The 41,957-nt window shown below is 41.0% G+C and carries 38 protein-coding genes and 15 tRNA genes; 24 read left to right on the top strand and 29 right to left on the bottom strand.

Annotated features, from left to right (window positions below; genetic code table 11):
• Nucleotides 1-181 precede the first annotated feature (181 nt).
• From H5201_RS11490 to H5201_RS11465, 6 genes are all read left to right on the top strand, one after another.
• Nucleotides 182-257: transfer RNA gene (locus H5201_RS11490), tRNA-Val, on the top strand.
• A gap of 35 nt (nucleotides 258-292) precedes the next feature.
• Nucleotides 293-368: transfer RNA gene (locus tag H5201_RS11485), tRNA-Val, on the top strand.
• A gap of 19 nt (nucleotides 369-387) precedes the next feature.
• Nucleotides 388-463: transfer RNA gene (locus H5201_RS11480), tRNA-Val, on the top strand.
• 42 nt (nucleotides 464-505) lie between these two features.
• Nucleotides 506-581: transfer RNA gene (locus H5201_RS11475), tRNA-Val, on the top strand.
• A 19-nt stretch (nucleotides 582-600) separates the two neighbouring features.
• Nucleotides 601-676 (top strand) — tRNA-Val (locus H5201_RS11470).
• Between the two features lie 589 nt (nucleotides 677-1,265).
• A complete protein-coding gene (locus H5201_RS11465; RefSeq protein WP_182719191.1) occupies nucleotides 1,266-2,927 on the top strand; it encodes a tetratricopeptide repeat-containing response regulator in 1,662 nt (553 codons plus the stop codon).
• A gap of 156 nt (nucleotides 2,928-3,083) precedes the next feature.
• Here the strand turns inward: H5201_RS11465 and msrB are convergent, their stop codons facing one another.
• From msrB to H5201_RS11395, 14 genes are all read right to left on the bottom strand, one after another.
• Entirely contained in the window at nucleotides 3,084-3,524 is a 441-nt protein-coding gene (gene msrB / locus H5201_RS11460) for a peptide-methionine (R)-S-oxide reductase MsrB (protein WP_145240697.1), read from the bottom strand.
• Between the two features lie 313 nt (nucleotides 3,525-3,837).
• Complete coding sequence (locus H5201_RS11455; RefSeq protein ID WP_149980697.1) at nucleotides 3,838-4,278, bottom strand: hypothetical protein; 441 nt, start codon at nucleotides 4,276-4,278, stop codon at nucleotides 3,838-3,840.
• Nucleotides 4,279-4,306: 28 nt separating this feature from the next.
• Entirely contained in the window at nucleotides 4,307-4,810 is a 504-nt protein-coding gene (locus tag H5201_RS11450) for a DUF2919 domain-containing protein (RefSeq protein WP_149980698.1), read from the bottom strand.
• Nucleotides 4,807-5,151: a DUF3392 family protein gene (locus H5201_RS11445; protein WP_145240691.1), complete on the bottom strand. Its 345-nt coding sequence runs from the start codon at nucleotides 5,149-5,151 to the stop codon at nucleotides 4,807-4,809. Before H5201_RS11445 ends, H5201_RS11450 begins: the two co-directional genes overlap by 4 nt.
• The gene (ligA, locus tag H5201_RS11440; RefSeq protein WP_182719190.1) at nucleotides 5,144-7,165 is read right to left on the bottom strand and encodes an NAD-dependent DNA ligase LigA; all 2,022 of its coding nucleotides are present in this window, start codon (nucleotides 7,163-7,165) and stop codon (nucleotides 5,144-5,146) included. The genes H5201_RS11445 and ligA overlap by 8 nt, the downstream gene beginning before the upstream one ends.
• 93 nt (nucleotides 7,166-7,258) lie before the next feature.
• A complete protein-coding gene (gene zipA / locus H5201_RS11435) occupies nucleotides 7,259-8,011 on the bottom strand; it encodes a cell division protein ZipA (RefSeq protein WP_149980700.1) in 753 nt (250 codons plus the stop codon).
• 40 nt (nucleotides 8,012-8,051) lie between these two features.
• Entirely contained in the window at nucleotides 8,052-11,447 is a 3,396-nt protein-coding gene (locus tag H5201_RS11430; RefSeq protein ID WP_182740332.1) for a chromosome segregation SMC family protein, read from the bottom strand.
• 80 nt (nucleotides 11,448-11,527) lie between these two features.
• Nucleotides 11,528-12,259 (bottom strand): RNA methyltransferase, encoded by a 732-nt coding sequence (locus H5201_RS11425; protein ID WP_149980702.1) that lies wholly within the window; start codon nucleotides 12,257-12,259, stop codon nucleotides 11,528-11,530.
• A gap of 75 nt (nucleotides 12,260-12,334) precedes the next feature.
• Nucleotides 12,335-14,371 carry an FUSC family protein gene (locus tag H5201_RS11420; protein WP_182784628.1) on the bottom strand — a complete coding sequence of 679 codons (2,037 nt, stop codon included), beginning with the start codon at nucleotides 14,369-14,371 and terminating at the stop codon, nucleotides 12,335-12,337.
• Nucleotides 14,372-14,380: 9 nt separating this feature from the next.
• The gene (locus H5201_RS11415) at nucleotides 14,381-15,241 is read right to left on the bottom strand and encodes an HlyD family secretion protein (protein ID WP_149980704.1); all 861 of its coding nucleotides are present in this window, start codon (nucleotides 15,239-15,241) and stop codon (nucleotides 14,381-14,383) included.
• Between the two features lie 5 nt (nucleotides 15,242-15,246).
• On the bottom strand, nucleotides 15,247-15,450 hold the full coding sequence (locus H5201_RS11410; protein ID WP_149980705.1) for a DUF1656 domain-containing protein: 204 nt from the start codon (nucleotides 15,448-15,450) through the stop codon (nucleotides 15,247-15,249).
• A gap of 277 nt (nucleotides 15,451-15,727) precedes the next feature.
• Nucleotides 15,728-16,651 carry an agmatinase gene (gene speB / locus H5201_RS11405; RefSeq protein ID WP_182740335.1) on the bottom strand — a complete coding sequence of 308 codons (924 nt, stop codon included), beginning with the start codon at nucleotides 16,649-16,651 and terminating at the stop codon, nucleotides 15,728-15,730.
• 1 nt (nucleotide 16,652) lies between these two features.
• On the bottom strand, nucleotides 16,653-18,566 hold the full coding sequence (gene speA, locus H5201_RS11400) for a biosynthetic arginine decarboxylase (RefSeq protein WP_145240667.1): 1,914 nt from the start codon (nucleotides 18,564-18,566) through the stop codon (nucleotides 16,653-16,655).
• Between the two features lie 351 nt (nucleotides 18,567-18,917).
• Entirely contained in the window at nucleotides 18,918-19,385 is a 468-nt protein-coding gene (locus H5201_RS11395) for a GNAT family N-acetyltransferase (RefSeq protein ID WP_182740336.1), read from the bottom strand.
• 297 nt (nucleotides 19,386-19,682) lie between these two features.
• Between H5201_RS11395 and H5201_RS11390 the strand changes: the two genes are divergently transcribed.
• Nucleotides 19,683-21,074, top strand: a complete 1,392-nt coding sequence (locus H5201_RS11390; protein ID WP_182784627.1) for a hypothetical protein — start codon at nucleotides 19,683-19,685, stop codon at nucleotides 21,072-21,074.
• Here H5201_RS11390 and H5201_RS11385 read toward each other — a convergent pair.
• Nucleotides 21,065-21,685 carry a sulfotransferase gene (locus H5201_RS11385; protein WP_182761978.1) on the bottom strand — a complete coding sequence of 207 codons (621 nt, stop codon included), beginning with the start codon at nucleotides 21,683-21,685 and terminating at the stop codon, nucleotides 21,065-21,067. The genes H5201_RS11390 and H5201_RS11385 overlap by 10 nt on opposite strands.
• Nucleotides 21,686-21,787: 102 nt before the next feature.
• Nucleotides 21,788-22,261, bottom strand: coding sequence for a nuclear transport factor 2 family protein (locus H5201_RS11380; protein ID WP_259398179.1), 474 nt, complete (start codon nucleotides 22,259-22,261; stop codon nucleotides 21,788-21,790).
• Between the two features lie 275 nt (nucleotides 22,262-22,536).
• Here H5201_RS11380 and cysZ point away from each other — a divergent pair, with 275 nt between their 5' ends.
• A complete protein-coding gene (gene cysZ / locus H5201_RS11375; protein WP_220493291.1) occupies nucleotides 22,537-23,247 on the top strand; it encodes a sulfate transporter CysZ in 711 nt (236 codons plus the stop codon).
• Nucleotides 23,248-23,305: 58 nt separating this feature from the next.
• Here the strand turns inward: cysZ and H5201_RS11370 are convergent, their stop codons facing one another.
• From H5201_RS11370 to hemA, 13 genes are all read right to left on the bottom strand, one after another.
• The gene (locus H5201_RS11370; protein ID WP_145240659.1) at nucleotides 23,306-23,659 is read right to left on the bottom strand and encodes a YkgJ family cysteine cluster protein; all 354 of its coding nucleotides are present in this window, start codon (nucleotides 23,657-23,659) and stop codon (nucleotides 23,306-23,308) included.
• A 47-nt stretch (nucleotides 23,660-23,706) separates the two neighbouring features.
• On the bottom strand, nucleotides 23,707-24,792 hold the full coding sequence (gene rlmM / locus H5201_RS11365; protein WP_182740340.1) for a 23S rRNA (cytidine(2498)-2'-O)-methyltransferase RlmM: 1,086 nt from the start codon (nucleotides 24,790-24,792) through the stop codon (nucleotides 23,707-23,709).
• A 38-nt stretch (nucleotides 24,793-24,830) separates the two neighbouring features.
• Entirely contained in the window at nucleotides 24,831-25,199 is a 369-nt protein-coding gene (locus H5201_RS11360; RefSeq protein ID WP_182768075.1) for a DUF423 domain-containing protein, read from the bottom strand.
• 25 nt (nucleotides 25,200-25,224) lie between these two features.
• Nucleotides 25,225-25,863, bottom strand: a complete 639-nt coding sequence (locus H5201_RS11355; RefSeq protein WP_182784626.1) for an alpha/beta family hydrolase — start codon at nucleotides 25,861-25,863, stop codon at nucleotides 25,225-25,227.
• A gap of 1 nt (nucleotide 25,864) precedes the next feature.
• Nucleotides 25,865-26,761 carry a transcriptional regulator GcvA gene (locus H5201_RS11350; RefSeq protein WP_145240653.1) on the bottom strand — a complete coding sequence of 299 codons (897 nt, stop codon included), beginning with the start codon at nucleotides 26,759-26,761 and terminating at the stop codon, nucleotides 25,865-25,867.
• A gap of 119 nt (nucleotides 26,762-26,880) precedes the next feature.
• A complete protein-coding gene (kdsA, locus tag H5201_RS11345) occupies nucleotides 26,881-27,735 on the bottom strand; it encodes a 3-deoxy-8-phosphooctulonate synthase (RefSeq protein ID WP_145240651.1) in 855 nt (284 codons plus the stop codon).
• 9 nt (nucleotides 27,736-27,744) lie between these two features.
• Nucleotides 27,745-28,998: a DUF819 domain-containing protein gene (locus tag H5201_RS11340; RefSeq protein ID WP_145240649.1), complete on the bottom strand. Its 1,254-nt coding sequence runs from the start codon at nucleotides 28,996-28,998 to the stop codon at nucleotides 27,745-27,747.
• 16 nt (nucleotides 28,999-29,014) lie between these two features.
• Nucleotides 29,015-29,842: a tetratricopeptide repeat protein gene (locus H5201_RS11335; RefSeq protein ID WP_145240647.1), complete on the bottom strand. Its 828-nt coding sequence runs from the start codon at nucleotides 29,840-29,842 to the stop codon at nucleotides 29,015-29,017.
• Nucleotides 29,843-29,966: 124 nt separating this feature from the next.
• The gene (locus H5201_RS11330) at nucleotides 29,967-30,341 is read right to left on the bottom strand and encodes a SirB2 family protein (protein WP_182740343.1); all 375 of its coding nucleotides are present in this window, start codon (nucleotides 30,339-30,341) and stop codon (nucleotides 29,967-29,969) included.
• A 111-nt stretch (nucleotides 30,342-30,452) separates the two neighbouring features.
• Nucleotides 30,453-31,994: a response regulator gene (locus tag H5201_RS11325; RefSeq protein ID WP_182768073.1), complete on the bottom strand. Its 1,542-nt coding sequence runs from the start codon at nucleotides 31,992-31,994 to the stop codon at nucleotides 30,453-30,455.
• Nucleotides 31,995-32,044: 50 nt separating this feature from the next.
• Nucleotides 32,045-32,887 (bottom strand): peptide chain release factor N(5)-glutamine methyltransferase, encoded by an 843-nt coding sequence (prmC, locus tag H5201_RS11320; protein ID WP_182719177.1) that lies wholly within the window; start codon nucleotides 32,885-32,887, stop codon nucleotides 32,045-32,047.
• Between the two features lie 2 nt (nucleotides 32,888-32,889).
• Nucleotides 32,890-33,975 (bottom strand): peptide chain release factor 1, encoded by a 1,086-nt coding sequence (gene prfA / locus H5201_RS11315; protein ID WP_145240641.1) that lies wholly within the window; start codon nucleotides 33,973-33,975, stop codon nucleotides 32,890-32,892.
• Nucleotides 33,976-33,982: 7 nt separating this feature from the next.
• On the bottom strand, nucleotides 33,983-35,239 hold the full coding sequence (gene hemA / locus H5201_RS11310) for a glutamyl-tRNA reductase (protein WP_182719176.1): 1,257 nt from the start codon (nucleotides 35,237-35,239) through the stop codon (nucleotides 33,983-33,985).
• 83 nt (nucleotides 35,240-35,322) lie between these two features.
• Here hemA and lolB point away from each other — a divergent pair, with 83 nt between their 5' ends.
• The 16 genes from lolB (at nucleotide 35,323) to H5201_RS11230 (ending at nucleotide 41,952) form a co-directional block, all read left to right on the top strand.
• Nucleotides 35,323-35,910: a lipoprotein insertase outer membrane protein LolB gene (gene lolB, locus H5201_RS11305; protein ID WP_182768072.1), complete on the top strand. Its 588-nt coding sequence runs from the start codon at nucleotides 35,323-35,325 to the stop codon at nucleotides 35,908-35,910.
• Between the two features lies 1 nt (nucleotide 35,911).
• Nucleotides 35,912-36,769 carry a 4-(cytidine 5'-diphospho)-2-C-methyl-D-erythritol kinase gene (gene ispE / locus H5201_RS11300; protein ID WP_257325560.1) on the top strand — a complete coding sequence of 286 codons (858 nt, stop codon included), beginning with the start codon at nucleotides 35,912-35,914 and terminating at the stop codon, nucleotides 36,767-36,769.
• Between the two features lie 100 nt (nucleotides 36,770-36,869).
• Nucleotides 36,870-37,817, top strand: coding sequence for a ribose-phosphate pyrophosphokinase (locus tag H5201_RS11295; protein ID WP_145240635.1), 948 nt, complete (start codon nucleotides 36,870-36,872; stop codon nucleotides 37,815-37,817).
• Between the two features lie 160 nt (nucleotides 37,818-37,977).
• Nucleotides 37,978-38,583: a 50S ribosomal protein L25/general stress protein Ctc gene (locus tag H5201_RS11290; protein WP_145240633.1), complete on the top strand. Its 606-nt coding sequence runs from the start codon at nucleotides 37,978-37,980 to the stop codon at nucleotides 38,581-38,583.
• Nucleotides 38,584-38,600: 17 nt separating this feature from the next.
• The gene (pth, locus tag H5201_RS11285; protein WP_145240631.1) at nucleotides 38,601-39,185 is read left to right on the top strand and encodes an aminoacyl-tRNA hydrolase; all 585 of its coding nucleotides are present in this window, start codon (nucleotides 38,601-38,603) and stop codon (nucleotides 39,183-39,185) included.
• A gap of 34 nt (nucleotides 39,186-39,219) precedes the next feature.
• Nucleotides 39,220-40,311, top strand: coding sequence for a redox-regulated ATPase YchF (gene ychF, locus H5201_RS11280; RefSeq protein WP_145240629.1), 1,092 nt, complete (start codon nucleotides 39,220-39,222; stop codon nucleotides 40,309-40,311).
• 278 nt (nucleotides 40,312-40,589) lie between these two features.
• Nucleotides 40,590-40,666 (top strand) — tRNA-Met (locus H5201_RS11275).
• Between the two features lie 63 nt (nucleotides 40,667-40,729).
• Nucleotides 40,730-40,814, top strand: a tRNA-Leu gene (locus H5201_RS11270).
• Between the two features lie 38 nt (nucleotides 40,815-40,852).
• Nucleotides 40,853-40,927 (top strand) — tRNA-Gln (locus H5201_RS11265).
• Nucleotides 40,928-40,932: 5 nt separating this feature from the next.
• Nucleotides 40,933-41,009 (top strand) — tRNA-Met (locus H5201_RS11260).
• A gap of 95 nt (nucleotides 41,010-41,104) precedes the next feature.
• A tRNA-Leu gene (locus H5201_RS11255) sits at nucleotides 41,105-41,189 on the top strand.
• A 40-nt stretch (nucleotides 41,190-41,229) separates the two neighbouring features.
• Nucleotides 41,230-41,304 (top strand) — tRNA-Gln (locus tag H5201_RS11250).
• Between the two features lie 84 nt (nucleotides 41,305-41,388).
• A tRNA-Leu gene (locus H5201_RS11245) sits at nucleotides 41,389-41,473 on the top strand.
• Nucleotides 41,474-41,513: 40 nt separating this feature from the next.
• Nucleotides 41,514-41,588 (top strand) — tRNA-Gln (locus H5201_RS11240).
• 166 nt (nucleotides 41,589-41,754) lie between these two features.
• Nucleotides 41,755-41,839 (top strand) — tRNA-Leu (locus H5201_RS11235).
• Nucleotides 41,840-41,877: 38 nt separating this feature from the next.
• Nucleotides 41,878-41,952 (top strand) — tRNA-Gln (locus tag H5201_RS11230).
• Nucleotides 41,953-41,957 lie beyond the last annotated feature (5 nt).

Raw genomic sequence — 41,957 nt, 5'->3', positions numbered from 1 at the left:
CACCCACCACATATAAAACCTGTTATTATATTAGTAGTTGCATGTTTTAAATTTGTAATATGGGTCACAAGCTCAGTTACAAGAAAAGAGAGCATCACCGCTATTTACAACTAACGGCGAGGTTCACTGGTTAAAATCCAGTACTATTTATTTTAATAGTAGCGTTTTAAATTTGTAATATGGGTCGTTAGCTCAGTTGGGAGAGCATCGCCCTTACAAGGCGAGGGTCACTGGTTCAAGTCCAGTACGACCCACCATTCTTAGAATGGTGCATATTACATGATATCTAAATGGGTGATTAGCTCAGTTGGGAGAGCATCGCCCTTACAAGGCGAGGGTCACTGGTTCAAGTCCAGTATCACCCACCATTTAGATATAAAACTTTACGGGTCGTTAGCTCAGTTGGGAGAGCATCGCCCTTACAAGGCGAGGGTCACTGGTTCAAGTCCAGTACGACCCACCATTTATAAAATGGTTATCGTAAAGTTTAGTAATTGATTATATGGGGTCGTTAGCTCAGTTGGGAGAGCATCGCCCTTACAAGGCGAGGGTCACTGGTTCAAGTCCAGTACGACCCACCATTTAATCAAAATTATATGTGGGTGATTAGCTCAGTTGGGAGAGCATCGCCCTTACAAGGCGAGGGTCACTGGTTCAAGTCCAGTATCACCCACCACATATAAAACCTCACGTTTAATTAATAATTAGCTCAGTTGAAAAAAAGAGCATCGCCACCCTTCACAAATAATGGCGAGGATCACTGGTTCAAGTCCAGTATCACCCACCACATATAAAACCTTTTAATACCCTCAATCAAACCTTACGTTATATTCTTTAATCGATAATTAGCTCAGTTGAAAAAAAAGAGCATCGCCACCCTTTACAAATAATGGCGAGGGTCACTGGTTCAAGTCCAGTATCACCCACCACATATAAAACCTCTTAGTAATTCTGTTAAAAATAAAATTCAAAAAGCCTCTAAATACGCTAATTCTTTTCCAAACCTGAAACTCTTTTAATGTGTTCCTTGATGGATAATTAAGTTTGAAAAGCATCAACCTAGGCGCTTTACAAAGCTAGGGTCTCCTATCTCTATAAAAATCCTCAAGCAATAACTAGCGCTACCTAAATTTGGATAATCAAGCTGCTTGAAAATTCATAACTGATCAAATAAACGAAGTCTGCGGTATTAAATTTTAAATTCCCTTGTCAGCGACTAGACTGTTTATTATAGTCTCTGATACGTTCATGTGGTCACAAGTCTAATGCCAGCAAAGATTTTTTCTAATGCAAAAATACTTATAGTTGAAGAGCAACCTCTTGCTCAAAGCTATATGAAACAGTCGCTCGAAAAACTTGGCTTTCGACAGCTGCGCTTTGCTGAACATGCAAATTCGGCTAAAGAGCAGTGCACCAGTGAACAGTTTGATCTGATTGTTTGCTCTTTTAATTTAAGTAAGCAGCAAGACGGCTATCAGCTATATGAAGAGTTACGCGTTAAGCGTTTAATAAAAAACTCTACTGGGTTCATTTTTATTTCAGCTGAAACCAGTGGTTCTTTGGTACACAGCGTGCTTGAACTGCAACCCGATGACTTTTTAGTCAAGCCATTCACCATATATGATCTTAAAACACGTATAGAACGAATTTTGCTGCGTAAAAATCATTTACAAGCAATATATAATTTCATTGACGATGGGAATGACTCTAAAGCGCTAAAAGCAATCAATACTGCGCTTGATGAAAAAGGCAATGCTTATAGTGCAATATTATTGCGTTTAAAAGGTGACGCCCTACTTCGCTTAAAACGAGCAGATACCGCAAAAGCTTTCTTTAAATCAGTTCTTGATATTCAAAAATTTACATGGGCAAAGGTAGGTTTAGTTGAAGCATTAATTGCGAATAACGAGCATATTCTTGCGCAAAGAATGCTAAAAACGATGCTGCTACGTCATGAAACACGATTAGTCGCACTCGATTTACTTGGTAAGCTGGAGATTAAATTAAACCAATTTGAATTAGCGCAAGATTTTTTAAGCCAAGCCGTTGATATAGCTCCACGCAATATCGAGCGCCAAAAATCACTTAGCCATGTATCGCTGGTAAATCATGATTATGAAAAAAATTACCTTACACAAAAAGACATCGCCAACTTTGCCAAACATTCGATTCACGATCACCCTGACGTATATTTAAATGCAGCACGGGCGGGTATTGATTTTGCATTAACAACAGATCAAAGCGATCAAATTCAACGTATTTCAAGACAAACCAATAAATACTTAGCTGATTTAAAAAGCCAATTTCCAAATAGTCACAATCAGGCGCAAATAGATGTTTTAAATGCCCGTTTACACTATTTGAAAGATGAGCATCAAAAAGCGAAAATGTTGATTGAGCAGCTCGACGATGACGATAGCCACATTCGCTCTGTAGACGGCGCACTTGATAAAGCAAAGGCATTTCATGAACTGGGGTTTCACCACAAAGCACAGTCATTATTTAACCAAATTATTAGTCATTGTGAACGTCATCCAACAGTGAGTGATGCTGTTTATTTACGTTATATTCAACAACAACAAAGTGAACGCCGTGATATAAAAATGGGCCCTAAAGAGCTGAATAACCATGCAGTTACACAGTTTAACCGTGGTCAATTAAATACCGCTCTTGAAGCATTCACACAAGCATTTAGAGTAATGCCTCGTAATCCAAGTATTGCTTTAAATTTATTGCAGTGTCTATTTGATAGTTCCAAGCAAAATGGCCAAACGTTAAACCTAATGATGGCAAAAAAATGCTATGCGTTACTCAATACGACAACATTAGACAACGAGCAGCAACAACGCTTTAATAAAATAGTACAACAAGCAACGAGTATGGGGCTAACACTTGCTAATCTAGAAGAGCCAGGCAAAACCAAATAGAATAATAAATAGTTTAGATAAGGTGTTGTTTATAAGAATGAGGAATTCAAAATATCGCTGACAAGCGGTGATATGACTTTTAAAATCCAGCCTTACTGGAATCGGATCATGTAAATTCAGTAAGGCATTGGTTATTGTCAATTACGAGCTAATAAATTACACCTTCTTCAATGAGACCGCGTTTATACAATAACGCAGACCACTTGGCATTGGTCCATCTGGGAATACATGACCTAAGTGCGCATCACATACATTACATACAGTTTCTATTCTTTGCATACCGTGGGTCTTGTCACCATTGTAAGCAATCGAGTTTAGTTGCGCGGGTTGAGTAAATGATGGCCAGCCAGTGCCGCTATCAAATTTTTCATCACCATCAAATAATAAGTTATCACAACATACACAGGCGTACTTACCAGGTTCAAACAAGGTGCAGCTATCTGAGCTGTGTGGGCGCTCTGTGCCTTTATTACGAGTCACATAAAAGGCTTCTTCGGTTAATTGTTCACGCCATTGCTGCTCGGTTTTTACTACTTTACGGCTCGGCTCTGGATTGCCTTTATTGGCAAAGTTTAGAATATCATTCCAATTCAACATAACTGACCTCATTGAGTAAGATGGGTTAATTTATTGCTATCCACATTATCATGGTATCGCGCTAATAACATTGTCAGCTTGGATTTATCCGCACTGCACAAAATGGTTTTGTAGGGGGTGAAAAATAATTTTGGTACTGGCTACGGGAATGTTTAAACTCACTAGCTACGTTTATCTGCACTGTTAAACCAGCCATCTCAACAGACTCAACGCCTATTAGTGAGCTAAATAGCTTCAGTACACCAATGACAGATTCTTACTAAGCCTATTTGCTGTTACATACTATATATACCCTGTTGATCACTATTTAGTTTCATACAATGGTAATTAATTTTTTTTCATTTTCAGTCAATAGTGTATTAAAGTATTGTGTTAGCTCTGCTTTAGTTGCCGGTAAGCCTATTGAGCATTGACGCTGTTCGCTGGAGAGAATTAAGAATTGGTCATCATGGCACTGTATTTCCTTGATACTATCAATAAGCAGCCATTGTGGGCCGTGAGTACGGTCAAAAAAACCTGAAAGGGTAAAGACCAAAAGGTGCTGTTGTTCGCGTCGAATAAACTTATCTAGGCTATTACGTGCTTTAAATAGTGGTGTTAGCCGATAACAGCATGAGCTAAATACAAATAGCCATACAGCTATTAACAATACAAACCACGCTTGCTGAAATAACATGGTAAATACACTCAACAATAATAACACGATACCGAAACAGCCGACGATCAGCGCCAGTAATTGATTAATTTTACGCATCAAAGACTCCTTGCAACGTTAACCTAAATTACTTACTTGCACTTTTTTCATCGGTTTCAGGATCGGGCCAATCATTAAAAAACACCGTTAAATAACGACTTTTTGCTAAATATAATAATACCCACAATACCGTCACCATTTGCAGCGCTAAAAACATCGAAAACTGATAATAACTATGAGCGGCTTGAATAATCAGCCAGCTTAAATCTATCGCTGCACATGCTAACAATGGCCACCGCATAAAACGCCACACTCGCGCTAACCATGCTGCACTGTCTGCGCTTTTTTGTGGCCTGCGCAAACAAAAAATTACGGCAGGAATAATGGCTATTGCACCAATAGCCAATGCACTGAAAAAGTCAGCTTTAGATCTAAACACTAATGACATTAAATCAAGCTCAGGACGCCTGCTCAGTGCCGCAATGATCCAAATAAAGTAGGCACGAAGTAATACCAGTAAACTCAAATGAAACGCGATTGGAGTGCGATAGGTGCCATATTTGTCCCAATACTCTGGTCCATAACGCTTCATAACTGGTTTTTCCTCTCGGCTACTACGCCAAGTAATATGAATGCTGCCACGGCTGTAACACCTAACCAGCGCACACCAAAGAACATCAGTAACTGACTTAGTAATGGAGTGACAAATACTACTAACAAGCCAAAACCAAACCCGGTTACCAGTACAAATGCACATACTCTGAGTATAAAGTGGCGCCTTGCTACAAAGCGTTTCGTGGTTTTGATAATCTCATTTGCATACAAAGACACCAAACACACCACCAGTAACAATGCGATATTATATAAGTAAGGCTTTAGCCACTGACCAAAGGTCAGTGCTAAATCCTGAAAAAGCGTAATAATGCTATCCATTATGTTGCGCCAGTAATGCAATTAAATCATCTTCGGTCAGTATTTCAATGCCTAAATCTTGTGCTTTCGTGAGCTTAGAACCGGCTTTTTCACCCGCTATTAACGCATCGGTTTTAGCTGATACACTACCTGAAACTTTCGCCCCTAACTGCTGCAAGCGTGCTTTTGCATCATTTCGATTAAGCTCGTTCAAAGTACCCGTTAACACATAGGTTAAGCCTGCTAACGGTTGTGAGTCTTCACTTGGCGGCGTGAGTTCTGGCCAATGAATACCCTGTTCCAGCAAGGCAGTTACGACATCTAAATTATGTTGCTCAGCAAAAAAACCACGCACATGCTTGGCTACAATTTCCCCAACATCACTAACTTCGACTAACGCTTCAGTTGTTGCCGCAGTTACTTTATCTAGCGTTAAAAAGTGATTAGCTAAATTTTGCGCCGTCGCTTCACCGACTTCACGAATACCTAATGAGTATAAAAACTTAGCCAACGTCGTTTGTTTTGCATCATCAAGTGCTGCTACTAGGTTTTTCGCCGATTTTGGCCCCATGCGCTCAAGCGATTCAAAATGTCCTTGTTTAAGTATGAATAAGTCTGCTGGCGTTTTAATGAGCTCTCTGTCCACCAGCTGTTCAACAATTTTATCGCCAAGGCCATCGATATCGAGTGCTTTGCGTGAAGCAAAGTGTTTGATCGCTTCTTTACGCTGTGCTTGGCACACCAGGCCTCCTGTACAGCGCGCTACGGCTTCGCCTTCAATGCGTTCAATATGGGAGTCACAAATTGGACAAGTAGCCGGAAACTCAATCTCTTTGGCATCTGTTGGACGGCGCTCTAATACCACTTGAGTAATTTGTGGGATCACATCACCAGCACGGCGAATGATCACAGTATCGCCAATTTTTACCCCCAAACGCTCTATTTCATCACGATTGTGTAACGTTGCATTTGAAACCGTGACACCACCAACAAATACCGGCTCTAAACGAGCCACAGGGGTAATTGCGCCAGTGCGCCCTACCTGAAATTCAACATCCAGTAGCTGAGTGATTTCTTCTTGCGCAGGAAACTTATACGCAATCGCCCAACGCGGAGCTCGCGCTACAAAACCTAACCGCTCTTGTAGTGCTTTGTTATTTATTTTGATCACCACACCATCAATTTCATACTTTAAGCTGCTGCGGCGCTCAAGTATATCTTGATAGTAATCCAAAGCAGCTTGCTGGCCTTCGACTAATTTTGTTTCCGGGCAAAGTGGTAACCCCCAGTCAGTTAGCTTAGCCAATTGCTGGTAATGATCACTTGGTAATTCACCATTTGTTACTACGCCAATACTGTAGGCATAAAACATCAAAGGTCGCTTGGCGGTGATTTTTGAATCGAGTTGACGCAAGCTGCCTGCGGCTGCATTACGTGGATTAACAAATACTTTGTCGCCACGCTTTTCGGCTTCAGCATTAAGTTTGTCAAATCCGGCGCTATCCATGAACACTTCACCACGAATTTCAATTTCCTCGGGAAAGTCATCGCCACGTAATTTTAGCGGTACATTACGAATCGTTTTAACGTTAGTGGTAATATTTTCGCCGGTGTGCCCGTCGCCACGCGTTGCCGCCTGCACTAACACACCATTACGGTATAAAATCGATACCGCTAAACCGTCAAGTTTTGGTTCACAGCAAAAGGTCAGCTCATTGTTATCCATCAAACGTTCTTTAATGCGGCGATTAAAAGCGCTGAACTCTTCTTCACTAAAGGCGTTATCAAGTGACAACATCGGCACTTGATGAGTGACTTGCTCAAACTTAGCAAGCGCCGCACCGCCTACTTTCTGGGTCGGTGAATCAGTACTCAAGTACTCAGGATTTGCTACCTCAAGCGCACTTAATTGTTGTAATAAACGATCATACTCTGCATCAGGAATGCTTGGGTTATCAAGTACATAATAATTATGATTGTGATCTTCTAACTGCTGACGAAGTTGCGTTATTTGCGCTAACACTAAAGTGGACATACTGACCTCAAAAAACATAAAAAAGCCACTTAAACGAGTTATCGCCAAGTGGCTTATAAAATTCTTAATTAATTAACTGTATATTGCAGGTGATTAAGCTGAAAAGCGTCTCACTTTTTCAACATAATTGCGCACACTATCAACGGTCATTTCTTCTCGTTGTGAGTCTAAAATAACGGCGCCAAATTCATCTGCTAACTTTTTAGCCGCACTGTGCAACATATTAAATGCAGCAAGCCCGTCACCATCACACGGCAAGGTCATAAACAAGCTAATTCCAGCGGTGCTAAATTGTTCCATATTATCTATATCAAAAGTACCAGGGTTGTACATGTTCACTAACCGAAACAGCACTGGACCATGACCAGCAGGATCTAAATGGCGATTAAAAAAGCCTTCTTCAGAGTACTTAAAGCCAAGTGTGTTTACTGCTGGCAATAATTTGCTGCCTTCCATACTCAAGCCTTCAGGCATTTGAATATGCACAATGATAAAATCACTTGCAGCCGGTTGCTCAGCTTCATCCTCTACGCTTGCATCTGTTGCAGTAGTCACATCATCAACCTCAGCGGCAGGTTCGTCATCTGACGCTGCAAAAGAGTGTGGTTGCTTTTCATCAGCACTGAAGCTTAAATCCCCAAACTGCGGTTCATCACGCTCAGTATGAGATGCTGGCTCAGCTACGCTTTGACGCTCAGTAGGCGCTTGATCTGCAGGCTCAACCCGCTCATCATTAGTCGCAACGGGTGCATCTTTTTTACGAACTGACCATAGGCCATGTATTAATAATCCACCAATGACAATTACACTGATAATGATTAAAACCCATCTTAATTGTTCGGCCATCCCCTCACCTTTTATTATTTATCTACTCAAATATTAATATTTATGCATGTGCCATTTGCACCGCTTGTTCAATATCTACAGCGACCACACGCGAAACGCCCGGTTCAGCCATTGTTACACCCGTCAACCTGCCAGCCATTTCCATGGCAATTTTATTATGACTGATATAAATAAATTGCACCGATTGTGACATTTCTTCCACTAATCGGCAAAATCGCCCAACATTCGCATCATCCAATGGTGCATCAACTTCATCCAGCATACAGAACGGAGCTGGATTGAGCCTGAATATTGAAAATACCAATGATAATGCGGTCAGCGCTTTTTCTCCACCACTTAAAAGGTGAATTGTTGAATTTTTCTTGCCCGGTGGGCGTGCCATTATACTAACACCACTTTCCAGTAAGTCATCACTGGTTAATTCAAGATATGCACTGCCGCCGCCAAATACTTTAGGAAATAACTGACCAAAATCGTGATTTACTTGATCAAAAGTCATTTTAAAACGCGTTTTGGTTTCGCGATCAATTTTTCCAATTGCACCTTCAAGTGTCGTCAATGCTTTGCTTAAATCCTCGACTTGACGATCTAAATACTGGCTACGCTGCTGCGCTTGTTCAAACTCATCAATCGCCGCTAAGTTCACCGCGCCCAAGTCACTTAAACTTTGTCCTACTTTATTAAGCTGTCCTTGATAAGTGTTTATACTGGCGTTTTCAGGGAGCTGTGCTAATACTTCTTTCAAGTTTTGCTGTAACTCACCCAGAGGTTCAAGAGCTGCCTGTGCTTTAATTAATAAGCTCTGCTCTTCGAGGGCAAGTTGTTGTAATTGTTCTTGTAAAAGTACCAGCTCCCCCTGCGACGCTTTAAGCGTTGTTTGTTTATCTACAAGAGCTGTTTTAGCTTCCGTCAATGCACTTTGCAAATTTTTGAGTTCAATGTCACTTTGTTGATGTTGCTCCAACAATAATATTATTTGCTCTGCGACCTCTTCTAATGGGATCACCAACTCTTCAATTTGCGCGGTTAACTCACTGACAGCTTCACTGGCGGTTTCGCTGGCGGTCGTTGCATGCTGTAATTTAGTGTCACTGAGTTGGCATTCACTGCGCGCTTTTTGCTCACTTAGTGTCGCCTGATGGGCAAGCGTTTTATAGTGTTCAAGCTGAGCGTTTGCCTGTTTATATTGCTCATCAGTGTGTTGCTGCTGCACTTGAGCATCATTAAGCGCAACACTTATTTCATCACGCTGTTTTGCCACACTTGCTATATGTTGCTGTTGTTCAAAAACTTTATTCTCTATGCTCGTGTGTTCAACGTTTAACTGCTGTAGCTTCGCTTGTAATTTATGTTGTTGATTCTGAAACTGCTGTAATTGCTCTTTGAGCATATCGCGACGAGTGCTTCCTGAGGCCACTTGTTGAGCAAGCTGATGTACCGCTGCTTTTAACTCTTCGCTTTGTGCCTTCAATTGCTCACAGACTCGCTGTTGTTCTGTAAGCTTATTGCTTTGTATAGCTAGTTCGTCACTGAGTTGAGATGCTAACTGGGTTGCTTCGGCCAACTGTTTATGTTTGATCAGCAACGAATTTTCTGCACTTTTACTGGCTTGTTGATACCAATTGCGACCCTGAATATTACCTTGGCGATCTATCACTGCAAGCCAATACTCATCCGCTAAATCATTATATTCAAAATCATTTTTATACTTAATACGATGTAATAAATCAGGGTAAACCCCTTGCTCTATAAACACCGCTAATGAGCTTTGCGGTGCGGTGTCGGTAGTTGGCCATACTCCGTTAGGTGTTGCTATAGATGACACATTTAATTGTTCAAGCCCTTGTAATGCTTGTTCAACCACATGCTCAAATCCAGTACGTACAACTAACTGTGCCAAAACATCGCCACTACCTTGCGCTGGAGTATCTGCGAGTATTGTATTCAAGCCTGCTATTTTGGCTTTATTCTCGTTTTGTTGTTGTGCTAGTGTTTGATGTGCATCTTGGCAGGTGCGTAACACGGTTTGAGCTTGTTGATGATTACTATTTACTTTGTTTAAGGCAGTTTGTTTTGCTGCTAACTCTTGCGTTAGTGACTGCATTAACTGCTGCTGCTGCGCTACTTGTTCAGCAATTGGGTTTTCTGCCAGCTCTATTAATTCGCTTTCTAATGCCGTTTGCTGGTTTTTAATATAGTGCAAATTTTGCAGCTGTTGATCTGCTATATTTTGTTGCTTGCTATATTGCGTATTAATAGCCTGAAACTGTTCATTAACTCGTTGCCAATCAGTAGCACTGCGCTGCTTGGCACTGTGCAACTGTGCCACCGCGTCGGCCATCTCAGTGACTTGTTCTGTACATATTAAAGTATGTTCAATTGCCTCTTGTAACGCATTTTGTAGCTCATCAGTATGGTCTTTTTGTTGTTGTTGCAGCTGCTGATTTTGTAACTGCAACTGTTGCTGTTTGATCAGATTGTGACTAAACGCTTGTTGTTGTTGTTTTAAGTTTATTTGCTGTTGCTCAGCACGAGTCAATTCAGTGTGCGTTTGGTGCTGGGCTTGCTGCGCATCATTGAGTTTTTCAAGTTGCAATTGCACTTGGTTTTCAAGGCTTGCTAGTACATCGTCATGACCTGAATGAGCAGTTTTAAAAAAGCTAATTTGCTCATTCAGCTTGGCCATTGTGTCGGCTTTAGTCACTTGTTGCTGATGTAGCTTTTGCCATTTTAAGACCGCTAGTTGCCCTTTTAAAGTGCGCTCTTGGGTTTTTAACTCGCGGTATTTTTTTGCTTCAACTGACTGTACTGCCAGTTTATCAACTTGTGCTTGCAGCTCTTGGCGAACATCGAGTAAGCGTTCAAGGTTTTCGCGGGTACTTTTGATCCGGGTTTGCGTTTCACGACGGCGCTCTTTGTATTTTGAAACGCCTGCTGCTTCTTCTAAAAACACCCGTAAATCTGCCGGTTTACTCTCAATTAAACGCGAGATCATGCCCTGCTCGATAATCGCATAACTACGCGGACCAAGACCTGTGCCTAAAAATATATCGGTAATATCTCGTTTGCGGCATTTACTGCCATTGAGAAAATACAGCGATTGCCCGTCGCGTGTTACCAAACGTTTAATCGCCACTTGATTTCGATCGGCAAAAGTATTCGGTAAGTGCCCTTGGGTATTATCAAAAATCAACTCAACCGACGCTTGAGAAATAGGTTTGCGATTGGTTGAGCCATTAAAAATAACATCGGTCATGGCATCGCCACGCAGATTTTTAGCAGAGCTTTCGCCAAGCACCCAACGCACAGCATCGATGACATTAGACTTGCCGCAGCCGTTTGGGCCAACGACACAGGTCATTTGATCTGGGAATGGAATTTTAGTGGGCTCTACAAAAGATTTAAAACCCGCTAATTTTATGGTGCTCAAACGCATCTAATTGGTTTACCGATTGTTATTGTTATAGCTTGAGTATTTAATTTAACCGTTCTTGACGATAAAAGTAAGTACAGGGATTAAGCTTGGCGTTTAAAATTATCTAAAATAATACCCGTTGCCATGGCTACATTGAGAGATTCTGCACCACCAAAAGCGGGGATGGTTATTTTATCTGTTACCAATGCTGCGCAAGCTTGACGTATTCCATGAGACTCACTACCCATTAACAAAACACCTTGGCCTGTAAATTGAGTTTTATGCACGCTTTTTCCATCTAAAAAAGCGCCATAAATAGGTAAGTTTAAACCACTTAAGTACGCAGGCAACTCAACTTGACTCACTGAGACTCTAACAAACGAGCCCATAGTGGCGCTAATAGTTTTAGGGTTATAAGCATCGGCACTATCTGTGCTGGTGACAATATGCTTGATCCCATACCAATCAGCTACTCTGATAATGGTACCTAAATTGCCTGGATCAGATACGCCATCAAGGGCTAAGATTAAACCGCTTGCCTGCGGTGCACTCGCTGTTGGCATGTCAACTATCGCAATAGCTGCATTATTACTCACTAAAGTACTTGCTTTAGTTAACACATCTTCATCGGCTTCAATCATGTTTACGTGAGTAAACTGCTGCTGGAACTGCGCAATAAAGGCTGCTGTCGCAAATATATCAATAATTGTTAAACCACTTGCCAATAACTCAAGTACGTTTTTTTCACCTTGCACAAGGTATTGATTATGTTGCTTTCGGTACTTTTTTTGACCTAATGCACGAATTAACTTGAGTTGGTTTTTTGAAATCATAACAGCCCCATAAAATGATGGGCACAGTATAGCAGATTTAACATCGAGTTCTGAACTTGAAAAAACCTCACAGGATCAATTAATGCTGTTTGCGCTGCGTTCAAAAGTCATATTAATACGGATAAACATACCTTTAATGGCTTCAAGCTGATATGTATCACTCACATGTATCATCAGTTCGTTGTAAAGCTCATCACAAGCCATTGTAAACGTATCATCGCACTGGCCTTTTGTAGCCAGCAAAAAGGCTCTAGCCAGTGAGCTTTGCCACCGTTGTAAATATTTAAGCTGATTATCACCCACTGCCTGTTGGCAAATTGAGTGTAAACGCACCGACGCATGACCTAGATTAAGCCCAGTTAAAGCAAGATCGGTAATAGCACGTGATTCTGAGCCTTGATCATAATTGGTTAAACGCAGTAACCGATCAGCCATACGTCGGTTATACCAAAGAGCGGGTGAGCTATGTTGATGAATTTCTGATAAATCTTTATAGGTTGCTTTAAACACGCGATGCACTAACAACTGCACACTCGGACCTGTAAATAGTTGGAAAATCCAAAATAAAATACATACTCCAAGAAAAATAGCCAAAGCTGAGCTGAGCGTATAATTGATTGAAAACGCAAGGCTCATGTCAGTACTGGGCTTAACTAAAATCGTAAATGGAATACAGAACCCTAGCCCGTAAGGTAACGTTTGCTGATCGCCTAGTAGCAATAAGCCAATAAAATATGGCCCAGCTAACACCAACAATAATATTTCAAGTTGCCCACCACTTTGTGATAATAAGTTTAAAGCATAAAAAATAGCCACAAACGAGGCTACCACAACACCAACTAACAATCGCTTCATAACTATTTGTAAAATTGCCAGCGGGATACGGGCCAACATAATCGAAAAAATAACGGGTAAAATCATGATCAATAATGCAGCGGATGATCCAGTATTAACCCAAATAAATGCCCCGATTGAAAATACCAAGCTGGTTCGAAACCCAACAATAATACCTGCTAATGGATCTCGGTATGTCAACATGCTCGGAGCATTAAGCAGTGTTTTATCTCGTTGCTCTAATGCTTTATATGCCCGCAATAAAATTGTTAATTCATTCGCGATATCTAAACTGACATTTAAAATGTGTGATTCAAATGGCAGCTCACAGGTTTGTTGCGCCCGGTGATCAGTTAATGCGCGCCGCAACTGTTTGACTTCTTTAGCACAGTATTCAAAGCAGTCTGATTTTTCTATTAGCGTAAACATATCTTTTAATTGCTTGATTAACTCAGTAATCTTTGGTGTGATTTGTTCAGGATGATTACGCTGTAAGCGCCCCATTATTTGTACTAAGGCAAGAAGAGATAAAACTTTTTGTGCGATTTGATTGGCAGCCCTTGAACGCCCTGGACCTTTTGGCCCTTCGTAGCGAACTGCACTTGAGTCTTCACTAATACTGCCAAGCGTTGCCATTATGCGATCTATTTGCTGATGACGGTTTTCAGAAGAGCCCGCTTTATCAAGCTCAGTTACCAAATAATGTAACGTTTGATTAATGACAGACTTTGCCTGCGTTTGTAAGAGCTGCTTGACCTTAACAGGCCATAATAGATGGCTCACTAACCCTGCGCATACCGAACCGACTATAATTTCACTTACTCGTGATTGCGCCACCGCGAAGATACTTTCACTACTGACCGTTGCTGGGTTTACCATCACTAACAAAATAATGATAGCAGCCGTTACGCCGGCCATAGCAAATGCGTAAACAAAATTTGCTTGGCGCACCATAGCTGACAATGCAGAGTTTAAACCGAGCCAAAAAGCCAATCCACCCAGCGCTAAATAAGGGTAAGCACTGAGCTGAGTGAGTACTAAAATACCAAATAGGCCACCCACCAAAGTGCCTACAATCTGACAAAGCGCTTTTTCAATAACGAGACCACTTTCAGGGCGGATCTGTAAAAACACCGCAGAAACAAGTGCCCAATAAGGTCGATCTAGATTTAAATAAATGGCAATTGTCAACGACATTGCCATGGCAATCACCCCTTTTAATGCAAACTTGATAGCCTGTTCTTTGGGGCATAGAAGATTATTTAAAACAAGATGCAAAACTAATACCTATTCCGTAGCAAGGTGAATAGTCGCTGTCATACCTGCGCTTAGCTGGATCCCTTCTGGCAAAGCATCTAGCTTAATATCAACCGGAATACGCTGCGATAAACGTACCCAATTAAATGTCTGCTGCACTTGAGGTAAAAGTTGGTTATTACTTTGCGTATTGATATTCGCGATTGCTTTACCAATACTCACTACCTGACCGGTTAATGGCTTTGTATCGCTCAGTAATTCTATTGTCGCTTTTTGATTGGTGTGGATCAGTGGGATTTTGGTTTCCTCAAAATAGCCTGTTACATAAAATGAATCTGATTGAACAATAGCAAACACAGGCGTGCCCTGTGCAACATAATTGCCTTGGCGTAGATTTAAATTAATAATTTGCCCGGCAACTGGAGCCGTAACTTGCGTGCGAGATAAATTTAATTGCGCCACCGTTTGATCCGCTTTCGCTAAGTCGTAATTTGCTTTGGCAATTTCAGTACTAATGCGGGTCGCTTCTAAGCTTTCCTCACTGATAGCTTGTTGAGTATTTAATGCTTTACGTCGTTCATACTTATGTTTAGCCAGTTCCCAGCTATATAAACTATTGTTAGTATTTGCTTTACTTTTATCATAAGCCGCCTGATAACGTTGTTGGTCAACACTAAAAAGCAGTTCACCTTTTGCAACTTGCTGCCCATCTTTGACATTTAATTTTGTTACCCAGCCTGATACATCTGGCACAATAGTAACAATATCAGCTCGAATGCGACCATCGCGTGTCCAAGGTGTGTGCATATAATCAGTCCATACCCAACGGCCTGCAAAAATAGCCGCGATAATAACGACGATAGTAAGCATAATACGTAAATATCTAACCATTCTATTTATCTTCCACTTAATAAAAAGACACTCAAGGCGAGAAAACACATAAATAAAGACACTTCAAACCAGGCCACTTTCCAGATGCGATCATGCCAATCCAAACGATGTAAAATAAAGCGAGTCAAAGCGGTTAAAATAAATGCCATTGGGAAATAAATCACTAACGGGCTAAATTCTAAGCCGCCAATAACTACAGCGTGGTGCATAATCAATCCCCTGTTATATGTACTTTGACAACAAACTAAAAAGCATCACAAGTAAAATTTTTGCGACAGTGTCTATCAATATAGTAGCAGCTAATTATCACATTATCTTACTTAACATGCTGTTAATAGCGGTAATCGTTACACCATACTCAGCAAATTAATCAGTCGCGTTATATTATAAATTAAGCTTTAAGCAAAATATTGAGGATAATAAGGATCTGGTAAATAAAAAACGTGCCTAGAGCACGTTTTGAGGGATTACTACTGGAGCTATTGCTCAGTATTTATTTTTATAGGTCCACAAATGCAGTAGCTCACTGGCAATGGTGGCTGCGGCAATCGCAGTAAGTTCACTTTGGTCGTACGAAGGTGATACTTCAACAACATCCATACCAATCATATTAATGCCTTTAAGGGCACGTAATATCTTAAGTACTTTATCTGATGTTAATCCACCACATACCGGTGTTCCAGTACCTGGGGCAAACGCCGGATCTAAGCAATCAATGTCAAAAGTGATATACACAGGTAAATCACCTACTCTCGCTTTAATCTGCTCAGCAATCGTTTGCGCCGATAAATCATTGGCCGCCATCGCATCAATCACTGCAAACTCGTGTTTGCTTTGATCAAAATCAGTACGAATACCAATTTGGATACTATGATCAACATCAATCAGCCCTTCCATCGGCGCATGGTAAAACATGGTGCCGTGGTCGTAGCGTGAGCCATTGCTATAAGTATCAGTATGGGCATCAAAATGCACCAACGCCATTTTACCAAAGCGCTTAGCGTGCGCACGTAACAACGGTAAAGTTACAAAGTGATCGCCCCCTAAACCTAAAATTGCTTTACCTTGGCTTAAAATACCCGCAGCAGCTTGTTCAAGCTTAGCGGTAAAGTATTCAGCGTCACCGACAGGGTAAGTAAAATCTCCAGCATCAGCCAGTTTTAGGCGTTCGAACAATTTGAACGTCCATGGGTATTTTGTTTCTTCCCATGCTAAATGCACTGATGCACGACGAATCGCATCAGGGCCTAAACGAGCACCTGGACGTCCTGAGGTTGCCATATCAAATGGCAAACCTAACACCACAACATCAGCATTGATGTCAGTAATATTTTGTACCATTGGCTGACGTAAGAACGTCATGCCATTGGAATACAATGAGTGATCTGGATGATCAAACAAAGTGGTCATATTAAAGCTCTTCTAAATAAGTATAACCGTCTAAACCTGCTTGCAATTCATCAAGTACACTTTGCTGCTCGTCTGCTGGTAATTTTGCAGCCACCAGCTGTGCGTACGATGATTGAAAACCTTCTACATCAAGGTGAACATAGCGCATCATGTCAGCTACAGTGTCACCTTGGTTTATTTCTACAATACTTGCATCGCCTTGCTCATCCATGTGTACCATTGCACTGTGGGTGTCGCCAAATAGGTTATGCATGTCACCTAAAATTTCTTGGTATGCACCCACTAGGAAAAAGCCCATTAAATAGGGTTTTTCAGCACTAAATGCCGGCACTGGTAAGGTGCTCTCAATGCCTTGCCCATCTACATAGTGATCTAGTGCACCGTCAGAGTCACAGGTAATATCTAACAATACTGCGCGTCTTTGTGGTGCCTCAGTTAAGCCACTTAATGGCAATACCGGAAACACTTGGTCGATCCCCCACGCATCAGGCAATGACTGAAACAATGAGAAATTAACAAAAAACTTATCCGCCAAACGGGCATTAAGTTCATCTATTATCGGGCGATGAAAACGGTTTTTGTTATCCATGTGTTTATTAAGCTCATAACACACACGTAAATTTATTTGCTCAGCCCAGGCGCGTTGAGTTAAATCTAATAATCCCATCGCAAACTGGTTATGTGCTTCAGCTAAATCACCTTGGCTATCATGATATATCTCAATTAATGCACGGTCGTCTGTCAGCACATGAAGTTGCTGCCACGACAGCCACATGTTATTAAGCAATAATGGCGCGTCATCTGCTGGCGCTTGAATTTCTTCAGGCTCATAACTTTCAGTGCCAATCACATTAGAGATAAGCACTGCATGATGCGCTGTTAATGCACGCCCAGACTCAGAAATAATAGTCGGGAATGGTTGCTCGTACTGCTTACAAATATCACCAATGGTGTAGACAATATTATTTGCATACTCAGCTAAGCTATAGTTCATCGAGTTGTGAGACTGGCTCCGTGTGCCGTCGTAATCAACCGCTAAACCGCCACCGACATCTAAACATTCAATTTGTGCACCGAGTTTGCGTAGTTCACAATAAAAACGCGCCGCTTCGCTAACACCTAAACGCACATCGCGAATATTCGCCATTTGCGAGCCTAAGTGAAAATGCACCAACTGAACTAAATCAAGTTGATCAGTCTCTTTTAAACGATTAACAACATGTAATACTTGTGAAGCGGATAAACCAAATTTTGATTTTTCACCGCCGCTAGCTTGCCATTTTCCTTTACCCTGCGACGCTAAGCGCACGCGAATACCAATACGCGGTTTTACGTTCAGCTCTTTAGCTTGGCTTAGTACCATGTCCAGCTCAGACAGTTTCTCAAGTACGATGTACACTTTATGGCCTAACTTTTCGCCAATTAATGCTAAGCGCACATATTCTTTGTCTTTGTAGCCATTACAGACAATCACTGCACTGGTTTTTTCAGCTAATGCCAATACTGTTAATAGCTCAGGCTTGCTGCCCGCCTCTAAACCAAGTTGTTTCTTTTCTACGTTCGCTTGGCTTGCCACAATTTCTTCGACCACTTCGCGCTGTTGGTTTACTTTAATTGGATAAACAAGCAAGTAATCTTTTGGATAACCATAGCTTTCAATCGCAGTATTAAATGCAGCACATAAGCTGTGCACGCGGTGATGCAAAATTTGTGGAAAACGAACCAACGCAGGTAAACTCAAGCCTTTATCTTCAAGTTGTTTTGCAATATCAATAAGTGCGATGGTTTGCTCTGGGGCATCAGCCTTGGGCGCAACATACACATCACCTTGATCATTAATACCAAAAAAACCTTGGCTCCAATGACGAACATTGTAACTCGTGCGAGCTTGTTCTAGTGATGTTGTCTCTTTCATTTATCTTTCTCTTTTATTTGATGAATGCCTTGCGGCTGTTGCGCGCATTAAAGGAAAAATAGCTTATCAAGTCCAACAAGTATTTTTGCTCGTAACGAGTGAGTTTTAGTGTCGATAACAACGGCCCTTTTAGTTGTTGGGCACTGGAGTATTTAGTATAAAAAATAGAAGGCTGAAAAGGGAATATATATAAAAAAGTTAGCCGAAAACGTGACTCTCAATGATAAAAGTGGCGCTGACCAAGGCCATTTACGACTTATATCCGTTTATAAGCCGTAGTTGTGTAGGAGATTAAATCGATGAAGTAATCAAAAACTAAAACACAAAGCGTAGGCAGTTTCTAGCCACTAATTAGCCTTCTTGACTGAGCCCTAACTCCATAAACAAGCTATGTGGATTATCGGTATAATTACCAAAACTTGTACAGCGTTGAAAACCTAAATTTTCATACAGACTAATCGATTCAGCCTGTTTCGGGCCTGTTTCTAACCGGATCAAAGGGATCTCTTCTTCGCCAGCATGATGCAATAAAATTTGCATTATACGCCGAGACAAGCCTTTACCACGATGACTTGGTTTGACATACAGACGGCGAATTTCACCATAAGGTACTGTGTCAAACTGTCTGACAATCGCACCACATGCAACAATACCCTCCTCGCTTTTTAAGCCAATGGCGTAAACATTAGCTTGACCAAGCTCACTCACCGACAGCGATTGTGCCGTGGCTACTGGGTACAGAGAATTTATAAGCCTATCGATATCAGAAAAAACATTAATCACATCCGGATCATCAGGGGTTAAGTCGACTAACTGCATAAAAGCTCTAATTATATTTATTGTTTGATAACAAACTATACCGAATTGTTGCAAATGAACAACCCAGAACTTTGGATTTTTCATTTATTTGCTATCTTATTAGTCACAACTTTGTCGTATGTCAAAATAACAACACTTAGCTATTTTCTAAAAAGTAGCAAGCACGTCAAAATAATAGTTTGCTGTGGTGTTAAACGTTAGCGCCTTTTATAAAGTACGGGTTAAAAAATAGATTAACGACTAAAGTTTTAACGCCCTGCGTCGATAAATAACTAAGTTAACGTTAAAGGAATAACAATGAAACTCCCCAATCTTGGTCAAGCGCAGCAAATAGCTTTGCAAACGGTGTCGGCCAATCGCGCCACGGAGTTTAAAGCCGCCGCTTCTCTTGTCGAACCACACGATCACTTTTCAACGCTCGAAGACGCAGCAAGTACGCCCCTTTATGATCCATTTAAAGGCCGCAAACTTAATCAAGATTACACCCCCTCTTCTTATATTGGTATGAACCGTTATAGAGTCACCTCTAGCACCACCATTAACATAGGTGAACCGATTAAAGAGCCGACCTATCGCTATGGTGACTTTACAGATCCCGATGATATAAATGCTTTTTTAGATCAAGTAGACCGGCTTGAAGGTGAACATAAATTTATGTTCCAACACCTAAAACCAACACAAGAACTACTTGATTTGGTGCAAAAAATGAGTGATGAAGAGCTTGCTGTATTTAGTCAATTTGTTGTTACAACATCTAGCTATCACTTTGGCACAGAAAACAACAACAACAGTGCACAGTTAATTTCATCTTTAAGCAAACTGTCAGATGATGCCTTGAGCAGTACCCTTGCAACAATGGATAAATTATTACAACAAGGGAATGATTATAAGAAGCCGGTGTCACCATTAGGTGAAAATGAGCATGGTAATGAAAGAGTCGAAATGATCAGTATGCCTGAAGCCATAAACTGTTTTAAATCAAACTATAAGGCTAACAGTGCAAAATATGAATTGGCAAATGACTACACCAATTTATTAATAGAAAAAAACCTCAGCGAAGATCAACTTATGCAGTTAAATGACCACTTATCTGACAGTACGCTTACACAAAGCAGTGGTATCATCGACATGATGAGCTTAGTTAAAAACCATCAAACGGATGATGTATTGGCAATGCTCAATGAAGTTGATAAAGACCAAGAACCTAACTTATTTAGTTACCTTGCACAGCAAACTAATTATCAAGCCAATAAGCAGTATTACCAAATGGATAATGGTAAGTTTGTTGCACAGCAAGATAATATTAGCTCTGACTCTAATAGACGTGAGCTTTATAACAATATCCTAAACGCCTATAACGACATTGGCATGGGCTGGATAAACGATGCGCTAGAGCAATTCACAGGGAGTCCCGCACAGATCCAAAACGAATTATGGCAAACACTACTTGATGATAAAGAAAAAATGCCCGAGCAGTTTACTCGCTCAGATTCAGTTGAGGCATGGGCAATAAATAATATTGCTCGGATAGAAGGCGCATTCCACGTAACACAAATGAATAAAATTTATGATTATAATAGCGAGCGACTAGTTCCTGAATTAATCGGTGATCTTACCTTTTACAGCAGTGGCAACATTCGTAGTTCAGTAGATAGTGAAGAGCCACAATCAGCTGAAAATCAACCGTAATTAAAGAACTTACGGTGCTCTGCTCCGGCTAAGTTGGCATTCACCTTATTAGGGTGTTTATACTCACGCCAGTTTGCCACATTACGGCCAACATTTAATTTCGCAAAGTCAGTATCGCCATCTGGCGACATTCCCAAAAACTGTTTTAGCTTCAACAGGCCGCCAGGTTCGCTCACATCTAGCGATAAGAAATCATCACGATCTTTAAAATACTTAAATACCGCCTGCTGATGTTTAGTATAACAAGCAGCCAAATCGCGCTCACTCAACGGGTAAATAGAGGGAAACGTTTGATGAAAGCTGCGCTTTAGAACCGGGCTAAAGTGCCCTGTTTTAAGATCAAGATGTGGCGCCATTTTTTCAAGCAGCATCGTGATGGATGGCAACCATGCTTTTAGGTCTCGGTTTAAATAAATAAACTTAGCACCAGGAAATAACCCGTCTAAATGCATATAGTCACTAAAACACGGTGCGTCAGATATAGCATCAGCTATTTCAAACGCTTTTTTAGTAAACGCGGTATGCGCAACCAACAAGCCCATTTCTAACAACGCAACACTGATGCTCGTGGTGCCGGTTCGAGGCAGACCGATAATAAATATCTTAGACATCTAACGTCACTCATTTTTAAAAGGCTGCTAGTATATACCTAAATGACAGCATCACCCACAGAGCAACAACATAGTTAAGCGGTAGTTTAACCGCAAGCTCCCTTATTTATTATCCATATTACTACGGTGCCCATAACTCAATACTCGAGTAATTTCTAATTTGTCGCCTAAGTCATGCCAAAGCATCACAAAATCAGCTTTACCGTCACATTTATTGCCGCCATTTTGACAGAATATGTGAGTTCCTTTGGTCATCACACCAAAATCTTTAATGGTAAACACTTCAAACGTGCCGCTGACCAACTCCCGCGTATACTTGCCACATGCATATTGTTTAGTATTAGCTATCATGGAATTGCGATCCCAGGTAACTCCACCGTTATCATGATAAAACTCAACACCTTCTGCGAAGTAGCTAGCGTGCTTAGCAAGTTGTACTGGGTTATTACAATGATTAAAAGAATCAAAAAGTGCTGTATCTAAACGCATCATTTTACTTTGCAAATCAGTAACATCAGCCTGACTTACCAGCGGCATTAGTAACAATGCAAACAGATATAACTTTTTCATAGTCATTTAAAGCTTCCTGCGTAATAAACGAGCCGATAACATCTCTCGTTTAATTTATTATTGTTGATATATAAACCATATCCCAGTGTTTGTTGCGATTCAATCAGTAACTCCGATTTTTCTATCAATATAAAGATAATGCTTTTTAGACCATACACTCTATTGCTCATTAGATATTAAACACTTTGTTACGCAAAAATACTGTTCAAAATATCTGAGCAATTTATACTGAGGGCAATGTCGATATGATCAGAGGTTTTAGCGTGCAGTTTACACAAGGTATGGAATATTTTTTTTCGGGCTTCAAATTAATTACCCAAAAAGGCTTGAAGCGATTTGTATTTATTCCTTTATTAATCAATATCGTGCTTTTTGGTAGCTCATTATTCTTTTTATATGGCTGGCTTACCGATGGGTTTGCTTATTTAAATGATCTATTACCAACGTGGTTAAGTTGGCTGGAGTGGCTGATGTGGCCTATTGCAGTATTAGTGATTTTATTTAGCTACAGTATGCTGTTTTCGGTGATCACTAATTTCATCGCCGCGCCCTTTAACGGCTTACTCAGTGAAAAAGTAGAGCTGTATTTAACAGGTCAAAAAATTAATGATGATGGCTTAGCGGAGATAGTGAAAGATGTGCCACGAATGCTTGGCCGTGAGTGGACTAAGTTGTGCTATTACCTACCACGTGCCATTGGCTTTTTTATCTTACTGTGGATATTGCCTGTTATCGGCCAAGTGTTATGGGTGATGTTTACCTGTTGGATGTATGCCGTGCAATACAAAGATTATCCGTTTGATAATCACAAAATTTGCTTTAAAGAAATGAAAGAAGACTTAAAACAAAAACAAACTCTCTCGTATGGATTCGGCTTAGCCGTATTGTTGCTTACAGCCATTCCTATCGTGAATTTAATTGTTATGCCAGTCGCTGTGTGCGGCGCAACTCGCTTGTGGGTTGATCAATACCGCCCTAAGTATCGCGAATAAAACGCTCAGAGGGGACGACAATATAAGCCATTATTAAGTCCCCTATTTGCAGCACTATTTACACTAAAACTTGCCGTGTATTAGCGATGAAATGATGCACTTCGCGCTCAATTTTAGGATCAACTGGCTGCTCTGGAGCGCGATCATTTGGGCATGGCATCCTTGGAGTTGTGCCAAACAAACGACAAATTAATGGCCGTTCATCATATACAGTGCATCCCTTTGGACCTAAGTGTACACAATTAAATTCATTTAATGCCGCTTCGTGCTCTGCATCGCTTTTTACCGGTAATCGCGACATTTCTTCAGATGATGTTGTCACTGGACCGCAACAATCATGACAACCTTCAACACATTCAAACGATGGAATGTTAGCGCGTAATCGCAAGATTACTTTTTGGTTTTTATACATCAATTTTTACCTTTATTTAGCCAGTATTCATGCCGCACTAAAATTAATTAGCTATATAGGCTTTGCGGCACTTTTGTCACGTTCAGATGTACTGTGATCTCTTCTCTGTCATGATATAAATGCTTAGCTTGTAATTCATAGCTTATACCGTATTTATTAAGCTCTTCTTTGATCATCGTTAAGCACTCATACACACTGTCAAAGCGCTTTTTCATTGGCAGCTTTAAGTTAAAGATAAGTTCTTTCGCGTATGCGTTGACCGCCCAATCAATCATAAGACTGGTTACTTTGGTTGGTTTTTCTACCATATCGCATACTAACCAAGTAATATTTCTTTTCTCAGGGCGGTATTTAAAACCATCAACACGGAAGTGCTTAACTTGACCTGTTTGCATTAAATCATCATTCATTGGGCCGTTATCAATGGCGCTAACAAACATACCGCGACGCACTAGTTGATACGTCCAACCACCTGGGCAGGCACCTAAGTCAACACTGCGCATACCGGCTTGAACCCGCGCTTCACGATCTTTTTCCGCAATAAACACATTAAACGCTTCATCCAGTTTTAAGGTCGAGCGACTCGGTGCATCACTTGGCATTCTTAGTCGTAATATTCCCATAAAAAATGGGGAATTATTATAACTATATGAATGACCGACAAACGCGGTGTTATTAGTTAAAAACATGATGTGCATTACGGGGCGATTGGCTTTAGGTTCGCGTAACACGGTGTTTTGTTTCTCTAAAGCCTTTTTAAGTGGGGTAGAGATTTTTTTGCAGAAAGTTAACAACTCTTTGCCTTCATTGGTATCGGGGGTTTCTACCCGTAGCTCTGAGCAAAGTGGAAAATCGACCGCTGCTTTTACTATTTCGCCAACACGGTCTTCGACGGGCATGTTTTCAAGTAAAGTGCCGGCAAACCACTGACGGGCAAATACCATATTTTTGAAATCAACCTTTTTGATGATTTCATCACTATGCTGCGCTTCAAAACATTCGTAAATAACATAGCCGGTATTTGGCTTTGCTTTTACATACCCAGCAAAACCTTGCTCTGCGGCATGAAATGTTATTTCTGCAGCGGCATCATTTTCAAAACCACTACGGCAGTAAATCACTACACTTGACATAAAAACCCTTTAATTGCTCTTTTGAGCGATATTCTCTATTAAAATTTAAACCGTGCTACTTGCACTAATAAAATAGTCCAACCAATAATAAAACATAAACCACCAACGGGTGTGATGGGGCCAAGCCACTTATAACCGGTGATTGCTAATAAATATAAACTGCCACTAAACAACAAAATACCAGCAATAATAAACCAACCAGCCGATGTGAGGTTAATTCCCCATTTTATTAAAATGGCAATCGCAATTAACGCAAGGCCATGCACCATCTGATACTCTGCCGCAGTTTTAAATATGCCAATAGCATATTCAGAAACACGGCTTTTTAAACCATGAGCCGCAAAGGCGCCCAACACCACTGATAGCATGCAAAATAAACTGCCAGTCATTAAAAATAGTTTAATCATGATTTTTTTCCTGCTAAAGATGCCTTTAAATATGCTGTTTGATAAAACTAGCAGCGTGCTCAGCGGCAGTTTGCACATTACCTAACTCTGTAAAGCCACTGCGTTTGCGTGGTTTTAAGGAATGATCGCCATCAGCTAGCCACACAAACTCTGGGCGTTTATCCAGTTGTAGCTGTGTTAATTCGTCACGGGTACCAAATGTATCGCGCTCGCCTTGGAGCACCATAAACGGGCATGGTATTTTACCAAAATGATCAATGCGTAATTTATCAGGCTTGCCTGGTGGATGAAATGGATAGCCAAATGCCAATACGCCTGAAATTGGTGGCATTGTTACTCGCTCTTCACTGACAAGCATTGATGCCATCCGCCCGCCCATTGACTTGCCACCAATAAATAACGGTAAGCTTGGCTGTACAAAGGTTAATATATGTGCAAAGTATTGCAGTAATTTAGGCGCACGATCTGGCGGGCGACGCTTATTGTTTTGCTTGGCTATTTGCATATATTCAAAGTCAAATAAGCCTACATCAATACCTTTTTCTGCCAGCAAGCTTGCCATTTTCTGCATAAATTCTGAATCACTAGCGGCTCCAGCACCATGGGCAAAAATAAATTGTGCCAAAGCGGGTTGTTGGTCACTTTTAATCCACTCGATAGTCATATTAATACTCTTGCTCTTGTTCAACTAAACTCAGCATCCACTGCTTAAACGATACTATTTTGCCTAATTCAGATTGCGTTTCACGACTTACTAAATAGTACGCATTTTTACTTTCTAAACTGTGGTTAAACGGAATAACTAAACGTCCTGCATCAATATCAGGTTTAGCAAGCACACTGTTACCAATAGCAACGCCTTGACCATGCACAGCTGCTTGCAGCACCATTGATGAGTGACTGAATATTGGTCCTTGGTTTACTTGCACATTACGTACACCGGCGGTTTTCATCCACGTTTTCCAGTTCTTACGGGTGGTATCATGTAATAAAGTATGGTTTGCCAAATCACTTGGCTGATCCAGCGGCTTTGGCCCTGTTAATAGCATAGGGCTACACAAAGGCACTAGGTATTCTGTATGCAGTTTATGCGTTTGCACGCCACTCCAATGACCACGGCCATAATAAATAGCCACATCAACATCATCGGTGAGTGAGTTTTCGTCTTGATCTTGGGCTTTTATTCGTACATCTATCTCAGGGTGCAGTTCGTTAAATAAGCTCAAGCGTGGCACTAACCATTGAATAGCAAAGCTGGGCGTTAAACTCACGGTTAATGAGCCTTTTGCACCACGGGCTAATAGCTTTTCGGTAGCATCAATTAGCTGAGTAAATATTTCTTTAATATCTAAAAAGTAACCTTGGCCTTCTTCGGTGAGTAATAAAGAACGGTTTTTTCGCAAAAATAGTTTTAAGCCAAGATGCTCTTCTAAAGTTTTTATTTGATGACTTACCGCCGCCTGTGTGACGTATAACTCTTCAGCCGCTTTAGTAAAACTCAAATGGCGAGCAGCAGCTTCAAATGCTTTTAATGCGTTTAGTGGCGGAACACGTCGAGACATAGTGATCAAACTTAGAATTAGTTTTTCTTATGGATAAGATTATATACACATGCCAAGGAAGTGTATATTCAAGACATAAAAAAAGCGACTTTCGTCGCTTTTCTTATCACGCTTTGCGATTACAAGTCGCTGGCGCTGGTATCCAATGGGCCAAAGCTTTTAACTAAATCATCCACGGCTTTCATTTGACTTAAATAGCCTTCCAACTTACTTAATGCAAGTGCACATGGGCCATCACATTTAGCTTCATTAGGATTAGGATGCGCTTCAATAAATAAACCCGCTAACCCTAATGCCATGCCGCTGCGAGCAAGTTCTGCCGCTTGTGCACGACGACCATCGGCAGAATCACTGCGCCCACCTGGACGTTGTAAAGCATGAGTGGCATCAAAAATAACCGGAGCCATTGGTTTCATGTCATCCATACCCAGCATATCAACGACTAAGTTGTTATAACCAAAGCTTGAGCCACGCTCGCACAATACAACATTGTTATTACCCGCTTCATTAAATTTAGTAATGATGTGGCGCATTTCGTGCGGGGCTAAAAATTGTGGCTTTTTAACATTAATAATTGCGCCCGTTTTCGCCATTGCGACCACTAAATCTGTTTGGCGCGCCAAAAATGCTGGTAATTGGATCACATCAACCACTTCTGCCACAGGCGCTGCTTGATGCGGCTCATGGACGTCAGTGATCAAAGGAACATTAAACGTTTTTTTAATTTCTTCAAAAATCCTTAAGCCTTCTTCCATGCCAGGACCACGGTATGAATTAATTGATGAACGGTTTGCTTTATCAAATGACGCTTTAAACACATAAGGAATATTAAGCTTAGTGGTCACTTCTACATAATGCTCGGCGATACGCATTGCTAAATCACGAGACTCAAGTACATTCATGCCACCGAACAATACAAACGGTTTTTCGTTTGCCAGTTCAATATCATTAATTTTAATTAAATGGTTGTTCATTTTTATTCCTTAAGGTGCAACTGCTTGCATCATTAAACCACAAATATATGCCATATACGTGCCTACGCCATAGCCCAGAACGGCTAATAATACCCCAACTGGCGCAAGCGATGGGTGAAATGCCGAAGCAACCACAGGTGCCGATGCCGCACCGCCCACATTCGCTTGTGAGCCAACGGCCATATAAAATAGCGGCGCTTTAATTATTTTTGCCACAATTAACATTAAACTGGCGTGGGTAAGCATCCAAATTAAGCCAATGACGAAATACATAGGCGATTCAAATATAGCCGTAATATTCATATGAAGGCCAATTGATGCCACTAAAATATACAAAAAGCTGGAGGCTACTTTAGATGCGCCAAAGGCTTCAATATGACGTACTTTAGTAAACGACAATGCAATACCTATGGTCGTTGAAATAACAATTAACCAAAAGAACTTACTGTTTAAGCTATATTCTTGTGCCCATGGAAAGTTAGCGCCAAAGTAAGGTCCTAAAAAGTCTGCACAAAAATGCGCCAGACCGGTAATACCAAATGCAATTGCAATGATCAGCATATAATCATTGAGTGTTGGCAGACGTGCGTGCTCGGCTTGGTATTTTTCAACGCGATTTTTTAACTCTTCAATCGCGCTAGTATCCGCGCCTGTTTTCGCATCAATGGCTTTATGGTTGGCAGCCATTAACAGTAATACTGCCATCCATAAATTAGCGACAATCACATCTACCGTAACCATTGCTGAGAATATATCTCCGCCAACTTCAAACATTTCTTTCATCGATGCTTGGTTTGCACCACCACCAATCCAGCTTCCAGCAATCGTGGTCATGCCACGCCATACTGCATCAGGGCCATGACCACCGACTGCTTCTGGATACACTGCGCTCATGATCAAAATGGCCAACGGGCCGCCGATCACAATACCCGCAGTACCGGTTAAAAACATAATTAATGCTTTCGGACCAAGATTAATAATGGCACGTAAATCAATACTAATGGTCAGTAAAATTAAGCACGCCGGAAGCAAGTAACGTGATGCTACAAAGTACACATTAGATGAATGACCATCAACAATGCCAAAAGTATTCAATAGTGAAGGTAAAAAATAGCACAGTAATAATGCTGGGACATATTTGTAAAACTTTTTCAGTGCGCTATTTTGACTGTTCGATGTTTTAAAAATAAAGCCTAATATTACTGCTAATAAACCAAAGACAACCGCGTCATTGGTGATCAGGGCAGTATGGGCGTCAGCCATGTAAATTCCTTAAAAGTTAATGGTGAGTTTTGTGATTATCTTCAAGTTCTTCAAGTTGATGCTGAATAATATCAATTGCAGGATCATCTGGACACTCATCGATAAAAAATTGTAAGTCGTCACGTGCCATTTTCGGACAATCAAGCTGGTTAAGTAAATAGCCTCTGTCGCGTCTTTCGTACGGGTCATCGCCTATTAGCTCCATCAGCATCTCAACACAGCTCAAAGCATGACCAAATTTATTACTGCTAATAAAGGCCCACTTTTGTTGTGCTAGATAAAGCTTATACACTTCTTCGTCAAAAATGAGCTCAAGCGGCTCTTGCTCATCACCATTTTCTTCACTGGCGTTTTCAGGAATAATATACCAACTTTGTTGACCTGAACTCGGCTCAAGTAAATAACCTTCCTCATCGCTAATAGCAACATGGACATTTATTTCACTATTATTAATCGTTACATTTGCATCAAAACCTGCATGGTTCAGCAAATGGCATAATAAAATACCCAGTGTTGTTTCAGAACCACTGCGCATACTCAGCATATAGCTAAAGCTATTTAAGGTGTATTCTGGGACTTTTAAACTGGATACGCTAAATAACCACTGAGTAAAAAACATATCAACTAGCGCATCAAACCGTTCGTGAATATCAGGGTATTGTTGGCATAGTTCGGTGACTTGATTTTCAAAGTCGCTCAGTGTGGCAAAGCTATCACTTAAATCAGCTTGAGGATCCCACTTCGCTTCAGCGCTTATACAACGATACAACGCTTGGGGAACGAATGTGTCAAAAGCCTCATCTTGATAGGATTCATTTTGATCTTCAAACCAAGGGGTGGTCATTAATACGGCAACATCTTTAATAGAAAATGAATGACTAGTTTACCTATTTTTTTACACAGATACCAACGTAGCACGTTAGATTAACGTTCAAAGACTGTTTAGTGCAGCCTTTGAATACCTTTAGTTACAAAATAAACGCTGTTTTGGCAACCGCTAGCTTACCAATGAAGGCAATGACCACAGTCGTAACAACTAAAAACACAATTTTTATACTGGTTTTTTGCTGTTTACTGGCAATAATACCCAGTGCAATATACGCCACTACAAGAATAATCTTTTCAAGCAGCCAGGTTTGTTCTAGTGGATTAATTTTTGCAATAGCCATCAGCGCGAAGGCTGAAATAAGTAAAAACGTATCGGTTGCGTGACTACCAATAAATACCAATTTATTTTTAGCGATTGCACCACTGCCGAGGCGAGAAAATGAACGTAGATAAAATAGAACAATGCTTAAAACTGCAATTGCCATGTGTGTGTGTTTGACTGCTAAATAATCCATATGCCCCTAACTACTCATTAATGTTAAAAAAGAAATTGTACCAATGTTGTTAAACATGCCTATTCTAATGCGTTAAATAACTCACCAGTTCAATGCACTGGGTATTATTTTTTAATCTGGAAAACGCATTAAAATTTCTTCAAGCTCCGCTAGGTTGTCGTTAAATGCATCGACCAGTTTAGGCTCAAAGTGTTTGCCTTTTTGCTGATTGATTTCATTAACGACATCATCAAGCGTCCACGCTTCTTTGTAACAGCGTTTATGGCGCAGCGCATCATACACATCGGCAATCGCCACTATACGGCCAAAAATATGAATGTCTTCTCCTTGGATCCCTTGTGGGTAACCTGAACCATCCCATTTTTCATGGTGATCACGTGCAATTTGAGCACCTGCATTAACGATTTCACGACGAGAATCTTGTAAGATGAGGTAACCTTTTTGAGTGTGCGTTTTCATGATTTCCCACTCTTCGGAGGTCAATTTACCCGGCTTATTTAAAATAGCATCAGGAATACCCACTTTTCCAACATCATGAAGTGGCGACGCTAAACGAACTAAGTCAGCCTCACGTTTCGATAAACCATACGCCAGTGCTAAAGTATGACATATATGCGAAACCCGCTTAACATGATTGCCCGTTTCGGTTGAACGCTGCTCCAGAGCTTCGCTTAAACGAAGCACTAATTCTTGCTGAGTTGCTTCGACCTCGGATTGTAATTGCACATTCTCATACGCTAACTGTACATTTTGCGAAAATATTTCAATTAAATGGCGCTGTGTATCCGATAAGTCGTGTGGAATACCGGATATAAAAAGCATTGAATTATGATTGTGTTCGCTGCAACAGTATGCAAACAAATAATTGTCTTTATAAACAATGTTTTTATCTCTAAATGCTTGTTTACATGCTGATAGCTGCTCGGTATTCAATACCTCTTCAATTGCTTTACCTTCGCTGCGTTCAAAATCGCCTCGCCCAGAAAACACCACTAATTTATGCTGATTATCTTGTGGGTTACCTGCCACTAAACTGGTGGCGTACATTGCTTGATCAACAGTGCCGAGCAACGATGTTAATTGTTGCATCACCCCTTCAATAAAATGATCAAGTGAGTGCGCTGAAAAAATATCTCGAGATGCTTTAATGATTTTTTCAAGCCCTTGACGAGATTGTTCAATCGATAAAATATCGCGATAAGAACGTAAGCTCGACATCACTACAGTAAATAGTTTTTGTGCGGTAAGTTCAGTTTTTGATTTGTAGTCATTGATATCATAACTAACAATGACTTGGCGCTCTGGCGCTTGGCCGGGTTGACCAGTACGAAGGATAATACGGATATGATTATTTTTAGCGACTTCACGAATATATTGCGCGACTTTCAAACCTGCATCGTCGGTTTCCATCACCACATCAAGCAGTACAATTGCAGCATCGGGATTATTATCTATTTGTACTTTAGCCTCAGCCCCTGAGTATGCACTAATAAACTCTAAACGCTTGTCTTGAAACTCAAAATCACTCAATGCCAATTTCGTGACAGCATGAACCTCAGGCTCATCATCAACAATGATGACTTTCCATGTCCCCTTAACTACTTCACTTTCTACATCTTGTGGTTCATCCGAAAACAAAAAATCATCCATCATACTGAGTCCTCAAAGGCGTTTATTTTGCTCTCGCACTGTAATTGTTATAATTATCCCGGCCACTGTGCGAGCGTTACACGATCGTTATTTGCTAAATCTTTAACTGTAAGTATATTTGTATACGCCATTTGTGCAAAAAAACTATGCACTTTAGTACTTTGTTGATATCCATGCTCAATGACAAGGTAACCATTTGACGTTAAAAAATTGCGTGCTTGAGTAATAATATACTTTATATCAGCCATACCGTCATCATCGGCAACTAACGCAGAAAGTGGTTCAAAACGTACGTCACCTTGATTTAAGTGAATATCATCATATTCGATATACGGCGGATTACTAACTATTAGATCAAACTGTTGTGCTGTAACTTGGCTAAACCAATCACTTTGCACAAAGTCTACATTAATAAAGCCTAACCGCTGCTTATTTGTATTCGCAAGCGCTACAGCATCAGTAACCCTATCAACCCCTGTGATTTGCCAAAGTGGCATTTCGCTGGCAAGTGCAAGCGCAATTGCACCAGTCCCAGTGCCTAAATCAAGCACTTTAGCGGCCACAGGTAAAGGCAAACTGAGCGTATATTCAACCAGTGTTTCGGTATCTGGGCGAGGGATCAGCGTAGTGGGATTAACCTGCAGTGGCAAACTCCAAAATTCACGCGTGCCCGTTATATGAGCCACTGGCTCACCTGTTAAGCGACGTTGACAATAACTTTCAAATAGCTGTTGTTGTTGCGGTGTTAACTTTTGTTCTGGCCAGCTAAATAAGTAGCTACGTGGTTTTTGTAATACGTCGAGCAATAATACTTGAGCGTCTAATTTAGCACTATCGCTGCTACTTTGCAGCAGCAAAGTAGCACGCGAAACAGCACTTTCAATCGTGTCGGTCACGATTACTCATCACCCATAGCGGCTAGTAAATCAGCCTGATGCTCTTGCATTAGCGGCTCAATCACACAACCTAAGTCGCCGGCAACTACCTCATTTAAACGGTATAAAGTGAGATTGATACGGTGATCTGTAATACGTCCTTGCGGATAGTTATAAGTACGAATACGTTCCGAACGGTCACCGCTACCGACTAAGTTACGACGCTCTGATGCTTCAGCCGCGTGGCGTTTTTCATCTTCCGCTTGTTGTAAACGTGCAGCAAGCACTGACATCGCTTTCGCGCGATTTTTATGCTGTGAACGTTCATCTTGACACTCAACTACTACACCTGTTGGTAAGTGGGTAATACGAATTGCCGAGTCAGTTTTATTAACGTGCTGACCACCGGCACCTGAGGCACGGAACGTATCAACTTTAATATCAGCGGTATTAATTTGAATCGCTTCAGCTTCTGGCACTTCAGCCATTACCGCAACAGTACACGCAGAGGTATGTACTCGTCCTTGCGATTCAGTTTCTGGCACACGTTGTACCCGGTGAGCACCTGATTCAAACTTCAATTGCCCGTACACGCCTTCACCACTAATGTTAGCAATGACTTCTTTGTAACCACCGTGCTCACCTTCATTGGTGCTCACAATCTCTACTTTCCATTTTTTAGTTTCAGCATAACGGGTATACATACGGAATAAATCACCAGCAAAAATGGCCGCTTCATCGCCTCCCGTGCCGGCACGTACTTCTAAAAACACATTATTATTGTCGCGCGGATCTTTTGGTAGCATCAACACTTGTATTTGATCTTCGATAGCAAGGATTTGCGCTTTGGCTTCTTTGTATTCTTCTTGCGCCATCTCACGCATATCAGGATCCGAATCCTTTAGCATTTCTTCTGCTGTAGCAACATCATCTTGTGTTTGCTGATAGCCTAAAAATGCTTTAACAATTTCTTCCAACTCAGAATATTCTTTTGAAAGCGCACGAAAACGATTTTGGTCGCTAATAACTGACGGATCACTTAGCAGCGCTTGTACTTCTTCATAACGCTCTACTAAGGTTTCTAACTTACGATAAACGGACTCTTTCATGTAACTGCTATTCCTGATCAATACCTAACATTTTCTTTAATTGGCTTAACTGAGCAACTTCACCTTTTTTAGCCGCATCTTGAATTGCACGGGTAGGCGCGTGCATTAGGCGGTTGGTTAACTTGTTGGCCAGCTCTAAAATAATTTTTTCTGCGTCTTTACCAGTGTTTAATTGACTTATTGCCTTATCAACCAGCTCAGACTTAATATCGTGTACATCTTGGCGATAAGAGCGGATCAGATCGACAGAGTCGAGTGAACGCATCCACATCACAAATTCCGCACAGCGCTGGGTAATAATCACTTGCGCTTCATCGGCGGCTTGTTCTCTTGAAGCGATATTTTCGCTTACTATTGCCTGTAAGTCATCAACCGAATACAAATAGGCCGCATCTAATTCACCAACTTGGCTTTCAATATCGCGCGGTACTGCAATATCAATAAATAACATTGGCTTATTACGGCGTTGTTTTAGCGCTTGTTCAACTACCCCTTTACCAATAATTGGCAAAGTACTTGCTGTCGAACTGATCACTATATCCGCCTGATGTAAGCGTTCAGGTAACTGCGCTAACGCAATAACGTCGGCATTAACATCTTCTGCCAGAAGGCGTGCACGCTCTATGGTGCGATTCGCCACGGTGATCTGTTGTGGTTCATTTTGATATAAATGTTTCGCTACCAGCTCAATTGTTTCCCCGGCACCAATTAATAGCACTTTGGTTTTATCTAACTTGCCATATATATGTTTAGCTAAATTAACCGCAGCATAAGCAACAGACACCGCACTGGCGCCTATATCGGTTTCCGTTCTTACTTGTTTTGCTACCGAAAAGGTTTTTTGAAATAACCGGTCAAATACCACACTCACCGAATTGTGATTTTTGGCGCTATTATAAGCTTGCTTTATTTGACCAAGAATTTGCGGTTCACCTAGCACCAAAGAATCTAGGCCACATGACACACGCATTAAATGATTGATAGCATCATTATCTTGATGACAATATACATTACTGCTCAGTTCGTATTCATCCAAACCGTGGAAACTAGCTAACCATTGCAACAGTATTTGGGAATTTTGCTGAGCGAGGCTACAATAGATTTCTGTTCGGTTACATGTGGACACAATAACCGCTTCATTAAACTGATCGTGATCGCTCAGTTGCTGTAATGCTTCTGACAATTGCTCAGGCGAAAAGGCAACCTTTTCGCGTAATTCTACAGATGCGGTTTTATGATTAATACCAAGTGCTACTATGGTCATATGTGCCAAATATTGCTAAGCCGTGCTCGAAAGACGATAATTTTACCAAAAATCAGCGGAATATGGAAAGTAAGGAACGACATTTGATTCGACTATATTTGATTTTACTCATATTTTTTTTATTTTTAAGTGGTTGTGCGCAGCAAATTAGCCCTCAAACAGCTCTTTATGACGATTGGAAGTCGCAATTATCACAACAAACCAATTGGCAAGTTGAAGGAAAACTGGCTTTTATTAGTCCAGATGAACGCCAATCAGCAAACTTAAATTGGCAACAACAAGAACAGTTAAACCAACTTATTCTAACGAGTTTTATCGGTACCCGTGTTTTAGCATTAACACAAAATACTAACGGCGCTGAACTTGAATACGATGATCACATTTACCATGATATTAATGCATCGCGCCTGCTTGCTAGGCTCACTGGTTTTAATATACCGATGGACAGCGCCGATCATTGGTTAAAAGGCACTGTTGACGATCCAAGTTTGCAAGTTGATGCACTAGGCCGAGCAAAAAATGTAACTTGGCACGCACCCGATGGCGATCAATGGCAAATAAGCTACGCTGATTACCAACAATACGCCGGATTTTGGTTACCTAAAAAGCTCACGTTAAAACACCAAGATATTAAAATAAAAATTCAACTTTACGAGTGGCACTTTAACTAACATGACTACGCACACTATGACTTCATTTTCGTTATTGGCTCCTGCCAAGCTCAATTTATTTTTACACATTAATGGCCGTCGTGAAGATGGCTATCATGAACTGGAAACCTTATTTACTTTTTTAAATTATGGCGATCAACTCACATTTACTTTGACTGAAACAACTGAAATTGAAGTCACTGGTGACACCACCGATATCCCCCTAAAAGATAATTTGATCTATAAAGCGGCCGTTTTATTACAAAAACACACAAATTCCCTTTTTGGCGCAAAAATAAATTTAACTAAAATATTACCAATGGGAGGCGGCGTTGGTGGTGGTTCTTCAGATGCGGCCAGCACACTTTTAGCGCTTAATAAATTATGGCAATGCCAGTTATCACTGTCTGAATTAGCAGCGCTTGGCGTGCAGTTAGGCGCAGATGTGCCGGTGTTCATTAACGGCAAAAGCGCCCTAGCTCAAGGCATTGGCGAGAAGTTAGTGAATGTAGAGCTGCCGTCAAAATGGTATTGTGTAGTGCATCCAAGTGAACATGTCAGCACCGCGAAAATTTTTACTCACCCAGATTTAAAACGCAATACACCGAAGCTAAAAGGCCACTGGCAGCAACAAACATTAGCCAACGATTGCGAGCCTTTAGTTAAAAAGCTCTGCCCTGAGGTTGAAAAGACCCTCCAGTGGTTGCTAAAATACGCTCCGTCGAAGATGACTGGCACAGGTTCATGCTGTTTTGTTGAATTTGCCACGCAAAAAGAAGCGCAACATGTTCTTGAAAATCTCCCCCATAACTGGGACGGTTTTATTGCCAGCAGCGTTAATATCTCTCCTGCTCATACGCAGTTGGACGCTATACATTGAAGCAATGAAGTAACGTACAAGTAAATAAAGTTTAAGTTAATAAGCTATACTTTTTTTATCGCTTATTAGTCCAAAAATTCAGTGCCTGAGGAACCCTACCGTGCCTGACATGAAGCTCTTCGCTGGTAACGCAACACCTGAGTTAGCTCAAAAAGTTGCAAAACGTTTATATATTGAAGTTGGCGATGCTGTTGTTGGCCGTTTTAGCGACGGTGAGATCAGTGTTCAAATTAATGAAAATGTTCGTGGCTCGGATGTTTTTATTGTGCAATCAACCTGTGCCCCTACTAACGATAACTTGATGGAGCTTATTGTAATGGTTGATGCCTTACGTCGTGCATCTGCAGGTCGTATAACAGCCGTCATTCCTTATTTTGGTTATGCACGTCAAGATCGCCGCGTGCGCTCTGCTCGCGTACCAATCACAGCAAAAGTTGTTGCTGATTTCTTATCAAGTGTAGGTGTTGACCGAGTTCTAACGGTTGATTTACACGCTGAGCAAATCCAAGGCTTCTTTGATGTACCAGTTGATAATGTGTTCGGTAGCCCAGTGCTACTTGAAGATATGAAAGAGCGTCAATTTGATGATGTTGTTGTTGTATCACCTGATATCGGCGGTGTAGTTCGTGCCCGTGCTATTGCTAAGTTATTAAACGATACCGATCTTGCCATTATTGATAAGCGTCGCCCACAAGCGAATGTTTCTCAAGTAATGCACATTATTGGTGACGTTGAAGGCCGTGACTGTATCATCGTTGATGATATGATCGATACTGGCGGTACCTTATGTAAAGCAGCTGAAGCACTTAAAGAACACGGTGCTAAGCGAGTATTCGCTTACGCTACTCACCCTGTACTTTCTGGCCAAGCATTAGAAAACATTCGTAACTCAGTAATTGATGAAGTGATTGTAACTGACTCAATTCCACTGTCTGCTGAATTAAAAGCAATTGATAAAATTAAAGTGTTAACACTTGCAGACATGCTAGCTGAAACAATTCGCCGTATCAGCAATGAAGAATCTATTTCAGCGATGTTCGAACACTAAACTTGGTTTAGTTAAAATATCCTGATGTAATAAAGCGCCTCGTTGGCGCTTTTTTTATGTATCGTGTTTCTTTTAATTAGTCGCGGTGGTATGATAGCGCGCCTTTTGGCTAGGGACCTTGGTCGCAAAGGCCCTACACTATTTAATTATTGGAGACATCATGTCTAACGAAACATATACATTTAATGCAGAATTACGCACAGCTACGGGTACAGGTGCGAGCCGCCGCCTACGTCGTGAAGATAAAATCCCTGCGATCCTTTACGGTGCTGACAAAGAAGCTGCATCACTTACTTTTGAACACAAAGATATTATCAAAGCACAAGAAAGTGAAGGTTTTTACACTCACATCCTTACTCTTGATATCGCTGGTGAAAAAGTTGAAGCTATCCTTAAAGATATCCAACGTCACCCGTTCAAGCCTAAAATCACTCACCTTGATTTCCAACGTGTAGATGCTACTCACAAACTTAACACTAAAGTACCAGTTCACTTCATCGGTGAAGAAGCGGTAACTAAAGCGGGTAACACTGTAGTTCACCAATTAACAGAAATCGAAATCACGTGTCTTCCTAAGTCACTTCCTGAATTCGTAGAAGTTGACGTAGCTGGCCTAGTTGCTGGTGACTCAATACACATCTCTGACGTTAAACTTCCAGCAGGTGTTTCATCTGTTGATTTAGCGAAAGGTGCTGATCACGACCAGTCTATCGTAACTATCAAAGCTAACAAAGCTGCGCCAGTTGAAGACGAAGCTGCAGAATAAATTTTAAGGTTTGCACCTTGAATTCTATTCAAATGCTTGTGGGCCTGGCTAATCCAGGCCCCGAATACGCAAACACACGCCACAATGCAGGTGCTTGGTTCATCGAGCAACTCGCTGCACGCTACAACTGTACGCTAAAACACGATCCTAAGTATCACGGCCTTACCGGCAAAGTGATCATCCAAGGTCAAGAATTCAAATTACTGATCCCTACTACTTATATGAATTTAAGTGGTAAAGCTGTCGGTAGTTTAGCCAACTTTTTCAAAATTCCTGTTGAGAGCATCCTAGTTGCCCATGACGAAATGGATTTAGAACCCGGTGTTGCCAAATTAAAAAAAGGTGGCGGACACGGTGGCCATAATGGTTTAAAAGACATTATTGCAAAGATGGCAAATCAAAAAGATTTCATGCGTTTGCGCGTTGGCATAGGTCATCCAGGACACCGTGAAATGGTGACCGGATGGGTGCTTGGAAAAGCAGCCAAAGAAGACCAAGAGAAAATGGATGCCGCAGTAGATGAAGCAGTTCGTTGTATGGAAATACTTGCAAAAGACGGTGTGTTAAAAGCACAAAACAGACTACATTCGTTTAAGCCATAATTGGTTAAGCGGATCTAAACAAGGTATCTTAACTATGGGTTTCAAATGTGGCATCGTCGGTTTGCCTAATGTTGGTAAATCAACACTTTTCAATGCATTAACCAAAGCGGGTATTGAAGCCGCTAACTTTCCTTTTTGTACCATCGAGCCAAATACGGGCGTGGTACCGGTGCCAGATCCTCGTCTAGACGAACTTGCAAAGATTGTAAAACCACAACGTATTCTTACCACGAGTATGGAATTTGTGGATATTGCAGGTCTTGTAAAAGGCGCATCGAAAGGGGAAGGTCTTGGTAACCAGTTTTTAGCTAACATTCGTGAAACCGATGCAATTGGCCACGTAGTACGCTGCTTTGAAGATGACAACATCATTCACGTTGCAGGTACCATTGATCCTGCTGATGATATTGATGTGATCAACACCGAGTTAGTACTTGCTGATATGGATAGCGCTGAAAAAGCCCTTTTCCGTAACGCGAAAAAAGCCAAAGGTGGCGATAAAGACGCAAAAGAACAAAATGCCGTACTTGAAAAAGTAAAAGTACACCTTGATGAAGGCTTAACTTTACGTTCTTTAGCATTAACTAAAGAAGAAAAAGCGGCTATTAGCTCTGTTAACTTCTTAACAATCAAACCAACTATGTATATTGCTAACGTAGCTGAAGATGGTTTTGAAAATAACCCATATCTTGACCGTGTACGCGAAATTGCTGCTGCTGAAGATGCTGTTGTTGTGCCTGTATGCGCCGCGATTGAATCTGAGCTTTCGGAATTAGATGAAGAAGATAAACTTGAGTTTATGGCCGATCTTGGTCTGGATGAGCCAGGTTTGAATCTAGTGATCCGTGGTGGTTATGAGTTACTTCATTTACAAACCTACTTTACTGCAGGTGTAAAAGAAGTACGTGCATGGACAATCCCAGTAGGTGCAACTGCGCCACAAGCTGCAGGTAAAATCCACACTGACTTTGAGCGTGGCTTTATCCGTGCACAGACCATCGCTTTTGATGACTACATCGCCTATAAAGGTGAAAGTGGTGCAAAAGAAGCAGGTAAGATGCGCCAAGAAGGCAAAGAATACATAGTTAAAGATGGCGATGTAATGAACTTCTTGTTCAATGTTTAACACCATCCCAGTGTGACCTATCACCTTTAGTGATTTTTAAAGGCTCGTTTTTACGAGCCTTTTTTATTTTTGCACTATCATTAAATATCAGCTGTTGTGAATAAGTCACAATAAAGCAGTTAAAAAAACACCATTTTTATTAAAATTTAGCCTGTTAGCCTATTTTTCCCGCAAACAAACCAAGATACGTGTTTTTTTGCAAAAAAGGTGTTGACGGATTTGGGTCATATCAGCATAATACGCCCCGCACTCAGCGATGAAGTGCTAACAAAAAAGATGGCTAAGTAGCTCAGCTGGTTAGAGCACATCACTCATAATGATGGGGTCACAGGTTCAAATCCCGTCTTAGCCACCATTATTTTTTGTTGCTCAATGAAGAGTTTAAAATAACTACCTAGTGTTTTATTACACAACGTATGCGGGAGTGGCGGAATTGGTAGACGCGCTGGATTTAGGTTCCAGTATCTTAGGATGTGAGAGTTCAAGTCTCTCCTTCCGCACCATGTTCTTGATAAGAATTAAAATTATCAATTGTTATTGTTGGGATATCGCCAAGCGGTAAGGCACCAGGTTTTGATCCTGGCATTCCCAGGTTCAAATCCTGGTATCCCAGCCAACAATGGCTAAGTAGCTCAGCTGGTTAGAGCACATCACTCATAATGATGGGGTCACAGGTTCAAATCCCGTCTTAGCCACCATTTCTTTTTTAGAAGTGGCTCTGCAAGAGTTAAATTGCAACTCAATGAAGAGTTTAAAATAACTACCATTTCTTTGATTAATTCAAAGTGATAATGCGGGAGTGGCGGAATTGGTAGACGCGCTGGATTTAGGTTCCAGTATCTTAGGATGTGAGAGTTCAAGTCTCTCCTTCCGCACCATGTTCTTGATAAGAACTAAAACTATCAATTGATTCTTTGTTGGGATATCGCCAAGCGGTAAGGCACCAGGTTTTGATCCTGGCATTCCCAGGTTCAAATCCTGGTATCCCAGCCAACTTCTTCTACCAAAGAGTGTTGTTAAAGAATAACTCTAGCTACGAGTATAAACAGCAAAAACGTATATAATTATACGGACTATGCGGGAGTGGCGGAATTGGTAGACGCGCTGGATTTAGGTTCCAGTATCTTAGGATGTGAGAGTTCAAGTCTCTCCTTCCGCACCATTTTCTTGATAAGAATTAAAACTATCAACTGTTTCTTTGTTGGGATATCGCCAAGCGGTAAGGCACCAGGTTTTGATCCTGGCATTCCCAGGTTCAAATCCTGGTATCCCAGCCAACATTCTTCTACCAAAGAATGTTGTTAAAGAATAACTCTAGCTACGAGTATAAACAGCAAAAACGTATATAATTATACAGACTATGCGAGAGTGGCGGAATTGGCAGTTGTCTTGAATTAGACGCTGGATTTAGGTTCCAATACATTAATACTGTATATGATCGATGCGGGAGTGGCGGAATTGGTAGACGCGCTGGATTTAGGTTCCAGTATCTTAGGATGTGAGAGTTCAAGTCTCTCCTTCCGCACCATGTTCTTACCTAGAACTAAAACTAATAAAATTTAAAGTTGGGATATCGCCAAGCGGTAAGGCACCAGGTTTTGATCCTGGCATTCCCAGGTTCAAATCCTGGTATCCCAGCCAACTTT

Origin of the sequence: Pseudoalteromonas sp. SG43-6 (assembly GCF_014164365.1) — a bacterium.
In the GTDB taxonomy this organism is placed as follows: domain Bacteria; phylum Pseudomonadota; class Gammaproteobacteria; order Enterobacterales; family Alteromonadaceae; genus Pseudoalteromonas; species Pseudoalteromonas rhizosphaerae.
This window is presented reverse-complemented; position numbering and strand designations above follow the sequence as displayed.

What these genes read in the sequence shown, in the direction of transcription:
- H5201_RS11465 (WP_182719191.1), top strand. Translation starts at nt 1,266, where the DNA reads ATGCCAGCAAAGATTTTTTCTAATGCAAAAATACTTATAGTTGAAGAG.
- msrB (WP_145240697.1), bottom strand. Translation starts at nt 3,524, where the DNA reads ATGTTGAATTGGAATGATATTCTAAACTTTGCCAATAAAGGCAATCCA.
- H5201_RS11455 (WP_149980697.1), bottom strand. Translation starts at nt 4,278, where the DNA reads ATGCGTAAAATTAATCAATTACTGGCGCTGATCGTCGGCTGTTTCGGT.
- H5201_RS11450 (WP_149980698.1), bottom strand. Translation starts at nt 4,810, where the DNA reads ATGAAGCGTTATGGACCAGAGTATTGGGACAAATATGGCACCTATCGC.
- H5201_RS11445 (WP_145240691.1), bottom strand. Translation starts at nt 5,151, where the DNA reads ATGGATAGCATTATTACGCTTTTTCAGGATTTAGCACTGACCTTTGGT.
- ligA (WP_182719190.1), bottom strand. Translation starts at nt 7,165, where the DNA reads ATGTCCACTTTAGTGTTAGCGCAAATAACGCAACTTCGTCAGCAGTTA.
- zipA (WP_149980700.1), bottom strand. Translation starts at nt 8,011, where the DNA reads ATGGCCGAACAATTAAGATGGGTTTTAATCATTATCAGTGTAATTGTC.
- H5201_RS11430 (WP_182740332.1), bottom strand. Translation starts at nt 11,447, where the DNA reads ATGCGTTTGAGCACCATAAAATTAGCGGGTTTTAAATCTTTTGTAGAG.
- H5201_RS11425 (WP_149980702.1), bottom strand. Translation starts at nt 12,259, where the DNA reads ATGATTTCAAAAAACCAACTCAAGTTAATTCGTGCATTAGGTCAAAAA.
- H5201_RS11415 (WP_149980704.1), bottom strand. Translation starts at nt 15,241, where the DNA reads ATGGTTAGATATTTACGTATTATGCTTACTATCGTCGTTATTATCGCG.
- H5201_RS11410 (WP_149980705.1), bottom strand. Translation starts at nt 15,450, where the DNA reads ATGCACCACGCTGTAGTTATTGGCGGCTTAGAATTTAGCCCGTTAGTG.
- speB (WP_182740335.1), bottom strand. Translation starts at nt 16,651, where the DNA reads ATGACCACTTTGTTTGATCATCCAGATCACTCATTGTATTCCAATGGC.
- speA (WP_145240667.1), bottom strand. Translation starts at nt 18,566, where the DNA reads ATGAAAGAGACAACATCACTAGAACAAGCTCGCACGAGTTACAATGTT.
- H5201_RS11395 (WP_182740336.1), bottom strand. Translation starts at nt 19,385, where the DNA reads ATGCAGTTAGTCGACTTAACCCCTGATGATCCGGATGTGATTAATGTT.
- H5201_RS11390 (WP_182784627.1), top strand. Translation starts at nt 19,683, where the DNA reads ATGAAACTCCCCAATCTTGGTCAAGCGCAGCAAATAGCTTTGCAAACG.
- H5201_RS11385 (WP_182761978.1), bottom strand. Translation starts at nt 21,685, where the DNA reads ATGTCTAAGATATTTATTATCGGTCTGCCTCGAACCGGCACCACGAGC.
- H5201_RS11380 (WP_259398179.1), bottom strand. Translation starts at nt 22,261, where the DNA reads ATGACTATGAAAAAGTTATATCTGTTTGCATTGTTACTAATGCCGCTG.
- cysZ (WP_220493291.1), top strand. Translation starts at nt 22,537, where the DNA reads ATGGAATATTTTTTTTCGGGCTTCAAATTAATTACCCAAAAAGGCTTG.
- H5201_RS11370 (WP_145240659.1), bottom strand. Translation starts at nt 23,659, where the DNA reads ATGTATAAAAACCAAAAAGTAATCTTGCGATTACGCGCTAACATTCCA.
- rlmM (WP_182740340.1), bottom strand. Translation starts at nt 24,792, where the DNA reads ATGTCAAGTGTAGTGATTTACTGCCGTAGTGGTTTTGAAAATGATGCC.
- H5201_RS11360 (WP_182768075.1), bottom strand. Translation starts at nt 25,199, where the DNA reads ATGATTAAACTATTTTTAATGACTGGCAGTTTATTTTGCATGCTATCA.
- H5201_RS11355 (WP_182784626.1), bottom strand. Translation starts at nt 25,863, where the DNA reads ATGACTATCGAGTGGATTAAAAGTGACCAACAACCCGCTTTGGCACAA.
- H5201_RS11350 (WP_145240653.1), bottom strand. Translation starts at nt 26,761, where the DNA reads ATGTCTCGACGTGTTCCGCCACTAAACGCATTAAAAGCATTTGAAGCT.
- kdsA (WP_145240651.1), bottom strand. Translation starts at nt 27,735, where the DNA reads ATGAACAACCATTTAATTAAAATTAATGATATTGAACTGGCAAACGAA.
- H5201_RS11340 (WP_145240649.1), bottom strand. Translation starts at nt 28,998, where the DNA reads ATGGCTGACGCCCATACTGCCCTGATCACCAATGACGCGGTTGTCTTT.
- H5201_RS11335 (WP_145240647.1), bottom strand. Translation starts at nt 29,842, where the DNA reads ATGACCACCCCTTGGTTTGAAGATCAAAATGAATCCTATCAAGATGAG.
- H5201_RS11330 (WP_182740343.1), bottom strand. Translation starts at nt 30,341, where the DNA reads ATGGATTATTTAGCAGTCAAACACACACACATGGCAATTGCAGTTTTA.
- H5201_RS11325 (WP_182768073.1), bottom strand. Translation starts at nt 31,994, where the DNA reads ATGATGGATGATTTTTTGTTTTCGGATGAACCACAAGATGTAGAAAGT.
- prfA (WP_145240641.1), bottom strand. Translation starts at nt 33,975, where the DNA reads ATGAAAGAGTCCGTTTATCGTAAGTTAGAAACCTTAGTAGAGCGTTAT.
- hemA (WP_182719176.1), bottom strand. Translation starts at nt 35,239, where the DNA reads ATGACCATAGTAGCACTTGGTATTAATCATAAAACCGCATCTGTAGAA.
- ispE (WP_257325560.1), top strand. Translation starts at nt 35,912, where the DNA reads ATGACTACGCACACTATGACTTCATTTTCGTTATTGGCTCCTGCCAAG.
- H5201_RS11290 (WP_145240633.1), top strand. Translation starts at nt 37,978, where the DNA reads ATGTCTAACGAAACATATACATTTAATGCAGAATTACGCACAGCTACG.
- ychF (WP_145240629.1), top strand. Translation starts at nt 39,220, where the DNA reads ATGGGTTTCAAATGTGGCATCGTCGGTTTGCCTAATGTTGGTAAATCA.